The sequence below is a fragment of the Wohlfahrtiimonas populi genome (assembly GCF_002006795.1).
Lineage (GTDB): Bacteria > Pseudomonadota > Gammaproteobacteria > Cardiobacteriales > Wohlfahrtiimonadaceae > Wohlfahrtiimonas > Wohlfahrtiimonas populi.
In genome coordinates this window covers 115344-173014 of the sequence record NZ_MVDN01000001.1, presented here as the reverse complement: position 1 = coordinate 173014, position 57671 = coordinate 115344, and the positions used below count along the sequence as shown (strand labels likewise).

Genomic DNA, 57671 nt, shown 5'->3' with positions numbered 1-57671 from the left:
ATTAATAGATTCTTTATCTGCTTTAAATATTCCAAATAATATTTTCCAACAAGATATGACAAACTCTCATGTTTTAATAGATAGTATTGATCATGGAAATGGTAGAAGAATGGTAAGAGTTATTCATCGCCCAAAAGATAAGCCTAGTTTTTTGTTTGGTAAGGATAGTTTTGGTCAGGATTTCTTTTTACACTATGAAAATTTGGTAACTGGAAGTTGGAAAGATTGGTGTCAAATTAGTATAGGGCAAAATTTATTTATTCAGTTTGATGATGAAGATACTTCTGATGGAAAAGCCATCAAAGCAAGTCATATCTTTTGGGATTAAAGTTAATCGTATGTTTAATATTGATTCTATTCTTCTCATTAAATGCACTATTGCAAAAGATCGTTCCATAAATGCCTATTTATTTTGTCTGTAATTCAGCTATGCTTAATCTCATATATTATGAATGAATTGTGTGGAGATTAATATGACACAACAAAAGAGAATGCCCGTTTTATTCATTGGTCATGGTAGCCCGATGAATATCATTGAGAAAAATAAATGGACAGAAAGCTGGCGAGCTTTAGGTGAAAAGATCGGAAAAGTGGATGGCATTGTGATGTTATCAGCCCATTGGTATACAGATGGTACGTTTGTGACAGAAGAGCATAATCCTAAAATGATCTACGATATGTATGGTTTCCCTGTGGAGATTTATGAATATGTTTATCCTGCCATCAATGCTGAAGCAATTCGTGATTTAACATTAGAATCTTTGGATCATATTGCTGAACCCAATCATGAATGGGGCTATGATCATGGCAATTATGGGGTGCTTTCTCATCTATTTCCTGATGCGAATATCCCTGTTTTACAAGTGAGCATTAATCGCAATGAATCGAGCCAATACCATTATGAAATAGGGCAGAAGCTCAAGCAATTGCGCGATAAAAATATCCTCATTATAGCTTCTGGGAATATCGTTCATAACTTACGTAGAATCATGCAACCACAAGCAACACCTTGGGCTAAGAACTTTGATCACGATGTGGCAGAATTAACCAAAGCGCGTGATATCGCAGGGTTGATTGCTTTAGAAAAAACGCATCCTGATTTTAAATTGGCAGCGCCAATGCCAGATCATTTCTACCCATTTTTATCAGCATTAGGTGCAACGGATGATAGTGATGAATTAACTATCATAAACCAAGATGTCACTTTAGAAACCCTCACAATGACAAGCTATATTTGGGGTAAGATTCATTAATATAAAATGAAACAGAGCCTTGATATTAATCAAGGCTCTGTTTTTATTGTGATCTTAAATATAAAAATATACTACAAAAAAACTTCATAAATACCTCTTTTTAAGATGCTTGTTTTTATATTGTCAATATCTTAAATAAATTATTTCATTTGATTTAACTGATATTTCATGATTAATTAACTCCGAAAATATTTTTATAAAAATAAAATTTTGGAGGGATTATGAAGTCATTAAAAAAGCAGACAATTCTTGCCACCACTTTAAGTCTTGTCTTGAGTGCTACAGCATTCGCAGCTGATGTACCAGCAGGCATTGAATTACATCCAGTGCAAAAACTTGTCAAAGATAATCAAGCTGAACCTCAATCTTTGGATCCACATAAAATTCAAGGTGTGCCAGAATCCAATATCGCACGTGATCAATTTGAAGGATTAACCATTGTAGATTTAGATGGCAATGTCATTCCTGGTGTTGCTGAATCTTGGGAAAATGATGATGGCAAAGTATGGCGCTTTAAAATTCGTAAAGATGCAAAATGGTCGAATGGTGAGCCATTAACTGCCAATGACTTTGTCTATTCATGGAAACGTTTAGTGGATCCTGATACAGCATCACCTTATGCAAGTTATCTGCAATATGCGCATGTTGTGAATGTGGATGACATTGTGAATGGTAAAGCACCTTCAGATTCTTTGGGTGTTAAGGCATTGGATGATCAGACTTTTGAAGTGACGTTATCAGAATCCATTCCATATTTAGATAAACTGATCAGCCATATTGTGCTCGCGCCTGTTCATCAAGCAACCGTTGAAAAATATGGTAACCAATGGACGAATCCTAAAAATTTTGTGGGCAATGGTGCTTACAAACTTAAAGATTGGGTGGTCAATGAGCGCATTGTATTAGAGCGCAATCCTAATTACTGGGATAATGCAAAAACAGTGATTGATGAAGTTTCACTGTTAGCATTAACATCAGAAACTTCTGCGTTGAATCGTTATCGCTCTGGCGAAGTGGATATGACTTATACAATTCCTGTTGAGTTATTTCCGCGCTTGAAAAAAGAAATTCCGAATGAAGTTAAGATCACGCCATATTTGTGTACTTACTATTATGAAATGAACAACCAAAAGCCACCATTTGATGATGTTCGTGTGCGCACAGCTTTAAAACTTGCGCTGAATCGAGACATCATTACGCGTAAAGTTGTGGCACAAGGACAAGATCCTGCGTACGGATTCACGCCACCCTTCATCAATGGCATGGAAGCGATTGAGCCAGATTGGTTCAAATTACCACAGCAAGATCGTAATGCGATGGCAGTGAAGTTATTGGAAGAAGTAGGTTATAACAAAGCCAATCCATTAAAATTCAAATTCTTATATAACTCATTGGAATGGCATAAAAAAGTTGGCATTGCTTCAGCATCTTTATTGAAACAAAATGCAGGCGCAATTATGCAGTTGGAAAATCAGGAGTGGAAAACATTCTTAGATAGTCGCCAGCAAGGGAATTATGAAGTTGCACGTGCAGGTTGGTGCGCGGATTATAACGAACCAACATCATTCTTAAATACAATGTTATCTCACAGTACAAATAATACTGCTCACTATAAAAGCGAAGAGTTTGATCGTGTGATTGCAGAAAGTGTTGCAGCTCAAACACTCGAAGAACGCACCAAAGCTTATCAAAAGGCGGAGCAAATTTTAGATAAAGATAGTGCAATTATTCCGATTTACTATTATGTTAACTCTAGATTGGTGAAGCCTTATGTTGGCGGTTACACAGGCAAAGATCCTTTAGCCAATTTTTATACTAAAGACATGTACATCATTAAGCACTAAACAAATAACGTGAGATTTCAATTATGAATCAAAAAATATTAGTGCTAGCAATCAGCACAGTTTTAGGTGTGGGCGGATTAAGCATCGCAAATGGAGCAGTTGTGCCTGAAGGCACAAAGCTTGCAGAACAACAAACTTTAACAAGAAATAATGGTACAGAGCCACAATCTTTAGATCCTCATAAAATCGAAGGTGTTGCAGAATCGCATTTAGCACGTGATCTGTTTGAAGGTTTAATCATCATCAATGAAGATGGTGAAATGGAGCCAAGGCTTGCAGAAAGTTGGACGAATGAAGATTTTAAAACATGGCAATTTAAGTTAAAGCCTAATTTGAAGTGGTCGAATGGTGATCCTTTAACCGCACATGATTTTGAATATGCTTGGAAACGTTTATCCGATCCATCCACAGGATCACCGTATGAAAGCTATTTGCAATATGGTAAGTTTGCCAATATTGATGAGATCATTAAAGGTGAGAAGCCATCTTCTGAATTGGGTGTGAAAGCATTGGATGATCTCACTTTAGAAATCACATTAACAGAAGCGATTCCATATTTACCGAACCTTCTTGCACATACAGCAATGGTGCCAGTACCTAAAAAAGTAGTGGAAGCGAATCCCAAAGATTGGACAAATGTCGGTAAATTTGTGGGCAATGGTGCTTATAAACTTAAACATTGGCAAGTGAATGAGCGCATTGTGTTAGATCGCAATCCAAACTATTGGGATAATGAAAATACTATCATTAATGAAGTAACATTCTTGCCCATTAGCTCAGAAATTACAGAAGCACAGCGTTATCGAGCAGGTGAAATTGATATCACTGCAAGCATTCCCATTGAACAATTCAAAAAGCTTCAAAAAGAAATCCCTGATGAAATGAAGATCACGCCATATTTGTGCACTTACTATTATGGGATTAATAATAGCCGTGCGCCATTTACTGATAAGCGCGTGCGTGAAGCATTGAAGCTTGCTTATGATCAAAACCTTATTACAAACTTGGTGAAAGCGCAAGGTGATTGGCCTGCGTATAGTTTTACACCGACATATATTGATGGCATTGAAGTAACTAAACCTGAATGGTTCGATTGGCCTATGGAAAAACGTATTACGAAGGCCAAAGAGCTATTGAAAGAAGCAGGTTATGATGAAAAAAATCCATTAACCATTCAGTTTTTATACAACACTTCTGATCTACATAAGAAGCTCGCAATCGCTTCAAGTTCTATGTTAAAGCAGAACGTTGGTGTGCAATTTAAACTGGATAATCGTGAATGGAAAACTTATACAGATAGCAGGCATTCAGGTGATTATGATTTAGTGCGTGCTTCATGGTGCGCGGATTACAATGAGCCTTCTTCATTCTTGAATATGATGTTATCCAATAGCAGCGTCAATACAGTGCATTATAAAAGTGCTAAGTTTGATGCAGTGATGGCAGAAACATTACAAGCCAAAAGCAATGAAGAACGCGCAGCTTTATATCAAAAAGCAGAGCAAATTTTAGATCAAGATTCTGTCATTATCCCAATTTTTTATTATGCAAATTTACGTTTAGTGAAGCCAACAGTTGGCGGTTACACAGGCAAAAATCAGTTGGGTTATTACTATACAAAAGATCTGTATATTAAAGATAAATAAGCCCAAAAGGCTTTAAAGGTTTAAACAATATGACAAGATTCATTTTTCGGCGATTGTTGGAAGCGATTCCAACATTGCTGATTTTGATTACAATCTCATTTTTTATGATGAGATTAGCACCGGGAAGCCCATTCACAGGGGATCGTATGTTGCCACCAGAAGTTTTGGCAAACATTGAAGCAAAATATAATCTGAATGCGCCATTGTATGAGCAATATTTTGATTATTTAAAGCAACTGTTACAGGGGGATTTAGGGCCATCATTCCGTTATCGTGATCATACTGTAAATGATTTAGTGGCGACCCATTTACCAACATCTGCAAAGCTAGGTATGGTTGCATTTATCTTTGCATTAATTATGGGCGTGAGTGCAGGAATTTTTGCAGCGTTGAAACAAAATAGTTTGTGGGATTATATTGTGATGGGTTTTGCCATGACAGGTGTTGTGATTCCAAGCTTTGTGGTTGCGCCAATTTTAGTATTAATCTTTGCCATTACTTTGAAATGGTTGCCCGCAGGCGGTTGGTTTGATGGTAAATGGCAATACATGATTTTGCCAATGTTGGCATTATCGCTATCTTATATCGCAAGTATTGCGCGTATCACACGCAGTTCCATGATCGAAGTTTTACATTCTAATTTCATTCGCACAGCAAAAGCGAAAGGTTTACCTTTACGCATCATTGTATTTAAGCACGCACTTCGCCCAGCTTTATTACCTGTAATTTCTTATTTAGGGCCAGCATTTGTAGGTATTGTGACAGGTTCTTTAGTGATCGAATCCATTTTTGGCTTGCCAGGTATTGGCACATTGTTTGTGGATGGTGCATTGAATCGTGATTATTCCACAGTGCTCAGCGTGACAATTTTGGTGGGCACATTAACGATTCTATTCAATGCGATCGTGGATATTTTATATGCCGTCTTAGATCCTAAGATTCGTTATTAAGGAGCTATGATGAAATTAACTCAAGCACAAAACAGAGCCATTGCAGAAATGGCAGATAACCTTGAAATTAAAGGGCGAAGCTTATGGCAGGATGCACTACGTCGATTCATCCGCAATAAAGCCGCAGTTGCAAGTTTATTCGTTTTAGTATTGATCACACTATTTGTGAGTATTGCGCCATCATTGTCTGAATATGCTTATGATCATACAGATTGGGGAATGATGTCTAATCCACCAGAAATGGAAGAAGGGCATTACTTTGGTACGGATTCTAATGGCCGCGATATTTTTGTTCGCGTCGCTGTTGGCGGTAGGATTTCCTTAATGGTAGGGGTTTCAGCGGCATTAGTTGCAGTTGTGATGGGCACTTTCTATGGCTCTTTATCAGGCTATTTAGGTGGCAGAATCGATTCCATCATGATGCGTGCTTTGGAAATTTTGAACTCCTTTCCATTCACATTCTTTGTGATTTTATTGGTGACATTTTTTGGGCAAAATTTATTCTTAATCTTTTTAGCCATTGGCATGGTGTCTTGGCTAGATATGGCGAGGATTGTGCGTGGGCAAACTTTGAGTTTAAAGAATCAAGAGTTCATTGATGCTGCTAAAGTTGCGGGCGTACCAACTTGGGCGATTGTGTTTCGTCATATTGTGCCAAATGTGTTAGGCGTTGTGGTTGTTTATGCATCGCTTTTAGTGCCCAGCATGATCTTATTTGAATCCTTTTTAAGCTTTTTGGGATTGGGTGTACAAGAACCTATGAGCAGTTGGGGATCATTATTGAATGATGGTGCAAAATCTATGGAGGTTGCGCCGTGGCTACTGATTTTCCCAGCAGCTTATCTTACAATTACACTCTTTTGCTTTAACTTTATTGGTGATGGTTTGCGTGATGCACTTGATCCGAAAGATCGTTAGGAGGAATGATGTCGAAAACTTTATTAACGGTCAAAGATTTATCCGTACAATTTAAAACTCCAGAAGGTTTAGTCACCGCTGTGAATGAACTCAATTTTTCCTTAAATGTCGGTGAAACATTGGGGATCGTTGGAGAATCAGGTTCAGGAAAATCACAAACAGCTTTTGCATTGATGGGATTATTGGCTAAAAATGGGCAAACATCAGGCTCAGCATTATTGAATGATCGAGAATTATTAGGTTTAAAAGAGAAATCCCTCAATAAAATTCGTGCTGAAGAGATCGCTATGATCTTCCAAGATCCTATGACATCACTGAATCCTTACTTGAAAGTGGGTGAGCAGTTGATGGAGGTTTTGAAATATCATAAAGGTTTGTCTAAAGCAGAAGCTTTCAATGAATCTGTACGAATGTTGGATGCAGTTAAAATGCCAGAAGCTAGGAAAAGAATGGGCATGTATCCTCATGAATTTTCAGGCGGCATGCGCCAGCGAGTGATGATAGCAATGGCATTACTGTGTCAGCCAAAATTATTAATTGCAGATGAGCCAACAACAGCGCTAGATGTGANCATTATTGAATGATCGAGAATTATTAGGTTTAAAAGAGAAATCCCTCAATAAAATTCGTGCTGAAGAGATCGCTATGATCTTCCAAGATCCTATGACATCACTGAATCCTTACTTGAAAGTGGGTGAGCAGTTGATGGAGGTTTTGAAATATCATAAAGGTTTGTCTAAAGCAGAAGCTTTCAATGAATCTGTACGAATGTTGGATGCAGTTAAAATGCCAGAAGCTAGGAAAAGAATGGGCATGTATCCTCATGAATTTTCAGGCGGCATGCGCCAGCGAGTGATGATAGCAATGGCATTACTGTGTCAGCCAAAATTATTAATTGCAGATGAGCCAACAACAGCGCTAGATGTGACAGTTCAGGCTCAAATTATGGGTTTGTTGAACGAATTAAAACAAGAGTTTAATACAGCAATTATCATGATCACCCATGATTTGGGCGTAGTTGCGAGTGTTTGTGACAAAGTGCTTGTGATGTATGCCGGGCGCACTATGGAATATGGCACAGTGCAAGATATTTTCTATCGTCCAACTCATCCTTATACGTTGGGTTTATTAGAAGCCATTCCAAGTTTGGATGATGCGAAAGAAGAATTGCATACAATTCCGGGAAATCCCCCAAATTTACTGCATTTGCCGAAAGGCTGTCCATTTGTACCAAGGTGTGAATTTTCAGTTGAAACATGTTTATCAAAGCCGCCAAGCCTAGATCATTTTGGTGAGCATCAATTACGTGCATGTTATAGAAAAGCGGAGGAGTTGAGAGCATGAGCAATGAATTATTAGTTGTGAGTGATTTGAAAGTCTATTTCTCCGTGCGTGATCGACAACAGAAATTTTGGGAAAAGCCTCATCAATTGAAAGCCGTCAATGGCGTTAACCTACAACTGAAAAAAGGTGAGGTTTTAGGGATTGTTGGTGAATCTGGCTGTGGCAAATCCACATTGGCACGCGCTTTAATTGGTTTAGTCGCATCGACAGATGGTAAAGTTGTGTGGATGGGTAAAGAGATCAATCCTAATGATCAGCGAATGATGAATGCTGTTCGTAAAGATATGCAGATGATCTTTCAAGATCCATTGGCATCATTAAATCCGAGAATGACAGTGGGCGATATTATTGCAGAGCCTTTACGAACACATCATAAGCATTTATCCAAAGGTGAAGTGAAAGAGCGTGTAGAAGCGATGATGTCCAAAGTTGGTTTATTGCCCAATTTGATCAATCGTTATCCCCATGAGTTTTCAGGTGGGCAGTGCCAAAGAATTGGAGTTGCAAGAGCTTTGATCTTGGAGCCCAAAGTGATTATTTGTGACGAACCAGTTTCAGCACTCGATGTTTCCATTCAAGCACAAGTCATTAATCTACTGAAAAAATTACAAAAAGAGATGGATTTATCACTAATTTTTATCGCTCATGATTTGGCGGTTGTGAAGCACATTTCAGATCGAATTATGGTGATGTATTTGGGGAATGTTGTGGAAGAAGGTAGTAAAGATGATGTTTATCACAACACAAAACATCCTTACACGAAAGCCTTGATGAGTGCTGTGCCGATTGCTGATCCTGATTTAGCTAAAGTAAGTGAAATTATATATTTAGAAGGTGATTTGCCATCACCCATTCATCCACCATCTGGCTGTGTATTTAGAACGCGTTGCCCATCTGTGATGGAAAAATGCAGTGAAATGAAGCCTGATCTTCAATCTTTATATGCAAATTCAACGCATCGAGTAGCTTGCTTAATAGAAAACTAATTTTATATAACGATAAAGCGATTAAATAATTCCAATATTAAAAATTTTTTGTAAAAATTTTGCCCTGATTTTTTCAGGGCATTTTTTGGTCTTAACACTTTGTAAAAATGGGAAATAAATCACAGTTTTTATACATGATTTTTTGTTCGATTTTTTCAATTAATCAATATTAAATATAAAAAAATATTGTGTAAATTAAAATGAGCCGTTATCATAACTCGCTTCTATGACATGAAGAAGCTATGTCACAAAGCACGTAAAACTCTCACTTTTGAGGGGGACGTGTTTTTTTTTGCCCAAAAAAAATGACGAGTGAAATTAATAGGAAAAAGACGAAATGACAATGCCAGCAGTATTAGTTTTAGCAGATGGAAGTGTGTTTGAAGGCACAGCCATCGGCGCAGAAGGACAAACGGTCGGTGAAGTAGTATTTAACACTTCAATGACTGGCTACCAAGAGATTTTGACAGATCCATCCTATGCAAAACAAATGATTACATTAACATATCCTCATATTGGCAACACAGGCACCAATAGAGAAGATGAAGAATCAGATTCTGTTTATGCAGCAGGTTTAATTATTCGCGATTTGCCATTGCTTGCTAGTAACTTCCGAAGTACTGAAAGTTTAGGTGATTATCTAAAACGTCACAATGTGGTTGCGATTGCGGATATTGATACGCGTAGATTAACAAGAATTTTAAGAGAAAAAGGTTCACAAGCAGGTTGCATCATCACAGGCAAGAATGTTGATACTGTTAGAGCACAAGAGGATGCAAAAGCATTTGGTAGCATGGCTGGTTTAGATTTAGCAAAGGAAGTGACATGTGAAAAAGTATACGCTTGGACAGAAGGTGAATGGCATTTAGGCGAAGGCTTTAAGAAAGATATCGCTCAGCCTTTGCATGTTGTGGCTTATGATTTTGGTGTGAAACGTAATATTTTGCGTATGTTGGCTGAGCGTGGTTGTCGCTTAACAGTTGTACCAGCACAAACGCCAGCGAGTGAAGTTTTAGCAATGAATCCTGATGGCGTATTTCTATCGAATGGCCCAGGAGATCCTGAACCATGTGATTACGCAATTAAAGCGATTCAAGAGATTTTAGCAACGAAAAAACCTGTATTTGGCATCTGTTTAGGCCATCAATTGCTGGGTTTAGCAGTCGGTGCGAAAACTGAAAAGATGACATTTGGTCATCATGGTGCAAACCACCCAGTACAAGATTTAGCAACAAGTAAAGTTGTGATTACAACGCAAAATCATGGTTTCCAAATCAATGAATCAAGTTTGCCAAGCAATGTAGAAGTAACACATAGATCATTGTTTGATCAATCTATTCAAGGTATTAGTTTGAAAGATCAAGTAGCATTTTCTTTCCAAGGCCATCCTGAAGCAAGTGCAGGCCCGAATGATGTGGCTTATTTATTCGACCAATTCATCAACAGCATGCAAGCTAAATAGGAGGATATCATGCCAAAACGTACAGATTTAAAATCCATTTTAATCATTGGTGCAGGCCCAATTGTGATTGGCCAAGCATGTGAATTTGACTATTCTGGTGCTCAAGCTTGTAAAGCATTGCGTGAAGAAGGTTTCCGAGTAATCTTAGTGAACTCAAACCCTGCAACAATCATGACAGATCCTGAAATGGCAGATGTAACATACATCGAGCCAATTACATGGCAGACAGTTGAAAAGATCATTAAAAAAGAGCGCCCTGATGCAATTTTACCAACAATGGGCGGTCAAACAGCATTGAACTGTGCCTTAGATTTGAGTCGCAATGGTGTCTTGGCTAAATACAATGTTGAGTTGATTGGTGCAACAGAAGATGCAATCGATAAAGCAGAAGATCGCGGTCGATTTAAAGAAGCGATGGAAAAGATCGGCTTAAAATGTCCAGAATCTTATGTTTGCCATAGCTTAAATGAAGCATTGGCAGCACAACTTAAAGTTGGCTTCCCAACTTTGATTAGACCATCATTTACAATGGGTGGCTCTGGTGGTGGTATTGCTTATAACAAAGAAGAGTTTTTAACAATTTGTGAACGTGGTTTCGATGCTTCTCCAACCCATGAATTATTGATTGAACAATCAGTGTTGGGCTGGAAAGAGTATGAAATGGAAGTGGTGCGTGATAAATTAGACAACGCAATCATCATCTGTTCTATTGAAAACTTCGATCCAATGGGTGTTCATACAGGTGACTCCATCACAGTAGCACCAGCGCAAACTTTGACGGATAAAGAATACCAAATCATGCGTAATGCAAGTTTGGCAGTGCTTCGTGAAATCGGCGTAGATACAGGCGGTTCCAATGTACAGTTTGCAGTGAATCCTGTAAATGGTGAAATGATCGTGATCGAAATGAATCCTCGTGTTTCACGTTCATCAGCCTTGGCATCGAAAGCAACAGGTTTCCCAATTGCGAAAATCGCTGCAAAATTGGCGATTGGTTACACATTGAATGAATTGAAAAATGATATTACAGGCGGTCGTACACCTGCGTCATTCGAGCCTTCAATTGATTATGTTGTGACAAAAATCCCGCGCTTTGCATTTGAGAAATTCCCAGCAGCAGATGATCGCTTAACAACACAGATGAAATCTGTGGGAGAAGTGATGGCGATGGGTCGCACATTACAAGAATCAATGCAAAAAGCATTGCGTGGCTTAGAAACTGGCTTATGTGGATTTGATCCTCGCACGACTGATAAATCAGTGATTCAGCGTGAATTGGGTAACCCAGGCCCTGAACGTATTTTATATGTGGCTGATGCATTCCGCATTGGCATGACACAAGCTGAAATCTTTGAAATTTCTGCGATTGATCCTTGGTTCATGATGCAAATCGAAGATTTAGTGAGTGAAGAAAAAGCGATTGCAGCTGGTACATTGGCAGATTTAGATTTCGTAACAATGCGCCGTTTGAAGCGCAAAGGTTTCTCTGATAAGCGCATTGCACAGTTGTTGAATGTTAAAGAACAAGCTGTACGTGAAGCACGTTATGCATTGAAATTGCATCCAGTTTATAAGCGCGTAGATACGTGTGCGGCTGAATTTAATACGGATACTGCTTACCTCTATTCAACTTATGAGGAAGAGTGCGAAGCTCGCCCGAGTGATAAGAAAAAAATCATGATCTTGGGTGGTGGGCCAAACAGAATCGGACAAGGGATTGAGTTTGATTACTGCTGTGTGCATGCATCATTGGCACTTCGTGAATCTGGTTTTGAAACCATCATGGTGAACTGTAACCCTGAAACTGTTTCAACTGACTTTGATAGATCGGATCGTTTATATTTCGAGCCATTAACATTGGAAGATGTGTTAGAAATTGTGCGCGTTGAAAACCCTTATGGTGTGATTGTACATTACGGTGGTCAAACGCCTTTGAAATTAGCGAATGCTTTGGTTGAAAACGGCGTGAATATTATTGGTACATCAGCAGATAGCATTGATGCTGCGGAAGACCGTGAGCGCTTCCAAAAAGTATTGAATGATTTAGGTTTGAAACAACCGCCAAACCGTACAGCACGTAACGAAACAGATGCAATTGTATTGGCGAATGAAATCGGTTACCCATTGGTTGTGCGTCCTTCTTATGTATTGGGCGGTCGTGCGATGCAGATCGTACATTCGGATGAAGAATTGCGCCGTTATATGAATGAAGCTGTGCAAGTTTCTGAAGATAGCCCTGTATTACTAGATTTCTACTTGAACCATGCAATCGAAGTGGATGTTGACTGTGTATCAGATGGTGAAGAAGTTGTGATCGGTGGCATCATGCAGCATGTTGAGCAAGCGGGTGTTCATTCAGGTGACTCAGGTTGTTCATTGCCACCTTATTCATTGAGCAAAGAAATCCAAGATGAAATTCGTCGCCAAACTAAAGCCATGGCAAAAGCATTGAATGTGATTGGTTTGATGAACGTTCAGTTTGCTGTGCAAGATGATGTTGTGTATGTATTGGAAGTGAATCCTCGTGCGTCTCGCACTGTGCCATTTGTGAGTAAAGCAACGAGCGCGCCTTTAGCTAAAATTGCAGCGCGTGCAATGGCTGGTATTAGCTTAGCTGAGCAAAACTTTCATGAAGAGATCATTCCTGATTATTACTCAGTGAAAGAAGCTGTATTCCCATTCATTAAGTTCCCAGGTGTGGATACAATTCTTGGGCCAGAAATGCGTTCAACAGGTGAAGTGATGGGTATTGGTAAAACATTCTCAGAAGCTTACTTGAAAGCGCAAATGGGTGCAGGCGAACGCATTCCAAAAATGGGTAAGGTTTTCATCTCTGTACGCGATGAAGATAAAGCAGATTTGGAAACAATGGCTCGTAATTTCTTAGAACAAGGTTATGGTTTATGTGCAACAGGTGGAACTGCTAATAAACTATCTGAATTAGGTTTCTATGTTCAGAAGATTCATAAAGTTGCAGAAGGTCGCCCGCATATTTTGGATTACATCAAAAATGGTGAAATTGCTGTGGTTGTGAATACTGTTTCCAGTGATACAAAAGCGATTGCGGATAGCCATGCAATTCGTCGTACTTCCATCAACTTGCGTGTACCTTTGTATACAACATTAGCAGGCGGTGAAGCTGTGAGTGAAGGTGTGAAAAGTATGTTTGCTATGGATGTTTATTCAGTTCAAGAATTACATGCACATTTGAAATCACAGAAATAAGTTATTCAGTAACATTGTAAACTTTATATTTCCTCGCTTTCAGCGAGGAAAATAGTGGGCTTATGATGTTTTGTAATAGATCAATATTAAGCTCCTGAAAGGGAGCTTTTTTATTGTTTCACTATAAATATAATTAAATGCTTTTATTTTTATTATTGTTTCAATATAAGAACAATGAGTGTCATGAGGCCTACTTTTTCTATAGGATTATCAATGATATCTTAGCCACATATTAAATGGATAGAGGAAAAGCTTATGAAACAATTAAAAGCGATTTACAAAGCACCTGAAGCTCATTGGGTTGGCGATGGCTTTAAAGTGCGTTCACTCTTTTCGTACAGTAATCATGGTAAGTTATTGAATCCATTCTTATTATTGGATAGAGCAGGCCCAACTAAATTTAAACCAACCAATTCTCCTGGCGGTGTTGGTGAGCATCCACATCGTGGCTTTGAAACTGTGACCATCGTTTATGAAGGTGAAGTTGCCCATCATGATTCTACGGGGGCAGGTGGTAAAATTGGTCCAGGTGATGTGCAATGGATGACGGCAGCCAAAGGTATTTTGCATAAAGAGTATCACTCTAAAAACTTTGCTAAAAATGGCGGTATTTTAGATATGGTTCAGCTCTGGGTGAATTTGCCAGCTAAAGACAAAATGAGTAAACCAGGTTATCAAGCGATTACAGCGAATATGATTCCTAAAGTTCAGTTAGCAAATGATTGGGGTTTTATGAGAGTAATCGCAGGTGATTATAATGGTACAAAAGGTGCTGCACGTACTTTTACACCATTGGATGTTTGGGATTTTTATTTGAAAATTGGCGGTGCAATTACTGTGCCTGCTGTACAGTATCGTTATGTTGGTTTGATTGTATTACATGGTGAGGTGATTCTGAATGGTAAACAAGTCATCAAAGAATCTGAGCTAGCAATCTTAGATAAACATGGTGAGGAATTCACTCTAGAAGCTACGAAAGATAGCGTCGTATTGTATTTAAGTGGTGAGCCAATCAATGAACCTGTCGTTGGTTATGGTCCATTCGTGATGAATTCAAGGGAGGAGATTATGCAAGCTTCTTTAGACTATTCACATGGTCGATTTGGTAAAATGCAGAGTTAGAAATGAGAATAGCGCCTAAAATGGCGCTATTTTTTGTCTTATTATCTTAAGTATTATGATACGAATTTAGCCACAAATTGCTTTGAGGATTTTATTTTTATTATTAGTCACAACTGTCACGCGATCGCCTCTAAATTCTAAAGAAACAGGTTTGAATGATTGAGTACGACGAACGATAGAAGCCTTAGTGATAGACTGTATTTGTTCATCTGTTAAGTTAGATTTACCAACAACTTTACGTGCTTCTTTGATATCACATTTACTTTCTGCGACAACCATTTCTGGGTGAATCATTTGATAGTATTCCCAGTCATTCACTTCAAAGCCATTTTCTAATACGCAAACACCATATTCATGATTTAAGTTATCTTTTTGAATGGCATTTTTACCGCCTTGTTCTGCACAGAATGGTGTGACAGCTTCTGGTTTTGGTGTTGCACAAGCAGATAGGATTGAAACTGATGCTAATAGTAATAAAATTTTATGCATTATTGCTCCATTGTTATATTAATTTAAATAATGACCTATGATTATAAATCAAATAAACCATATTGGCCATTAGTTTAAAATGATTAATATGATTTTTATGATTAAAGTCAATGTTTTATATGGCAGCAATAATCTTAACTTCCATTTTCCAGTTAGGGCGCATCAAACCTGCTTGAACTGTACAACGAACTGGTGAATTGTTTGGATCAACCCATTCATCCCAAGCGCGATTCATTTCAGCAAAATCATCGTTGTTCACTAGGAAAATAGTCACATCTAAGATTTTACTTTTTTCGCTGTCATTTTGAGCCAATACAGTATCGATATCTTCTAAAATGCTTTTCATTTGTGCATAAGCACAGTTGTCTTCAACTGTTGGCACAGATGTGTAATAAATCGTTTGGTTATAAGTCACTGCATCTGACATTCTTGGACCTAAGTTAAAACGTTTGATCATATTTTCCTCGCTATGATGGGGTAAATCGTAAAAAAATGCATTATACGATACTTTTAGTAAACCTTTTTGCCTGCAATATAAGTGGCCGCAATAGCACGATCATCGCCCAATGTCATTTGAATGAATAAAGCTTCTTCTAAGCTATTGGCATAACGCATTCTGTAATCAATGATTGGTGTAGATTTTAAGTGGATCACAGCTAAATCTGCTTCCATGCCAACAGCAATTGTGCCCACTTTATCTTGTAATGATAATGCTTCAGCAGTACCGCGAGTTGCTAAATAGAATGTATGCAAAGCAGAGTAGGGTGAGCCATTCATTTGTGCGGCTTTATAAGCTTCATTCATCGTTTGTAGAATGGAGAAGCTTGTGCCTGCACCTAAATCTGTACCTAAGCCAACTTTAATCGGGCGATTGCTGGCTTTTGCATGATTTAAATTAAAAGCACCAGAACCTAAAAAGAAGTTTGAAGTTGGGCAGTGAGCAACGGCAGCGCCACGTTCATTCAATACATGAAATTCTCGATCTGTTAAATGTATACCATGACCATAAATGGCGCGTTCACGTAGCAAACCATAACGATCATAAGCATCTGTGTAATCTAAAGCTTCTGGGAACAGTTCTTTTACCCAAGCAATTTCACCAATGTTTTCTGAAACATGCGATTGAATCAAAGTGTCTGGAAATTCTTGCGCCAAACTTCCCACCATTTCTAATTGTTCATGTGTGGATGTTGGGATGAATCTTGGTGTAATGACATATTCAGCACGACCTTTTTTATGCCATTTTTCAATCAAAGCTTTGGATTCATCATAAGCTTTTTGTGGCGTATCCAATAAAGCTTCAGGTGCATTGCGATCCATACAAACTTTACCCGCCATGATGCGCATATTGTATTTTTCGGCTTCTTCAAAAATTGCATCCACAGATTGTGGGAAAATCGTACAGAAAACTGTAGAGCTTGTGACACCATTGCGATGCTGTTCTTTTAAGAAAATTTCTGCAACTTCTTTGGCATGATCTTTATCTTTAAAACCTTGTTCGGCAATGAAAGTATAGTTATTCAACCAATCAATTAATTGCTCACCATACGATGCAATGATTTCTGTTTGTGGATAATGTACATGGCTATCAATGAAACCTGCTGTGATGATGCTATCTGTATAGCGCTCAATGGCAATATCGCCTAAAGTCGGTAATAATTTATCAGCATCATCCACTGCTGTGATTTTGCCATTTTCCATCACAATGATGGCATCTTCTTTATAGACTAAACACTCTTCCATAGGATGGAAAAAAGGATCTTTTTGGAACGTTAAAAGTGCGCCACGAATGGCAGTTTTGTTTGATTGCATTGTGAGTCCTATTTATTTTTAGGTAAAGATTAATTTGGGCAGAATTGCGGTATCATATCAACAAATGACAGATTTTAAAGAGTGACATGGAACAGAAAAGAGATTTGATTGATACGATCGTATCAGACTGGGAAAACATTGGTTCAACATTGAATACGGATGGTACAGAGGTTGTGGGTAGAATTGTGCGCCTATCCACATTGATCAGCCGTAGAGTTGAAGAAAATCTAGCAAAGTATGAATTAACAGCAGGTGAATTTGATGTGTTGGCAGCATTATTGCGTGCGGATAATCATTCATTAGCACCATTTGAATTGCAGGATTTAATGCTCGTTTCATCTGGTGGATTATCCAATCGCATGAAACGCTTAGAGAAATATGGCTGGATTTCGCGTACACAAGCGAAAGAAGATGGTCGCGGCGTTGCTGTTAAACTTACAACTAAAGGCAAAGCATTGATTGAGGAAGCTTCCATTTCTCATTTAGCGCTAGAAAATGAATTAATTGCATCCATGAATAAAGCAGATGCTGAATCGCTACAACATCTGCTTCGTGGGTTGTTGTTGGTATTAGATCAAAAGTAATTAAGGCAAACTTAATCCTGTTAAATCAATAGGGGATTGGTTTTGGCAAATGAGCGCAGATAATACAGCTGCGCTGCCTGCTGCCAATGTGAAGCCCAAGCTACCATGGCCAACGTTTAGCCATAAATTGCTATAACGAGTTTTACCCAAAATTGGTGGACCTTTTGGTGTGGATGGACGCAAGCCTGCCCATACATCTGCTTCATCTACACCTTGTAACTCAGGGAATGTTGATTTCACCGTTTTCTTTAACGCATTGATACGGTTTTGGCGGATCGATGCATCATAGCCAATATCCACCATCGCGGCGATTCTTAAGCGATCACCCAATTTTGCATACACAGTTTTATGACCATAATCTGTCACGCTTGCATTAGGCACAATGCCACTTTCCTCTGGGAATGGCACAGTTAAGCTATAGCCTTTGAGTGGATAAATTGGCAATTTGATATCCATCGGATTCAATAATTCAGTTGCGCCATTGCCTGATGCAATCACTAATTCTTGCACATCTATTTTACCTTGGCTTGTTGTGATGCTATGAATGGTATCGCTGCCATGAATGGCTATCACTTTGGTGTTTGTCATTAAAGTGAATAGATCTGATTCTTTCAATTTATTGAGTAGGGCAACGCAATAGAGGTAAGCATCAGCGGTTTCATCATTCGGTGCATAAATCGCACCTTTCAAATCAGAATAAGCATGCTTCAATGATGGCTCTTTTTCTACGATTTGATCTTGATTCAAAACCTCTTGGAATTCAGGATCAATTTTAGAAGCTGCTTTATCAAAATCTGATTGATGGCGATGAATGATCATCTTGCCTGATTTCTTCCAGCAAAAATCATCTAAATTGTCATTTTCGCGCCAATCTTGTAAAACGCTTTGGCTCAAAAGGGATAACCTAAGGATATGGGCACCATTAATTTTGTTGGTTTTTTGATTACATGCCAATGTGAACTGCATCAACCATTGCCATTGTTCTAAAGAGAAGCGAAAACGTAGATTCAATGGGGAATCTGATCGGCCTAACCATTGAATACCTTGTAATGGTACGCCTTTATCAGCGAGCGGCGAAACGTAGCGGTAGCTTAATTGCGCGCCATTGGCAAAGCTAGCGCCTTTGCCCACGCCATCTTCTTGATCGATCAACGTCACTTTTTGACCTACTTTGACTAAAGCATACGCCAAAGAAATACCAATAACACCGCCCCCGATGATGGTGATTGTTCGCTCCATAACATCCTCATATCTTTTATTGAAACACTGAGAATCATTAGAGCGAATTATAGGGCATCACACAATTGATTAGTTTTCGTTAGGGTATAACTTTTGGTTAAGTCCTTGTGTCTTTTTCTCTAAGTAACTTTTTAGCATTTTCTGGTAATTATGCGCCGCTTGAGAAAGTAACATGTCAGATCTGTATAACAAACAGATATCTAAATACATAGCAGGTTCTAACGGATAAATCATGGATTCAGGTAGGATTTGTTCTGCTGAGAAAATATCGCAGATCGTGCATCCTTGGGATAATTTCACAAATCCTGCGGCCATATAATAAGTTTGCACATTTAAACGTGGTGATTGAAATTGGCGATGTTGTACGATTAACTGTGCCAATGAATCCGCGCCAGGATGAATCCAGCGAGAGAGATCAATGTCATCAATTTTAACGGGCGATTCATTCGGTTGGCTGTCGATATATGCCAAAGGCACTTTTGCTAATGGAACTACCGTAATATTGGGGTTTTTCACATTTTGGAATGTAATAGCAAAATCCAAATCACATTTTGCTAAGCGCTGTAGCATTGTTTCAGTGTGATCCGTGCTGACATCGATTTTAATGGCAGGATTCTCTTGAATGAATTGCGCAGTAATGGCAGGCATTAAGCTTAAGCCCAAGCTTGGAATGCAAGCGATGGATAATCTGCCTTCAGGATTAATGGCAAGATTATCTGCCAATTCTTTTAAATGACCGAGTTCACTGTAAATGGATTGTGCTTTATCAAAGAGAATATGTGCTTCTTTTGTGGGGATTAATTTGCCACTTTTACGCTCAAATAGGCTAAACCCTAAGCGAAGCTCTGCGTGCTTTAAAGCTTTACTCGCAGCAGGTTGAGAGATACAAAGCATCTCTGCGGCTTTGGTCAAAGAGCCACATAACATAATGGCATAGAAAATTTCGAGATGTCTGAGCGTCATAAACCCACTGAAGTGATTAAACTAAAGTGGGTATTTTAACGCATATTGATGTTTAGATGTGATTAACCACCTAATTTAGAACCAATTTCAATGAAGATCTTGATCAAAGCACTGTTTGAGATGTCCACGAAGAACGCGCCCACCATTGGTACAATCAAGAATGCTTTATGTGAAGGGCCAAACACTTTAGTGATTGCTTGCATGTTTGCGATTGCTGTTGGTGTTGCACCTAAACCAAATCCACAGTGTCCTGCACTCATTACGATTGCATCGTAGTTGCTGCCCATTACGCGGAATGTTACATAGATTGCAAATAGTGCCATCACAACAGTTTGGATTGCAATGATGATCAAGATTGGCGCTGCTAAACCTGCCAATTGTGCTAGTTTTAATGACATCAATGCCATTGCTAAGAAGAATGATAATGCAACGTTGCCTAATACATCGATGGTTTCATCAGAAACTTGTCTACGGAATACGTGCGTTACGATGTTACGTAAAATTACACCTGAGAATAAACACCATACAAATGTAGGCATTTGCATGATGGTATCTTTGGTTAATACATCCAAATAACTACCCACGCTGATGCTGATCGCTAACATACCAACTGTTTCAGTGATGCTTGCTGTGTTTACTTTACGCTTAGCTGTTGGCTCTTCAAATGCTTCTTGTACTTCATATTCAGCTTCATTTTTTGGTTGTTTAACTTTCTTCAACAAATGACGCGCAACAGGACCACCGATTAAACCACCTAAAACCAAGCCAAATGTCGCACAAGCCATTGCTAATTCTACAGCGCCTTCTAAACCATATTTCTCAGCTAAAACTGTACCCCAAGCTGCGCCGTTACCATGTCCGCCTGTTAATGTGATTGAACCTGCGATTAAGCCGTAGAATGGGTTTTGACCCAATGCAACAGCTAAGCCCATGCCAACGATGTTTTGTACAACGATCATCGCACTTACTGCGATTACGAAAATTACTAAAGGTTTACCACCTTGGATTAAACGGGAGAAATCCGCACTTAAACCGATGGATGTGAAGAATACAATCATCAGCATCGTTTGTAAGCCACCATCGAAGCCAAAACTAATACCTGTTGTTTCTGATAATACTAATAAACCGATTGCAACGATGAAACCACCGGCTACAGCTTCTGGAATGTGGTTATTTCTTAAAAAGCCAATGTGTCTGACTAATACTGTTCCTAATAGCAACACAATTGTTGCTGCTACTAATGTTAAATACGCATTTAACTGAATCATAGAATCCTCCTAAAATATAGTGCTGTACTCCGCAACACTTTAACTACACAGAGGCTACTTGATTTTAATCAAGTTCGGTAATGAGTTTTTGTCGGTAGATCATAACCAAAGGTTATTCTCTCAGAAATGTTGCTGGCAATANGTAAGCCACCATCGAAGCCAAAACTAATACCTGTTGTTTCTGATAATACTAATAAACCGATTGCAACGATGAAACCACCGGCTACAGCTTCTGGAATGTGGTTATTTCTTAAAAAGCCAATGTGTCTGACTAATACTGTTCCTAATAGCAACACAATTGTTGCTGCTACTAATGTTAAATACGCATTTAACTGAATCATAGAATCCTCCTAAAATATAGTGCTGTACTCCGCAACACTTTAACTACACAGAGGCTACTTGATTTTAATCAAGTTCGGTAATGAGTTTTTGTCGGTAGATCATAACCAAAGGTTATTCTCTCAGAAATGTTGCTGGCAATATTTGAACTTTAAAATATTTGAATAGTTATGTTTATCAATGAGTAATATGAATTTTAGTTGGTTTTATTCAGAATAAAACTTAATTTCAATTATATTGGAAATGCTCTGAGTTTTGGCTCTATTTAAGTGCTGATAGTTGTAAAATGACCGATAAAACTATCCTTCCATAGAGCAGGATAGAAATCTTGGTAGGAATCTTGAAGCACCTTTATGATAGTTTAATCATAAGGTTAATTGTCAGGTTTGTAGTTATAAATGATCTCTTCAATGATCCAACTTTTTTGGCTGACATCAGTTTTCACTAAAACATCATCACCATCTTCTTTGCCTAAACAAGCACGCGCCATCGGTGCATCTACAGATATATATTTTTTATTATGATAGATTTCATCAGGGCCAACAATGCGGAAGAATAGCTCATTGTCATCATCGTTACTTAATCTTACCCAAGCACCAAAAAAGACTTTGCCTTCTTGTTCAGGTGAATAATCCACAATGCGGATTTCATCTAAACGCTTAGTTAAATAATGAATTCTGCGATCAATTTCACGTAACTTTTTTTTATTATAATGGTAATCGGCATTTTCTGACCTATCTCCGAGGCTCGCAGCCCATGAGACTTTCTGGGTAATATCAGGGCGTTCTTCATGCCATAAAAAACGCATTTCCTCTTGCAGGATTTCCATGCCACCGCGCGTGACCAAGTTTGTTTTCATGTTATTCCACAGTTCTTCATTGATATTGTGAGCATCATAGTTTGTTGCGGGAAGACAATCAAATTCATAGTGATTTAAGATCATGCAAAACAAAACTCTAGACCTAAGCAATTATTTACAATCTACTTTTTTTTCAGCTTCATAACAGCCATTTTTGTCTTGACCTATACCTAATTCTGTCACGTTAAAAGTTTTAGGATCAGCGCCTTTGATAATGTCAGCTTTATTGCCATTGTGATAAAAAACATATTTTTTATCTTTAGCATATTGTATGTTCTTTGAGGTGAATTGTTTGATAGCTTCAAAAGTTTTAGGGTCAGCTTTTTTAAGAATTTCGGTTGGTTTGTAATAGTTAAAAAATGCATAAATATTCTTGCTATCTTTTCCAAAATGATTGTTAAACGCTATAAAAGATTGAGCATCTGCACCTTTAATAATTTGTTCTTTGTAAAATACATATTTATCATCTTGTGTGATAAAATTGTCATTTAATATTTTGAATGTTTTAGGATTTGCATTGTTAATATTGAAAGCTTCAAAATAGATATTTTTGTGATCGAAAGAATATGTTGGTGTTAATGTTTTAAATGTCTTAGGATCACTTTTTTTGACTTCTCTACCATTCCAATACGCTATATTTTTATCTATGGAATAATTTTCATTTAGTATGGCAAATGTATCTATATCAGAAGGGTGAACATAAGTTTTTATAAGCCCTGTCCAAAAATCGATTTGATAAATATTACGTTCATCTTTAGCATATTCATCATTAATGAACTGAAAACTTTTAGAGTCAGCATCAATAAGAGGAAATAGCGAATCGTTAGCAATCTGATAAACAGCGTTTTTATCTTTAGCAATTTTATTCAATTTATCGTTCAATAATCCGAATGTTTTTATGTCAATAGGGTGTGCTGTATTTGCTACTTGTATTGGTTTATTTGAGTAATAGATATTATTTTTATCCTTAGCATAGAATGAGGTTTTATGGTTTTTACCACCATATAACACTTCAAAACTTTCAAGATCAGCACCATCAACAATATTTTTACCTCGGTAGATATTATTTTTATCTTTAGTATATCCTGCCCCTAGCAAATGAAATGTTGCGGGGTCAGCATTAGGAATAACATCACGAGCTATAAATACCGAGTTGGTATCTTTAGCAATATACTCGTTTAATAAATAAGTTTTAGTTGTATTGTCTTGGAAAACTTCAAATGAATTAAGATCTGCATTTTCAATTTTTTTATCACCAAAATAAATATGATTTTTATCTTTTGCATAATATCCTAAAATATGCTCAAAAGAGTTAACATCAGCATCCATAATCTTTTTAGTGTCATAAAAGACTGAATTCTTATCTTTGGATAATTTAGCTGTGCTATTAATTAATTGAAAGCTTTTTACATCTATTCCTTCAATAGGTACTGCATCATAATAAATATGGTATTTATCTTTTGCATAGAACTGATCTATTAGGCTAAAGCTAGGTGAGTCAATATTTTGTATTGAATAGCTACTCAAGTAAGCTGTATTATTTATTCTCCAATAACGATCATAAGGGTATAACTCATAATCATTTTCTATGTTTGTAATGATAGAAAAAGTTTTGAGTAATAATCGGTAAGTATATTGGTTATCTTTAAAATATTGATAATACAATTTGGTAAAACTATTACTATTAATGCCAAATATTCTGTTATTTTTTACATAAACAGATTGATCATCCTTTGCAACTTCATCATCTAAAACCACAAATGTTTTAGGATTAGCGTAAGGAAGTAGCAAAGGTTCATCTTTGCCTGATAAATAAAACACACCTTCATCAGTGATTTTATAATGCTTGTATTCGATGGTTTCTGCACTTGTAGTTATGCCAAAGAAGCCAAGTAACATAGCTGAAAGAATAAGATTTTTGATCATTATTGTGCCTAATTCATTTGTAGTTATTCATTAATATTGTGAGCATCATAGTTTGTTGCATCAAGACAATCAAATTCAAATGAAATTTAGAATAATAGATATAAAAAAGAGATCTTGCGATCTCTTTTTACGCCATTCAACCCAAAATGGCTATCGAATCTATTAGGAGAGATATCGATAGATTCATCCTACATGACATAAAGCTAGATGTACATCACACATTAGTTTATTCGTAATCTATTCAATTAATTAAATATTAATAATCGGTATAATGAACAGAATATGAATTTAAAACGAGGTTGATATGCCTGAGAAAAAAGAAACAGCAATTCTAGTTCGTCCACGTATTTATATTGGTGACAATGCCACAATTGGACCAGGAAAGATCGAGTTATTGAAAGCATTGCAAACTGAATCTTCCATCACAGCGGCCGCTAAATATCTCAAAATTCCTTATAAAAAGGCATGGAATTTATTGGATTCGTTGAATAAAACATTCAATCAGCCAGTATTTGAAGCGCGAGTAGGTGGCAAAGGTGGTGGTAAAACCGAGTTGACGCCAATCGGTATTCAATTAATTAAATCCTATGAAGCTTTAGAGAAAAAGCTCAATCAATGTGTTGAGGATGAGCTTTTGGATATTAAAAAGTTAACTGAAACTCAATAGTATTCAATCAGGCAAAGATTGATTTATGAAAGTTTACCAGCTCTGATATTAACAGGCCATACGATTGTTTTGAGCTGTGTAGGAACGCCCCAAAGCTCGCTCAGTTCTTGATGGAACTGTATGAGTAAATCCTCTTTGCCCACAGATTTAGCTTTTTTGATTGCTGACCAAGTTGAAATATAGCCCATTAGTTGCTCTAAGTTCCACTGAAGTGAAATTTCCATCAGTTGTATAGGAATTTCCTCAAATGGAAAATAAATATTACGATAACCATCATCCACCATTTTACGTTCGGCAGGCCAATAAGCGCCAATATCGTCATAATAGAATTGATGTAATCTTTCTCTAATATCACTATCTGAATCAAAAACGCCATAACTGATCAATGCAATCACGCTATTTTGTGCTGCAACACGTTGTGCTTCTGTATAGAATTTTGGTAAATCTACCCAATGGGCTGCTTGTGCAATCGTCACTAAATCAATATGACGAATTGAATCGGGGAATTGCTCTGCAAAGCCTGACATATAATGGATATTATCTTTGAGCGTTGCATTCAGTATCTGTTCTTCACTAGGATCAATGCCAGTGACATGATCAAAATAGTTCGCCAAGATTTGTGTGAGTTGTCCTGTACCACAGCCAACATCCAAAGCATGGCATTGCTTTTGTGTCAGAGATGCTAATAATTTTCCCAATGCTTCAGGATATTTGGGGCGGTATTTAGCGTATTGATCGCCATTGACTATAAACCAATTGAGAGATTTTTGTTGTTGCTCATTCATGCTGAAAATCTCCTAATTGCATTGATTATCCAATGTTATAAAAACTTTGCCGAAAACTGATTTTGTAGATGTTTGGTGGAAGTTTTTTGCCAAAATTTATAAAACATGGATTTCATGGTTTTATAAACATACCAATCGCCATCCTCATTGAGCGCATGGAGATTAAATTTATAAGGCTGATTATTTTTACAGAATATCTCTAATTTAACTTTGCCAACCAATGCATAAAATACTAAGTGAATGAGCGCAGTAATATCATGGTCTGTATGCTCAAAGTCTATATAAAAATCACCCAAATATAAAATGCTTTTAGCTTCGTCAGAATAGAGAATAATATCAAAGCCATTGTCATGATTAGTGAAAATAGAGATTTGATCTTTCACAGAGTTGTCATAACGAATTTCAGGGTAAAGATTTAATTTTTCACTGATAAATTGAATAATGTCATTCTCGTCATTCATTTTAATATCCTTTCATTATATTTTTATTATTATGATGAATGGTGTGTGGTATACATTGTACTACTACGATTTATATTAGCCACTAATATTTTATATAATAATTGACGTGTTAATCATTATATAATAACGTTGATTAGTTAATAATAATATTGAATAAATAAACACTGATGATAATTACAATAGGAGAAAACCATGAAAAAAATTATTTTAGCTTCTGTCTTATCCGCGTCTTTATTTGGCTTAACAGCTATTGCACAAGAAGTTCCAGTTCTCAAAAAACTTGAAAGTGCTGTAGAAAAGGGTACTGATAAAGCAGTGGATGCAGTAAAAGACACAGCTAAAGATGCTGTGAATGGTGGCGCAGAAGCAGTGAAAAATACAGGCAATGCCATTGATAAAGCAGGCGATAAAGTTGAAGATGCAACTAAAAAAGGTGTAGATGATGTTGCTAAAGATGGTAAAAAGGCAGTGAAAGATGTACAAAGAGATAGCAAGAAAGCAGTAAAAGATGTGAAGAAAGACAGTAAAAAAGCAGTAAAAGATATTAAAAAAGCATTCTAATACGATCATTCCTCTCGAGCACTCCCACTTCGAATGCTAAAAAGCCCGAATCAATCGGGCTTTTTTATTGACAAGGCTTTTATTTTGAGTGAAATTTATAGTATTTTCGATGAGTTCAATTATCTTTTGGAGCCACGATGTCCATCACTGATGCGCTTTTAGCTTTTTCTCTTGCGGCTGTTTTATTGACGATCACACCAGGATTGGATACAGCTTTAATTTTAAGAACAGCTGCGAGCGAAGGGCGAAAGCAAGCATGGCAAGCTGCGATTGGAATTAACTTAGGTTGTTTTTTATGGGGCGCAATGATTGCTTTTGGTTTGGGTGCATTATTGGCAACCTCTGAATTGGCTTATACCATTTTAAAATGGTGTGGTGCGCTCTATTTATCATGGTTAGGTTTACAAATGATTGTGCGACCAAGAGAACAATTTGAATTAGCCCAATCAGATGGTAAGCAGAGCAGTAATTGGTTTGTTCGTGGCATGTTAGGGAATTTACTGAATCCAAAAATTGGTGTGTTTTATATCTCATTTTTACCGCAATTTATCCCTGCGAATCATTCACCTATTGCTTGGACTTTCATATTAGTGATGATTCATATTGCATTGACGTTTGTATGGTTTGCAATGTTGATTTCAGCAACACAGCGCATTGGTAGAGTTTTAAAACAACCTAAATTCACACAGTGGATGGATCGAATCACTGGCGGGATTTTTATTTTGTTTGCTGTGAAATTAGCAATGAGTAAAGCCTCTTAATATTAAAAAAGCCCGAATCAATCGGGCTTTTACATGTCTATAAGTACTAGAGGTTATTTTGTCATCAATTGTCCCATCATACCCAATGTTTCATGCTCGAAAATATGGCAGTGATACATACGCAAACCTTTTTCATCCTGAATAAAGCGAATGGTTACTTTCTCATAAGGGCGAAGATTCACAGTATCTTTGAAACCGTTAATCTCAGGCTTAGATTTTTGTTCATTGTAATCATGCTCAATTACTAAAAACTGCGTGCCATGAATATGGAAGTTATGATCCATGTGAGAGTTATTGAAAATCACCCATTCTTCCACTTCGCCAGCTTTTACAGTCACATCATTGCGGTTCATATCGTGCATTTTGCCATTCACTAAGAATAGTAATTGGTTATGATTCATCACTTCTGTGTATTCAATTAAGCGTTTAATGGATGGCTTTTCATACACTGGTAATTTACGAATATTTTTTGGCAATGTCACTGATGCACTTTTTTGTAAATTTACTGTTGCAAGTTCCATATCTGGGTCAGAAGGAACCATCCCCATTTTACCGCGATCATAAGCCAAGGATTTCAATGCAACAGTGCCTGTTGAAGTTGGTACTATCAATAATTCAGCGCGTTCACCTGGTGTTAATAATAACTTTTGAATTTCTTGTGGATTTTCTAAGAAACCGCCATCTGTCGCGATGATGTAAACTTTCGCGTCTGCCAATGCAAGATTCAAAAATTTAGCAGAACAAGCATTCCAAATACGAACGCGCGTTGGTTCTGTGATATTTACTGTAGGCTTCAATGCACCGTTCATCAATAAGAATTGACCTTCACGACCATTCATCCAATCATTGAAAGTGTTCTCGGCGATTTTGCCATTGGCTTTGAGTTTAAGATCAGAGAATAACCAATTTTGCTGTGCGAATTTTGCATAAGGATCAGTTTTTGATTTCACAATGAAAACGCCAGCTAAACCACGATAAGCTTGCTCTGCAACTGTGTTGTGCCCATGTGGATGATACCAATATGTACCCGCTGTACCTTCAGGGATTGTGAATTTATAAGTACGTTTTGCACCAGGTTTCACTTCATCTTGTGGATTACCATCTTGATCCGCAGGCACTAAAATGCCGTGCCAATGGATGGTTGTTGGCTGTGGCAACTGGTTATCTAAAGTGATTTCTACAGTATCACCTTCATAAACTTCAATGGTTGGGCCGGGAATGGAATCATTGTAAGCCCAAAAATCTGTAGGTTTACCTTTGATCAATTCAACATTGACAGGTTTGGCTGTTAACGTTGCTTTGAATAATTTAGGTTCGGTACTTTCATTTTTCAGTATTGGTAGTGCAGGTAAATCTGTACCATGTGGAATGGCTGATACAGGTAATAGATCTTTTGTGGCATTTTGCAATTGTTGAATATCTTTAGCGGTTAAAGTGCGATTGCCCAATTGATATCCGGGGGAGATCATTTGTGCCATATCGTGGCCGCCTTCACCCATCATACTACCGTGATTCATGTTGCTCATATTGCCGTGGCTCATGCCACCCATTTTGCCATGTCCGCCATGGCTTTGACCAAATGCTAATACATTAGTTGCAACAACAGCGCCCGCAACAGAAGCCGCACGAATCATAAACGTTCTACGTTTCATAATAAAATCCTCATAATTTTAAATTAAATTTGTAATAAATTTTTGGCGATACAAAGTTTAAAAATTACGAGAATATGGGTGGTTTATGGTCTTGTATGAGATCAACGGAGTAGAGCGCATCATCTGAAAAAATGTTTAATTGTTTAATGATGGCATGAGAATAAGTGATTTCAGTATTGCTAAAGTTGCTGATGCCTAAAGCACAAGACATCATCAATGCATCGCAATGAATTTCGCATTCCATTAAATTATCACTGGAGTGATGATTCATGTGGGCGCTATCGTTGTGCATTGTATTTTCCATCATCACAGTGTTGTCTAATGCAGGCGCAAAAGCATCTTTCACAGCGATCGCGAAAGAGAAATTTGTGATGAGTACAGTGATGATCACTAATACTATAGAAAATAATTTATGTTTAATCATGGCAATAATTATAACGGAAAGAAATTAAGCCTCAATTGTATTTACAGATGATTTACACTAATCTTGACCTAGATTCAAATAATTAAAACTTAAGGGGAAGCGTTATGAATCAGCAATCACAAGATTTTTTGGCAGCCATTCAAAATAACTATGCAGAAGAAGCAAATAAATATTATCTACAAGATCGCTCGGTGATTTTTGCAAGAGATGGGCAAAAGCGGACAACATTGCAAATTGCTGCCATGAACCAATATTATGATTTGGTGCAATATCTCATTTTGATTGGCGTGGATCTGAATGCACAAGATAATATGCGTTTTAATCCTTTTTTGTGGGGCTGTATTCATAATGATTTAAAACTTGTGAAAATCATGGTGGAAGCAGGTGCGGATTTAGAATGTTTAACGCGCTTTGGTGGTAATGGATTAACGCCTGCATCTGAAAAGGGCAATGTTGAGGTGGTGGAATATTTACTAACACAAACGGACATTAATCCTAATCATACAAATTATTTAGGTTGGACCGCATTGATTGAAGCTGTGACTTTAAATGGTGATGATGAAAGACAACAGAAAGTTGTAGAGCTTTTATTGACGAATGGCGCTGATCCAAACATGGTGGATTCTTACAGTAAAACGCCATTTAGATTAGCAAAAGAGAGAGGCAATATGATGATTGCTGAAATTGTTGCAAAACATGGCGGTGTATAGCCATAATGGAAGCATTTTGAAATACCTTAGGATATGAGATTTATGACAGATTCATTGCAAACATATTGGGCGAAAGTTGGTCAGCAAGCAAGAACTGCCAGTAGTTCCCTGTTAAAAGCAAGTACAGCAGAGAAGAATCGTGCATTACAATTGATCCATGATGAGATCATGAAAAATGTGGATGTGATCATTGCTGAAAATCAAAAAGATTGTGACATCGCTCGTGGCAATAGCTTAACGGAAGCATTCATTGATCGTTTATTATTGGATAAAGGTCGCATTCAATCAATGGCGCAAGGCGTTGTGGATATGATTGCATTACCTGATCCAGTTGGTGAAATTACGGATGTGAAACCTCGTCCATCAGGTATTTCCGTTGGAAAAATGCGTGTGCCTTTGGGCGTAATCGGAATCATTTATGAAGCGCGCCCAAATGTGACGATTGATGCCGCATCATTGTGCTTAAAATCAGGCAATGCGGCGATTTTGCGTGGTGGCAGCGATGCTTTCCATACGAATCAATGTTTAGCAAAGATTCTTAAAGAGGCTTTATCTCATACTGCATTGTCGGAACATTCTGTACAGATCGTTGCAACGCAGGATCGTGCCGTTGTGGATTTGATGGTGACAGCAAAAGATTACATTGATGTGATCATTCCGCGTGGTGGCAAATCATTAGTGAGCCGTATTAATGCAAGTGCAACTGTGCCTGTGATTAAACATTTGGATGGTGTTTGCCACACATTTGTGGATGAATTTGCAGATTTAGATTTAGCAGTGAAAGTTGCCGATAATGCGAAAACTCAGCGCTATGCACCATGTAATACAATGGAAACATTATTAGTGCATGAGAAAGCTGCAAAAGAGTTCTTACCAAAAATTGCTGAAGTTTTTGTATTAAAAACTGTAGAAATGCGCGCATGTGAACAAGTACAAGCCATTTTAAATGAGCATGAAATCTCTACATTAATCGCAACAGAAGAAGATTGGCGAGAAGAATATTTAGGGCCAATCATCGCGATTAAAGTTGTGAAGGATTTAGATGCAGCGATTGCACACATTAATCACTATGGTTCTCATCATACGGATGTGATCATCAGTGAGTGTTATTCCAATACAACAACATTCCTAAGAATGGTGGATTCTGCTTGTGTGATGGTGAATGCATCTTCGCGTTTCTGTGATGGTTTTGAATTTGGTTTGGGGGCTGAAATTGGCATCTCCACTGATAAAATTCATGCACGTGGACCCGTTGGATTAGAAGGTTTGACCTCACAAAAATACATTGTATTAGGTCATGGCGAGATCAGAACCTAAGGTAATGGACTATAGTTGTTGTGGTGCGTTGTTTATTGATAATGAATAACGGCGTTAATAGTGTTAGAATGATTCGAATTTTCATTCATTTAGGAGCAGTTAATGAAAGAACAAACTTTAGAGTTGATTCGTCAACAAGTGACGGAAAACCCAGTAGTGATCTACATGAAAGGTACGCCACAGTTTCCAATGTGCGGTTTCTCTAGTCGTGCAGCACAAGCTTTAGCAGCAACAGGTTTACCATTCGCTGCGGTAAATATTTTTGATGATGAAAATATTTATAACTTCTTGCCTTTCTATCAAGATTGGCCAACATTTCCACAAATCTATGTGGGCGGCGAATTGATCGGCGGATGTGATATCACTTTAGAATTGTATGAAAGTGGTGAGTTAAAAGATTTGATGCAAAAAGCCATTGACGAAGCGGCAAAATAAACATCATGAAAAAGTCCCATATCTTGGGGCTTTTTTCCATAGCGTGAAAAATTAGGAAATTATATGAAAATAGTAGAAGTTAAACATCCATTAGTGGCACATAAATTGGGCTTGTTGCGTCAGAAGGAAATCAGCACAGCAGAATTTCGCCGTTTATCTTCTGAAATCACGACAATGCTAGCGTATGAAGCAACTAAAGATTTACCAATGGAAACTGTTACTATCGAAGGTTGGGCAGGCAACGTTGATGTTGATCGTTTAAAAGGTCGTAAAGTTACAGTTGTACCAATTTTACGTGCTGGCATTGGTATGTTAGATGGTGCTTTGGAGTGCATTCCAAGCGCGCGCGTATCTGTTGTAGGTTTTGAGCGTGATGAAGAAACTTTAGAACCACGTGCTTACTATGCAAAATTGACAACTCACATGGATGAACGTACAGCGATCATTCTAGATCCAATGTTAGCAACAGGTGGTACTTTAATCGCGACAATCGATTTGTTGAAAGCAAAAGGTTGTACAAAAATTAAAGGTTTGTTCTTAGTGTGCGCACCAGAAGGTTTAGAAAAAGTTAAGGAAAAGCATCCTGACATTGAAATCTATACAGCATCTATTGATAAATGTTTGAATGAAAATGCTTACATCTTACCAGGTCTAGGTGATGCTGGTGATAAGATTTTTGGTACAGTAGCGTACGATTAAGTAACAAAAGGTAGACATTAGAATGAAGGTAAAAGTAATCGTAGCAACGTTGATCTCAGTGAGTGTGTTATGGCAGGCTTCTTTAGCGCTTAATAGTAGTGAAATCTCTGCTTTTACGAAGGGGAAAACCTTCATTCAAAATAATAATGTCGAAGGCTATGAGAAATCATTGAAAGCCTTGAAAGGCACATCTGTTGCGCCTTATTTAGAATACTATTATGTTCAGCAAAATTTGAAGAAATTGCCACGTGAAACGGTTTTGAAATTTCTTCAAAATAATCCTGATGAACTGTTTACGGCATCCTTGAAGAACGATTTCTATCGTTATGAATTGGGGCAANGACATTAGAATGAAGGTAAAAGTAATCGTAGCAACGTTGATCTCAGTGAGTGTGTTATGGCAGGCTTCTTTAGCGCTTAATAGTAGTGAAATCTCTGCTTTTACGAAGGGGAAAACCTTCATTCAAAATAATAATGTCGAAGGCTATGAGAAATCATTGAAAGCCTTGAAAGGCACATCTGTTGCGCCTTATTTAGAATACTATTATGTTCAGCAAAATTTGAAGAAATTGCCACGTGAAACGGTTTTGAAATTTCTTCAAAATAATCCTGATGAACTGTTTACGGCATCCTTGAAGAACGATTTCTATCGTTATGAATTGGGGCAAAAAGAGTATGATTTCATCATTGATCATTTAAAAGATGATCCTAGCCAGTTTTTACGTTGTATTGCGGATGATGCAATTTTACAATCGAATCCGAAAGCATTCGATGCCAAGCGCTTCCAATCTTATTGGATCAAAGTTTCTACGCCATTATCAACGTGTTTACCCGTTGAAAAAGTATGGTTAAGCAAATATGCACCAAAAGAAATTTTAGATCAAAAATCAGGTGAATTGGTTAAAAACCTGCAGTTGAGTCGTGCAAAAAACTTATTGCCACATTTGCCAGAAGCGAAGCGTAAATATTATCAATCCATGATTCAAATCGTGGAGAATCCTGCTGGGCAGTTGATGAAGCAGGGGCAATATTTTAAAGATTCCAGCAAATTCTATGCTTTAGCTGTGCGTCAATGGGGCAAAAACGATTCCACAAATGCGTTGAATGGTTTGGCTTTTGTGAAGAAAAACCAATTAGTAACCAATGGTGATTATTCCACATTGAGAAACTTATTGGCGGTTTATCAAGCGGGGCGAGCGGATGCGATTGATCCTTTAGGCAGAATTGAAAGCATTCCTAAAAATGAGCAAGGCGATGATGTAAAAATCAGCGGCTTCAAATTGAATGCACAAGCAGGTAACTGCGATGCTGCTTTGGATTATTTAGATCGTTTATCCATCAAAGCCAGCGAAGATCCAACTTGGACATATTGGCAAGGCAAAATGTATCAATGCATTGGCAATAAAACACAAGCAGCTGAAACATTCAAAAAAATCGCAGGGCAAACAAGTTTCTATGGCTTTTTAGCCGCGGATGAATTGAATCAGCCTTATGCTGTATTGGAATCTATTGTTAAGCGTAAAGCAGACAAACGTGAAGCTTTGACAAATAAATCATTCAAAGTTGCATTAGATTTAATGAAAGTGAATGAGCGTAATTTTGCGCATCAAGCTTGGCAACAAGGTTTACGTACAGCATCACAAGGTCAAAAGAATACAGCGAGCTTTGTGGCTTATGATCAAGGTTATTATGATTTAGGCATTCGTGCAGGCGTTGCTGCAAAAATGCCAGGTGCATTGCACATTCGTTATCCAATGGGCTATGAAAAAGAAGTGAATCAAGCAGCTAAGTTATATGGCTATCCACCTGAATTATTGTGGGGATTGATTCGTCAAGAGAGTTTATTCCAACCAGATGTTAAATCCCATGCAGATGCTTATGGTTTGATGCAATTATTGATTCCGACCGCTGAAAAAATGGCAAAAAAATTGAGTGAAAAGCGTGGCAGTTTGTATGATCCAGTTTACAATATTCGTTATGGCTCAGCATATTTAGACGATGTGAGCGGTGTTGTTGGCAAAAATTGGTCGTATATTTTAGCAAGCTATAATGCTGGTCCTCATAAAGTTAAAAACTGGATTGATCCGCCAATGGCAGATATTGTGCTTTGGGTTGAATCCATTCCTTATCGTGAAACGCGCGGTTATGTGAAAAGCATTTTAGAAAATGTGGTGATTTATCATTACCAAAAAGGCCGTAAAGTTCGCATTACAGAATATTTAAATAGCTTTTATCCAGAATAATTAAAGCGAGTTGATATGTTATTTAAGATTTTTTTCACTATTGTTGTCGTTGTAGGTTTAGTGTTTTTATTTAAATTTAAACGCACGAATCCGAAGAAAATTGCAAGCCCAACGCAAAGTAGCGACAATATTCCTAATGCTTTTCGTACTAAAACAAGTGGCTTGAGCATTCATGAGCAGAGCTTATTGAAGTTCTTGCAAGAAATTGTGGCGAAGAAAGATCATATTCAGGTATTTCCAAAATCACAATTAACAACATTTATTACTGTAGATCCTAATTTAGCACCAGAAATTCAAGAGCGATTAGAGCGAGATTTGAAACAAGTGAGCTGTGATTTTATGTTGGTGGATACTCGTACATTTTCACCAGTAGTTGCTTTGTCTATCAACTCTTCTGCTAACTTGGAAAAATTGTTACAGGATTTAAACGTGCCTTTGATTCCATTGATGAAAGGCCAACAATATGATCAGGATAAATTACAGCAATTAGTGATTCATTATTTGTAATAACTTAATATTTATATCTAGCCTTGTGGCGAGATATTGAGATAAATTTATGGCACAAGATATACAACCAAGAGGAATCCCCATTCAATTATTGGGAATCTTCCGCTTAATTATGGCGGTGATTTTATCTTCTGTTTATATTTTAAGCGCGCGCGTTTCACCTGAAGCATTGCCAATTTCGCGTTATTTTCAAATCGTTTTATTAACGTATTTGGTATTTTTGTTGGTTTCCACATTAATTTTAAAGCGCCAACAATTTCAAACCACTAAATTTATCTATATTTTTGGATTATTAGATTTAGCATTCATCTCTGCGCTCTGTTATTACACAGATGGCTTAAATAGCCCATTAGTAATTCTATTATTGATCTCTTTTATGGTGCATGGTGCATTCTTATCAAGAACAGGTGCATTATCATTATTAGCTGTATCTGTGCTTATTCAGCTCGCGCTTTGGATTAAATTTGAATTCAATCCAGGGGAGTTTCAGCACTCTTGGTACAAGCTAATGATCTCTCAAGGAATATTGAGATTAATAGGACAAAACTGTTTTGCCTTTTTAGCATTGATGCTCACAAACTCATGGTTGCATAAATATGAAGCATCACAACTAGAAGTTGAGCGCAAAAATGAAGAGCTGAAAAAAGCCGCCATTTTGCATGAAGCAATCATTCAGCAATCTCGCTCGGGGTTAATTGTTTTAGATTCAGCAGGTCGAATCATTTTGATGAATAACTACATTAAATCTTGGTTTGGTGATTTGGATCTACAAGATAGTTACTTGATGGATTATTTACCAACATTAACAGAACGATTTTATCTTTGGAACTATTTGAAGTTCATGGATCCATCATTGTTTGAATATAATAATGAACGATATTATGTGGAGTTTGATGAAATCAAACAGCCAACAGGGCATTATTCCTTGATCCAAATTGAGCCAACAGACATTGTTAATATGCGCGCTCAGCAGGAAAAATTAGTGGCATTGGGGCGATTAACCGCAGCGATTGCCCATGAAATTCGTAATCCTATGGCTTCTATTTATCAAGCAAGTCAATTGCTGGGTGAGCAAGAAGGCGTTACGCCCATTGAAAATAAGCTCATCAATATGATCAATAACAATGTGCAACGTGCCAATCGTATCATCACAGATGTATTGGTTTTGGCGCGTAAAAACGAGTTAGAGCGAAAATATTTTAAATTGCCACTATTTTTAGATGAAGTTTTAGATGAGTTTTTGGTGGAATATCCCAATCTGAAAGATCGAATCACAGTGGATATCGCACCTGATGTTTCTCGTGTATTATTTGAAATGTCCATTTTAAGACAAATGATTACAAATTTATTGAACAATGCCATCATTCATTCAGGCCGATCTGAAGATGAATTAAAAATTATGATCGAAGCAGAAATGAAGGGTGAAACGCCAGTTTTATCCATTTATGATAATGGGAATGGTTTGACCGAAAATGTGAAACAGCATTTGTTTGAGCCATTTTTCACAACTCATAAAAATGGCACAGGATTAGGTTTATATATTACAAAAGAGTTATGTTTATCCAATGGTGGTTTGATTCAATATGTAGAAGTTGATGAAGAGAAACATGGATTCAGAATCATTTTCCCTAAAAATGTATAATAGCGATTGAATTAATAGACAATGGCAAAGGAGCGGAATGTATAAAGCACTCATAATTGATGATGAAGAAAATATCTGTGAACTGATTTCGATGAGTTTTCTATCGATTAATATTGATTGTGTGGAAGCTTATTCCGTCTCAGAAGCGATCATCGCGCTTCAAGAAGAGAGCTTTGATGTTTGCTTAACAGATCTCAAATTACCTGATGGCGATGGCTTTGATATTTTGCGTTACATTCAAGATAAATTGCCGAATTTGCCTGTTGCGATGATGACTGCCCATGGCAATGTGGAAAGTGCCATTGAAGCATTAAAGCTGGGTGCATTTGACTTCATTTCAAAGCCTTTTGAAGTGGAAGCTTTGCGTAGCTTGGCATTGAATGCCATTGAAACTAAAAAAATCCCTAAAGCAGAATCTGTTCATGGTTTATATGGTGAATCCACTGCTATGGTTGAAATGCGCGAACAGATTCGTAAAATTGCACGTTCACAAGCACCGATTTATATCACAGGTGAATCAGGTACAGGTAAAGAAGTTGTGGCGCGTGCCATTCATGCAGAAAGCCCAAGATTTGAAGGCCCATTCATTGCTGTCAACTGTGGTGCTTTACCTGAGCATTTAGTAGAAAGTGAATTATTCGGCCATAAGAAAGGTAGTTTTACTGGTGCAGATAAAGATAAAAAAGGATTATTCCAAGCAGCAGATGGCGGTACTTTATTGCTAGATGAAGTGGCGGATCTTCCTTTATCAATGCAAGTGAAGTTATTGCGTGCAATTCAAGAGCGCGCAATTCGCCCGATTGGTGAGATGAAAGAAATTCCTGTAAATGTGCGAATTTTATCTGCATCCCACAAAGCATTAGCAATGTTGGTACAGGAGCAGGAATTCCGTCAGGATTTATTCTATCGTTTGAATGTTATTTCATTGAATGTGCCTGCTTTGCGTCAGCGATTATCAGATGTGCCCTTATTGGTAGATGTGATCCTGAATCGTTTAAATGAAGAGAATAGACGCAATGTAGATATTTCTCCTGCATCTATTGATGTTTTGAAAAGCTATTCCTTCCCAGGCAATGTACGCGAATTAGAGAATATTTTAGAGCGAGCATCTGCTTTATGTGATGCGGATATGATTCAGCCAGATAACTTATTATTGAGTGGAAATTGTCATATTCCAGCCTTTGACCCTGTGATTGAAATTCAGCCCACCATTATTCCAGAAGTTTCTCATGAAGTTGCACCAGTTGTTGCTGTTGCTGAGCCTGTGATTCCTGCCGAACCACAAAAAGTGCAATTTGAACCTTCTGACACAATGACAATGTGTGATCTAGAGGATCCAGATATTCCAGATTATATTGATGACTTGGAAGGTTATTTAGAAGCGGTTGAACGTAAGATTCTAAAAAGATCCTTGGCAGAAAATCACAGTAAAACAGAAGCGGCGAAACAATTGGGTATTTCCTTTAGAACGTTTCGCTATCGTTTGAAAAAACTCAATATAGAGGATGACGAATAATGAAAGCAGAAATCATCTCGGTGGGCACAGAGCTATTATTAGGGCAGTTGGTGGATACAAACTCAGTGTGGTTATCACAGCAGTTCAGCCAAATGGGCATCAATAGTCATTTTAAAACCACAGTGGGTGATAATGCTAACAATATTGAGCAAGTATTTGCATTGGCAACACAGCGTGCTGACATCATTATTGCAACAGGTGGATTAGGGCCAACGCAAGATGATATTACCAAGGAAACTCTAGCAAAAACATTGGGTTTAGAGTTGGTTTATGATGAAGCATTGACTGAAATGATTAAAGAGAAATTTGCCATTCGTAACATTGAAATGAGCAACAATAATTATCGTCAAGCTTATTATCCCAAAGGTACTGTGATTTTGGATCAATTCCCCGGCACAGCACCAGGTTTGTATCTATATCACAATCATAAACATTATTTTTTATTGCCAGGCGTGCCTTATGAAATGAAGGCAATTTTTGAAGGCTCTGTGATTCCTAAGTTGCGTGAGATTGCACCGATAGATGAGCAAATCTATACAGAAACTGTGAAAGTTTGGGGCATTCCAGAGTCAGATGTGGCAGAAAAAGTTGCGAAGATTGATGATGATTTAGCTGAAATTGGTAATCCAAAATTATCTTATTTAGCCTCTGGCATTAATGGGATTAGTGTGAGAATATCAGCTAAAGCACATAATAAAGAAGAAGCTTTAACATTGATTCAGTCTTATAAAACTGAGGTTGAAGAGTTATTGAAACCTTATATTTTTGGTCATAACTCTGACACAATGGAAGAGTATATTTTATCTTTGTGCAAAAAGAACGAGTTTAAAATTGCGTGTGTGGAATGGTTTACAGCGGGCATGATGGCAAGTCGTTTAATGGCTTATGGTAAAACATTGGAAGTATTTACAGGTGGATTGGTCAAACGTGGCTCATTTAAACGTGAATATTTAACACAGGTACAAAATGATTTAGGCAGTGATATTGTATTGGCAGTGACAGAGCATCCCAGCGAGAAAACAACAGTTTGGGAATGCCAATTACATATGTTATTGAATGATCAATATTTTTCAAAAATGATTCAAATACCGCGTCATCAAAAAGAAGAGGCGATGGCGTTTGCAGTAATTAACTGCTTTAATTTTTTAAAGAACCAACTACAGACAGTGGAAGAGTAATGGAAGAAAAGCAATATTTACGCGTTGTAATGGCTGTGATTTGGAACCCGGCGATGGATGAGATTTTGATTTGCCAAAGACCTGAAATAAAGAACTTTGGTGGATTATGGGAATTTCCAGGTGGCAAAGTAGAAACTGGCGAAACAGATATTGAAACGTTAGATCGTGAATTGGATGAAGAAGTGGGCATTTTAGTTCATGACTTCACTCATCGCATGGACTTTAAACATGACTATGAAGATAAAGTAATCGAATTTGNACTACAGACAGTGGAAGAGTAATGGAAGAAAAGCAATATTTACGCGTTGTAATGGCTGTGATTTGGAACCCGGCGATGGATGAGATTTTGATTTGCCAAAGACCTGAAATAAAGAACTTTGGTGGATTATGGGAATTTCCAGGTGGCAAAGTAGAAACTGGCGAAACAGATATTGAAACGTTAGATCGTGAATTGGATGAAGAAGTGGGCATTTTAGTTCATGACTTCACTCATCGCATGGACTTTAAACATGACTATGAAGATAAAGTAATCGAATTTGTGGTCTATGATGTTTATAGTTTTGAAGGCGAACCTTATGGCCGTGAAAATCAAGCAATACGCTGGATCAATGCTGCAGACTTATCTTCTGTTGATTTTCCACCTGCGGATTATATTCTAATTGATGAGATCAAAAATGGCATCATGCCGAACTAATAGATTCTCAAGATTTAACAATCATTAACCATGAAAGAGGATGTATATGAAAAAGACGAAAATTGTATGTACGATTGGTCCGAAAACTGAGTCAGAAGATGTGTTGTTGAAACTTCTGAATGCAGGGATGAACGTCATGCGCCTCAATTTTTCTCACGGTAATTATGAAGAACATCAAGCGCGTATTGATAACTTACGTGCAGTGTGTGAGAAGCATGGAAAACAAGCTGCAATCTTATTGGATACAAAAGGTCCTGAAATTCGCACAATTAAATTGAAAGATGGTCAAGATGTTGCATTGAAAGCAGGGCAAACATTCACATTAACAACAGATAAAACTGTAATTGGTGATGAAACTCGCGTTGCTGTGACATACGAAGGTTTACCAAATGATTTAAAAGTTGGTAACACAGTATTGATCGATGATGGCCTGATTGGTATGAAAGTGACTGAAGTTCGCGCAGCAGAAGTTATTTGTGAAGTATTGAATGATGGTGATTTGGGCGAAAATAAAGGCGTTAACTTGCCTGGCGTTGTGACAAATCTTCCTGCTTTGGCAGAAAAAGATAAGGCAGACTTAATCTTTGGTGCAGATGTTGGCGTGGATTATGTTGCTGCATCATTCATTCGTAAGCGTTCAGACGTTGAAGAAATTCGTGCACATTTAGATGCAAATGGCGGGCAGGATGTCATGATCATATCAAAAATCGAAAACCAAGAAGGTTTAACGAATTTTGATGAAATCCTAGAAGCTTCTGATGGCATCATGGTTGCTCGTGGTGATTTGGGTGTTGAAATCGCTGTAGAAGAAGTGATTTTTGCTCAAAAAATGATGATTGAAAAATGTGTAGCAGCACGTAAAGTTGTGATTACTGCAACACAAATGCTAGATTCAATGATTAAAAATCCTCGTCCAACACGCGCTGAAGCGGGTGACGTTGCAAACGCAATCTTGGATGGCACAGATGCAGTAATGCTATCAGGTGAAACTGCTAAGGGTAAATTCCCAGTGGAAGCAGTATCGATCATGGCTGCGATTTGTGAGCGTACAGATAATGTGATGCCAAACCAAGTATCATTGCAAAAGCCACCAATGCGTAAAATGCGTGTGACTGAATCAGTATGTTTGGGCGCAGTTGAAATGTCAGAAATGCTGGATAGCCCATTGATCGTCGTTGCGACATATCAAGGTAAATCGGCACGTTCGATCCGTAAATATTTCCCAACAGCACGCATTTTGGCTTTGACAACAAATCCAAAAACAGCAAGACAATTGCAAATGGTGAAAGGTGTGACAACTAAAGTTGTGGATGAAATTCGTTCTACGGATGATTTCTATCGCATTGGTAAAGAAGAAGCATTGAGCAGTAATTTTGCACAAAAAGGTGACGTTGTTGTGATGGTTTCTGGTGCATTAGTACCAAGTGGCACAACAAATACTTCATCAGTGCATACGTTGTAATTAAAGCATTATTTATAAAGATCGGTACTAAAGCCATTCTTTTGAATGGCTTTTTTATTACTAAATTAATTAATAATGAAAATAATTGACTTTAATTTGTAATCAGTGTTTACTGATTGAACGACTAACAAATAGACTTTATTTGAAATGACACAAACAATGATGAACACAACATGGTGGCAAGAACTCTCTTCCTCGGGCGGTTCGGCTATGTCTGTTTTTCAATAAAGTTTCAAGAAGAACAAATCTAAAACCCGCCTAACGGCGGGTTTTTTTATACCTGAATTATGTTTGCACAAAGGGAAATTTATGAACTATGCATTTTCAAGCTTACAAACAACATTGAATTACCAAGACAATCCAGCAGAATTGTTTCATCATTATTGCGAAAATAAGCCCAATACATTGCTACTAGAATCGGCGGATGTGAATAGCAAAGAGAACTTAAAAAGCTTATTGGTGATCGATTCAGCCGTTAAAATTACTGCGAATAATCGCTTGGTGAGTTATGAAGCACTGACAGAAAATGGGCAGAATTTACTAACAGTGATTCATCAAAAATTAGCGGCAATGAATGTTGGTACAGATTTACAAGGCACAACATTAAATGCTGTTTTTCCTAAAGCAACTGAACATTTGTCAGAAGATGAAAAACTATGTTCACTGTCAATTTTTGATGGCTTGCGTGTATTATTAACAATCGCTCAAGAGAATTTATCGAATCCTGAAGAGTTACTGATGACAGGTTTATTTGCTTATGAATTAGCCTATTTATTTGAGCCTGTGGCAGAAGAAAATTTTGCGAAAAAATGTGCGGATTACACATTTTATATCGCAGAGCATATGATCACATTGGATCATCAAACGAAGCAGAGCAAATTGATTTCTTTAGTGACAGATCAGAATCCTGAATCATTAATCTATCAAAATATTAAAGCACAGCATTGCGATCTTTTAACGCAATATGATGCTGATATTCTAAAAATTGAAAAAGATCAATTTAAAAATGAAGCAAGCAGTGTTTCAACGAATATTGATGATGATGCGTTTGGTGAAAAAGTTAAGGCGCTCAAAGGTTATATTCAACAAGGTGATGTGTTTCAAGTTGTGCCATCTCGCCAGTTTTATGTGGATTGCCCATCGCCATTTTTAGCATATTTACAGCTCAAGAAAAATAACCCAAGTCCTTATTTGTTCTACATGCAGGATCAAGATTTTACACTATTTGGCGCATCACCAGAAAGCGCCTTAAAATACACTAAAAATAGTAATGAAGTGGAATTGTATCCAATTGCAGGTACGCGCCCGAGAGGATTTGCCAAAGATGGTAGCATCAATCGTGATTTAGATAGCCGATTGGAATTATCATTAAGAACAGATCAAAAAGAGTTATCAGAGCATTTCATGTTGGTGGATTTAGCACGCAATGACTTAGCAAAAATCTGTGTGCCAGGTTCAAGATATGTTGCAGATTTAACCAAAGTGGATCGCTATGCTTATGTGATGCATTTGGTTTCTCGTGTTGTTGGGCAATTGAAAGGCAATTTGGATTGTTTCCATGCTTATCAATCCACGATGAATATGGGCACATTAACAGGTGCGCCGAAAATTAGAGCAATGCAATTGATTCATGAACATGAAAATGTACCGCGCGGAAGTTATGGTGGTGCTGTGGGTTATTTCACAGGGAAAGGGGATTTTGATACTTGCATCGTGATTCGTTCAGCATTTGTACAAAATGGCATTGCAACAGTGCAAGCAGGTGCTGGTGTTGTGAAAAATTCAGACCCACGTTCAGAAATGGAAGAGACAAAATCAAAGGCACGTTCGGTGGTGAATGCCATTTTACAAGCTCATCAATCTAAGGAGAAATTCTAATGGCTAACATCATTTTTATGGATAATTTTGATTCGTTCACTTATAACATCGTGGATGATTTAAGAACAATGGGGCACAACGTTGAGATTTATCGTAATAATTTATCCACTGAGTTTTTCATGGAAAAACTAGCTCAAACGGAAAATCCCTTATTATTTTTATCACCAGGTCCATGTTACCCAAAAGATGCAGGCTCAATGTTGGATGTGATTAAAGCATCCATTGGCAAATATCCAATGATTGGTATTTGTTTGGGGCATCAAGCTATCATTGAAACTTATGGCGGGAAAATTATTCCTGCGGATGATTATATTCATGGAGAAACTTCGCATATTCAACATGATGGGCAAGCGATGTTTAAAGGCTTACCTAATCCTATGGGCGTTGCGCGCTATCATTCTTTAGTGGGTGTTGAAATACCAGAAGCACTCACCATCAATGCTTCTGTGAATAATATGGCGATGGCTGTGCGAGATGATCAGAATTATGTGATGGGTTTTCAATTCCATCCTGAATCAATTTTAACCACAGACGGTTATTGTCTATTATCTCAATCCATTGATTGGTTGTTAGATTTTTATTGATATATCTATATCGTCATTTGCATGTATCATTTTTAGTTCTATAATGAAGCGGTTGCGCAATGCAATGATGGTGTAGCTCCCTAATGGTGGCAGTGCCAAATCTTTGATATATGAAAAAAGAATTAGGGAGGTTCGCTAGATTATGACGCAATCAGAAAGGATTTTGGAGCTGAGAAACGCGCCAATTCGTAGGCTATTATGGAAATATGCATTGCCTGCGATCATCGGTAGTACCGTGACGGCGCTTTATAACATTATTACGCGTTATTTTATTGGCAATGCAGATTATTTAAATGATGATGCAATGAGTGCGATGGGATTGGCATTGCCAATCATGACAATCCTTGCTGCCGTTGGCATGCTTGTGGGTGCAGGTGCGGGTAGCCGTATTTCAATTTTTCTAGGCAATGAAGATTACGATAAAGCCGAAAAAGTTGTGGGTACTTCTTTAATTTTAACGTGCGTCATTACTTTCACAGTTTCGATGTCCTTTTTCATATTTTTGAAGCCTTTGGTGCATTTTTTAGGTGCAGATGAAGGCACTTATCAATATACCTACGACTTTTTAAAATATTATTTACCTGGTGCAATTTTTGCGAATCTCTGTTTCAGTTTTAATAATATGATGCGTTCATCTGGCTATCCGAAAAAAGCGATGTACACGATGTTATTAACATTAGTGTTGAATGCGATTTTTGCACCAATCTTTATTTATCAATTGCGTTGGGGCATCGAAGGCGCTGCATTATCCATCGTGTTATCGATGATCATTGGTACGATTTTTGTGATGCAACATTTCATCAGTAGAAAGTCAGTGATAGCTTTCAAACTATCGAATATTCGCTTCAACTGGCTTATTACCAAAGCTATTTTAAGCATTGGTATGTCACCATTTTTAATGAATTTAGTGTCAGGCAGTATTATTTTCATCATCATTCAGCAGGTGAAAATTTATGGTGGTTCCGTAGCTGTCGGTGCTTATACCATTGTGAATGTATTGTTGATGTTGGTTGTATTGATTCTGCTTGGATTAACACAAGGCATGCAGCCAATTGTGGGCTATAGCTTTGGTGCCAAAGAGATTAAACGACTGCGTGAAGCATTGCTCCAAACCATTAAAGTGGGCGTGATGATTGGCGTGATTGCTATGATCATTGGTGTGTTTTTTCCATCATTGGTTGTTGAGTTTTTTAATCCATCACCAGAACTAGCTAAAGTCGCGATTAATGCCATTAAAATTGTGACCATTTTATTTCCTTTAGCGGGCTTTCAAATCGTTGTGACGATCTTCTTCCAAAGTATTGGCAAAGTGAAACACTCCATCTTTTTAAGTTTGAGTCGTCAAATCATATTTTTGATTCCAGGATTGTTTGTTTTCCCGCTGTATTTTGGTATCGATGGTGTTTGGTATGCGATTTTTGCTGCTGATTTAGTTTCAACGTGTACTGCAGCACTGTTTTTGTGGATTCAGTTAAACGAATTTAAGCGATTCATCAAAGATTAGAAAAAGAAAGGATTAAGCGCTATGTTGCATACATTTTTATCCGTTTTACCCATTTTTAGTTTAGTGATGACGGGCTTTGTCATCAAGCGCTTATTACCTCACACAGATTTATGGCAGGGCATTGAAAAGCTCGTTTATTATCTATTTTTTCCTATTTTATTAGTGTTAGAAGTTTCTAAAGCAAACTTTTCTGATGGCGGGTTATTACGAGCATTAACAGCGCCATTCATAGCAACGTTATTAATTTCAGCCATTATGCTGGTTTCAAAGTATTTCTTTAAGATTGAAAACCGCCTTTTTACTTCAATATTCCAAGGTGGTGCTCGTTATAATTCTTATGTTTTCATCGCATTATCACAATCATTATTTGGCGATGCTGGCATTATTCTAGCAGGCGTTTTCATGGCCTATATGATCATTACAGTGAATATCCTGAGTATTTCCATCATGAATATTTATGGCAGTAATCATGGTAATAAAAAAGGCTTGGGCAGTATTATCATTGCGCTTATTAAAAATCCATTGATCATTGGCGTTTTCATCGGTTTGATCTTAAATGCATTGGGCATTCAAATCACAGGTGCTGTTAAGCAATATCTATCCTATTTAGGTAATACAGCAACACCATTGAGCTTGATGTCTGTAGGTGCAGGTTTGATCATCATGATGGATGCTAAGAAAATGCTAGGAATCTGCTACTCTATTTTCTTGAAACTATTGATCATGCCAGTGATCACAGTGGCATTATTGTATCTATTGGGTTCATCAGGTTTACCTGCCAATATTGCAGTACTATTTTCTGCAATGCCAGCTGCAGGGAATGCATATATTCTATCGCGCCAAATGGGTGGTGATTCCGAAGCTATGGCATCCATCATTACATGGAGTACGTTGCTATCCATCTTAACTGTGCCGTTGGTAATGGGATTATTTGAATTTTAATGTTGTGCTCACTTTTATTAAAGTGAGATAATCAGAGAACATTATGAATACTGACATTAGGGAGAAGGTATGAATAAGATTATTCGATTCACAGTGGTAGCAAGCATGATTGCACTATTGGCAGGTTGCTCAACTTGGAATGGCATGAGCTCCAGAGAGAAGAAAATGGTGGGCGGTGCTGCTGTTGGCGCTGCAACAGGCGCATGGATTTTTGATGGTGCTGTGCTCGGTACAGTTGGTGGCGCTGCTGTTGGTGGCTTAGTGGGCGACCAATTGGGTAAGTAATCATTGAAATGAAAACATAAAAAAGGGATCTTAATGATCCCTTTTTTGTTATCGAAATTTAAACTTTAGTGATTTTTGCAGGTAAGCCTTGGCGAACGACCGCACCAGATGCCCAATCAATCCATGGTGATGGAATATCACGGCTAGGATCTTGAATTGCTAAATCATTTAAGTTCAAACCGCTACCAACATGCTCATTGAAGTATAAAGGTACGCCATCAATATAATGAACTCGTGCGCCCATATCTCTATGACCATAACCATGCTCAATGGCAATTACCCCTGGCATTACGCCATCTAAAACCATGATTTGTGCCTCATGCTTACCTGATGGCGATTCGATGTTCACGATGTCACCATTCTCAATGCCCATATTCGTAGCATCATTAGCATTCACACCCACAATATTCGTTGGCTTGATCATGCGCATGCGGATATTTGAACCTGCCGTACTGCTGATTAAGTTTGATTTGAATGACGTTAATAAGAATGGCCAATCTTTCTGTGCATAGTGGTCACGCATGCTTGAACCATCGATGAAACGTGATGGATAGTAAGTCGGGCAACCACTGTAGCGCTCTTCATTCATGCAGTGTTTATGAATACCCACTTGCTCATTCCACAACTGCATGGTTGGTTCCCATTTCTTTTTCATGTGCTCTTTATCCCAACCTGTTTCAAAGTTTTCAACTCTGCCACCACGAGCGTACATATAAGCCACTTTTAGTTGTTCTTCAGGTTTGAGTACGCTTTCCAAGCGAGATTTCAAACGATTCACACCTGTTAAACGCATGTCTTCACGGGTTGCATCAGGTACAGCAGAGCCATCAAAGGCAACGTTTGCAGCTGCTCTTAAATAGTAATCTTCAGGTTTATGGAATGGATAATGAATCTCAGGGTTTTTAGAATCTTGAATACCTTTTTCACCGAATCCTGGTAAATCCATCATTTTTGCAACGGCAATGAAGAATGTTTCCATGCAGATTGAATCGCCTTCGGCATTTTTATCTACACGTGGTTCAACAATCGGCCAGCGAGCAGTGGATGCTTTAAATGGTACGCCTGCCCAAGGATTTGTGAAACCCCAGCTTTCAAAGTTATGTGTATCTGGCACGATGTAATCTGCAAATGCTGTCGTTTCATTGATGAATGCATCAATTGCGACAAATAATGGCAATACTTTTGGATCTGCCAATTGCTCACCTAAGATTTGTCTAAAGCCTGTGATTCCATAAACTGGATTCGTCATGTGGCTGATCCATGCTTTCAATGGATAAGGATCACTTGCGAAAGCTGATGCAATTACTTCTGAAGTTTGGCCACCAGCAAATGGGAACCAAGGGCGAGAAGCTGGATAAGGATTTTTACCTTCTTGCTTTAATAATTTAAATGCTGTGGATGTTTCATAAGGCTTTTTAGAACGTGCTAGTAACATGCCTTTCGGTTCAATTTTACCTTCAAAATCCACTAAGTTATATCTTGGGCCCGGCGTATACTCTTTGTATTTACCGCCATTCACCAACATGCCACCTTTGTGATTCATGTTACCAATCAATACGTTCAATGCCATGATTGACCAAGCATTGTAGAAACCATTACCGCTCATCATGCCGCCGTGTGTGATGATTGCTGCTTTGCGGCCATGGCTCGTGAACTTGCGCGCTAAACCTTTAATGGTTGCTTCAGGTACGCCACACATTTCACTGTATTCTGCAACTGTGTGTTTACGTGCTGATTCTGTCAATAATGTGAAGCTTGATTTCAATAGAGCAGTTGAGCCATCACGCAATGTAATTTCTTGATTAACATCCAATACACCAATCGGAGATGTTGCTTCAGACATAAAGTCTTGAGATGCTTCATCCAATACTAAAATGGCACTTTGAGCACGATCGCCTTCAGTTTCTTTAATATCCCATTCACGTAAGAAATTGCCATATAAAGGATGATCTTCATTAGCAATGACCAAATGAGTTGCATTACATACACTCACTTCATCATTGTGATCCATGCCAACTTTGCCTGGCGTTTTGAGATACTTTTCGTTGTACCATTTTTCATCAATGATGGTACGCATTAATGCCATTGCCATCGCTGAATCTGTACCTGGTAAAATTGGCACCCAAGTATTGTTATTCGTTGCCAATGTATTGGTTAGCTGTAAGTTTGGTGCAACCACAACATAAGAGAAATCTTCCGCATCTTTCATGCGTGCTTTTGCTAATAAACGACCTTGGCGCTTGAAAGGATTACCCGATTGTGCAGGCGATGTGCCCATGAAGATTGCAAATTCTACGTTATCAAAGTCAGGCTTTGCGTGAGCATTTTTTTGCATATCATTCATCACAGCGCCAGAACCTAAACGATAAGCCATGCCACAATATGCGCCATGTGCTGCAAAGTTCTTTGTGCCGAATGAGTTATTAGTAAAACGTTTTACTAATTCTTCACGGCCTTCGTTACCTGCGTTTGTCACTAATAGTTGGTTAGCTTTTGGGCCATATTCAGGAAAGTTAGGATCGATCGGCGTTTTGAGATCACGAATGGCACGTAAACCATCCACATGACCTTCACCAAATAGATCGCCACCTTCCACAACTTCTTTCACAAGTTGTTCGAAGGAAATGCGTTCCCATTTGCCTTCACCACGTTTACCTACGCGTTTTAGGGGTGATAATACACGATATTTACTGGTTAAACCTTCGCCCATAGAAGCACCACGAGCACAAGCTGTAGAGCGGTCATTAATGCCTGATTCGCCGCCTAATCTTGTCCAAGCTTCTGTGATTGGTAACTCATAAGGATAATGCTCTTCATGTGATAATGGGCTATAAGGATTACCGCAAATACGGATCACTTCATTTTTCGCTTGATCCACACGAACGCGAACACCACAAACAGTCCAGCAACCGAAGCATTGTGTGTTGGACATCACTTGACCAGGTGTTTGTTCAAAATGTCCATCTTTGATCACGCCTTCCACTTGTAATGCATTACCAAAAATTCTGTTATCCGTTGGCTCAGCTGAAGTGCCTTTCACCATGCCCACAATCATGTTTTTAGCTGTGTTACTGTAACCTGCAACAAAGGCACCAACACCGCCAGCAGCTGCAATGCCTTTTAAAATATTGCGGCGTTTTTTGTTAGTCTTATTCATGTTGAGCTCCTTTGAATGTAAACCAGCGGTCGTTGAGTAAGCTCCAGAACACAATCAAAAGTGTGAGCCATAAACCAAATGTTGAAATGATGCCAAGTGCGCCATCGAATCCCCAGCTTAAGTGATAAGGATTGATGAAAACGTTGTATTTTGGCAATGTTTGCACTTGCATGAGGATTGCCCAACGAATTGTCCAAGCTAGAGATAAGCTGAATAACGCTAATATTGTGTGAATGATCCAACCGAGTTTTTTATCCGCTTTAAATGTGTAGATCGTATAAGCGAATAGGGCAATGATATAAACTAAAATGCCAAAGCCAATCGTAAACCAAACGCTCCCTTTTTCAGGTAAAGATCTAAAAGCTTCACCTGCAGGATTATCAGACATTGCCCAGCCAATCAATGTCACTACAACGCCAACCAATGCGAATAATTGGATGCGATTTAAGCATCTGTTTTGCTCTTGAATGTTTGCCCAGTTTTTCCATGTTTTCACTAACATTGGAATAGTTTGTAATGCAGTGAAGAATAACGCCCAAGGTAACCAAGGTGTGAACCACATTGCTTGTGCTTGCAGTACATTCACTTCCTTGCCTGTGTAGAGCAAAATGCCACATGCTGCTAATGCTAATAAAATACTACAGAAAGGAATGAGTTTAGTTTCGTTGTAATTGAACCAATGAACGAAGCGCAACCATTTAAATGTTTTTTCTTTGGTTGTATTTTCACGCAAGACTAATAAAAATTGTAAAAGGATAAAAACTACAAAGAAAGGCACGATGATCGCGCCGATCCACATCCAGGACCACGGAGTGAAGGATAGGTAAAAATTAACGATACGTCCCGGTTGATGTAGATCGGCACTTAAAGCGATAGGGCCGACAATGCCTGTTGTTGCTGCGATGGCTAATGTGATCATTTCTGCTTTTGGATATAAACCTTTGCGGAATAATCGTAATGCAACAGCAATTAATGCACCTGTTGCTGCAATGCCAATGAAGAAGAAATATTGTACAGCCCAAGGTAACCAAGCCAATTCTTGTGGCGCTGTGAGAATTTCGCGGATCATAGTTTTACCTCCTGCCAAAGCATTGCTTGACCTTGTACATTGCTCGTGAATGCTTCATCTAAGCCAATGTAAAAGACTTGTGGAATCGTTCCTTGTTCAGGTTTGAGCACTTTGATCTGATCTTTAAATTCAATGAGCATTTTGCTGATTTCACTCTCAGGATCTTTCATATCACCGATGATACGTGCACCGCCAACACAAGATTCCACGCAACCTGGTAATAAACCTGCTTCTAAGCGATGAACACAGAATGTGCATTTATCCGCTGTGCCAGTTTCATGGTTAATGAAACGTGCTTCGTAAGGGCAAGCTTGCACGCAATAAGCACAACCTACGCATTTTTTGTTATCCACCACAACGATGCCATCTTTGCGCTGGAATGTTGCTTGCACAGGGCAAACAGGTACGCAAGGAGGATTGTCACAGTGGTTACATAAACGTGGTAAAACCACATTGGTGGCTTCTTGATTCGCATTGTTGATCACTTGATATTGGCGAACAGTCGTTCTAAATTGCCCAGGTGGCATTTGGTTTTCTACTGAACAGCTAACAGTACAAGCTTGGCAACCGATACAACGGCGCAAATCAATCATCATGCCATAGCGCTTGGATTCATCACCTTCTCTACGAGGTGGTGCCATCGCAGCTTGTGCTTCAGCTAAACTCATTACAGTTGCTCCTGCTGTAATGGTTGCGAGTTGCTTTAATAGTTCTCGACGGTTTAAAGTCATAAGATCTTTCCCTTTTAAATTTGTGACTTTCCCCAAAAGCCACTAGAATCACTGACTATATATTCATCGTTTTCTAAAATTCGCTCTATTGTGGTAAACCACATAAAGGGTTAAAAGTTGATTTGTGACAAGAAAGGCGAGTGTGAAAGTGTATAAATCCCTTATAAATAAAGTTTTTTTGATCTTTGTCTTACTGCTTTTGTCATTGTCGAAAGCAGAAACGTTGTCCATTAAGAAAATAAAAATTGCGGTTTTGGCGCCAATGGGCAAAGAAGCCACGTTAAAAAGTTGGAATGGATTTAAAACCTTACTAGAAAAAGATTTCCCTGAAGATGAAATCGTTTTAATGCCTGTGACAATTGAGCAGTTTCAAAAGGTTGCTTTGAATAATGAGGCTGATTTATTGATTGCGAACCAAACGGCTTTTTTATCAGTATTTCCTGATATTAAATTGCGCTGGATTGCGAGTTTAGATCGCAATAGTGGTGCATTTAATCCAAGTTCTGTTGTGGGCAGTACGATTTTAGTGCGCAGTGATAGTGATATTCATACGATTAAGGATTTAAAAAAGAAGCGAGTTTCTGCTGTTTCTAAAGATGCTTTGGGCGGATTTTTATTGGGCTATAAAGCCATTTATAAAGAAGGTTTAGAATCACCTAAAGATTATTTTGTGACATTTACAGGCTTTCCGATTGAACGTGGCGTTTTTACTGTGCAAAGCCAGTTAGTGGATGCGGCGATTATTCCCACATGTTTATATGAAAATATGGTGAAAGCTGATCAAATTAATCCTGATGATTTTAGACTGATTGAAGCAACGCAAACAAAAGATGGGTGCATTAGTTCAACGCCATTGGCTTACAATTGGTCAATTGCAGCTTTGTCCACATTAACAGAAAATGATGCGCAAATTATCCAAAAAGCATTGTTTGATAATGATGATCCATCTTTAACAACTTGGCGTTTGCCAGTGGGATTGGGCGAGATTTATGCCATGCAACGTTTTGCTGGATTGATCAAAGTGGAAGAAACTTTGTGGGAAACCTTTTGGCGCATTACGAATCAATATAAATTATGGATCATAGCAATTGCATTCATTATGCTTTTATTGGCTTTGAATCATGGTTGGCTCACTTGGATTGCAAGAAAGCGTCGTGTTGCATTGGAATCTTCTTATCATCGCTTGCATGAATATGAAAAAATGCTCTCTCGAGCAGATCGCGTGAATATTTTGGGTGAAGTAGCAAGCGGAATTGGGCATGAATTGAATCAGCCATTGATGGCGATTCGTAATTATGCTGAAGGCAGTTTGTTAGGTTTGCAAAAAGGGCGAGATCCGCAATCATTCATTCAGCCAATTGAAAGAATTGTGCAACAAGTGGAGCAATGCAGTTCTATTATTAAGAATCTGCAATCATGGGTGAAACCTAAAACGATGGATCAATTTGAGTGGTTCAATTTCAATGATTTTATGACAAGAATGATCGAAATTATTCACTTACAAACTAAAAATCGAGTGGAAATTGAATTGCACATTAATTGTGATCAAAAGGTTTTTACAGTGGTGTCTATTTTGGAACAAGTGATGATGAATTCACTCTTAAATGCTGTGCAAGCAGGCGCAAATCACATCATCATCGAAGCTAATTGCCATCAGGACTATTATAAAATTTTGATCATAGATAATGGCTCAGGGTTTACGAAAGATGAATTAGATGCGCCATTTGTGCCCTTTAGAACATCAAAACCAACAGGCTTAGGATTAGGTTTAGTGATTTGTGAGCGCTTGATGGCTGTGATTGGTGGCAAATTTAGAATTGATAACCGCAAAGATAGTGAGAAAGGTGCTTCTGTACGAATCATCATTCCAACAGGCTCAACGATTGAGGAGAACTGATAATGAAAATGACAATAAAACGTTTTATAGCTTTAAGTATTATTTTTGTATGTTCCATAGCTTATTCAGCATCAAAAGTTTCTATAGAGTGGTTAGAGCCACGAGATATAGGTGTAAGTGAAATTAAGAATTTATGCCCTGAAATGCTTGAAGATTTTAATCATAGATATATGAATGCAGTTGAATTAGAGAGTTCACTTATACATGATAAATTTCAAATATCTATGTACCAATATGATTTGAATGATGATGGGCTAACAGATTATTTGATTCAAGATAAAGCGGATAATAAAGGTGCATGTGGAAGTATAGGTTGTCCGATAGATATTTTTTTATTACAGCAAAATGGAATGCGTTGTCAAAAGATAGCGTTTACTTATTTTGATGAGCCTTATGGGAAATTGGGTATTGGGGAGAATAAGGAAATTTTTATACTTTCAGGTTCAGGATTGAGGAAGAAAAGTGGACGATGTACGACATTGGTAGAGTGGAAACTTGTTGATGATAAATTAAAATTTGTTCGGTCATTAGAATGTGTCCCAAAGATATAAATTAAAATCGAGAATATATGAAAATACATATTGTAGATGATGAAATTGAAGTGCGTGAATCATGCGAGTTTTTGGTGAATCAATTAGATTATTCATTGGTTGAGCAATGGGAAAATGGTGAGCATTTCATTGATGGTGCGGATTTATTTGAGCCTGCCATTGCCATTTTAGATTTACGAATGCCCAAAATGAATGGTGATGCTGTCGTGGATCTTTTGAAGAAAAAGGGCAGTGTGATTGCACCCATTATTTTGACTGGGCATGGTGAATTATCTCAAGCTGTGACACTATTGAAGAATGGTGCAGTCGATTTTTTAGAAAAGCCTGTTTCTATGGCTAAACTAGAGACTGCATTGGTACGTGCAAAAATAGAAACTGAAAAACTATTTTATGATTTCACTATTCAACAGCAATTTGTTCAGTTATCTGAGCGTGAAAAACAAGTAAGCCAATTGGTTTATGAAGGCTTAACCAATCGAGAAATTGCTGATCAATTATGTGTTTCAGTGCGAACTGTGGAAGTACAACGCTCAAGTGCTATGAAAAAATTAAATGTGGAAACATTGGCTGAATTTGTGGTGAAATTGTCTGATTTGAAAGAAGTTTAGTGAATGTGTGATCGATCAGAGTTTGCAAATTATTGGCATTTACCTGAGCTTGGTGGTTTGGAGCTTTTGAATGCCCGTTATGAAGAGCAAGCTTTCACAAAGCATTCTCATGAGGGTTATTGCATTGCTGTGATCGAAGATGGTGCACAAACTTTCCAATGGCAAGGCAGTAACTATTACGCCAATGAACGACACATTGTGTTGATCAATGCAGATGAAGTTCACACAGGATCGCCAGTACAGGAATCAGGCTGGGAATATCATGCAATTTATCCCACACCAGAAATGATCGCGCACATTAATAAAGATCTATTTAAGCAAACGGGCGCGCCTTGGTTTTCTGATGCAGTTGTGGATGATCATGGTTTAGTACAGCAGTTGATGCAACTCTTTTTATTATTAGAACAAGAAGGCAATACCTTATTAAAGGAAACCTTTTATCTCTCCACAATGGCTTATTTGATTGCAAAACATGGGCAATCCACGCCAGAAATACAGCAATTATCTGATAGCAAAAAACAAATATTATGGGTAAAAGAGTTTATTTATGCTTATCCAGAGCGTGAATTTACTTTGAATGAATTAGCGAATATGGCGCATTTGAGCCAATGGCATTTTCTGCGTCAGTTTAATCAACATGTAGGAATGACACCGCACAAATGGCTCATTCAAGCACGATTACATAAAGCGAGTAGATTGTTAAAACAAGGCTTGCGCCCAATTGATATCGCTGTGGATTGTGGTTTTTCAGATCAAAGCCATTTCAATCGTCATTTTAAAAAAGCATTTGGTGTAACGCCAACACAATATACAAACTCACTTTTTGCATAAAACAGCAATTTTGTTCTAGTCAAAGTGATGATTCATTCGCAATACTAGCTTTCCTGTAAGTATTAGTGAAGGTTCAGTGGAAAATGAGTAACAAAAAGTTGTATGTGCAAGCTCGGCACTTTATGAAAGGTTTTATGATTATGTTGCCTTTGAGTATTGCAGCATTGCCTTGGGGAATTTTGGCAGGCTCAATGGCGATTAATGCAGGATTATCTGTGGCTGAAGCAATGGCAATGCCGATTTTTATGTTCGCAGGCACAGCACAATTGGTGAGTTTAGGTTTAGTGATGGCAGGCGCGCCAATTGCGATGATCATTGTTTCAGTATTTTTTGTGACATCACAACATTTCATTTATGCCTTGGTCTTTAGAAAAAAGATTGGCAAATATCCACTCAAAACTCGCTTAGCACTGGGCTTTTTATTAACGGATGAACTTTTTGCAATTCGTTCTAGCGTTAATTCAAGTAATCGTTATTATCTGATCGGGGCAGGTTTCTGTTTCTATTTCTTTTGGGTGATTTTTAACTATGCAGGCATTGTGGTTGCCAATACTGTACCTGATCTACATAAATATCATCTAGATTTTTCCATTGTGGCGATTTTTATCCCGATCATCATCGCGCTGACTAAAAATAAAGCAACCGTTTTGGGTGTGTTTGTATCGTGTGTTTGTGCATTTGTGTTGCAGTTATTACAGTTCAAAAGTGGGTTGATTGTGGCAGGTTTAACAGGAATGTTGGTGGCTTCATTGTATGAAACATTTGTTGTGAAGCACGAAGTTATGGAGTTATAAAATGAGTTACGGATTAATTTTTATTTTAGCGATCATCATCTATTTCAATCGTTACTTTTTCTTAGAGCCGAAAGTTGCAATTCGTTTACCAAAATTTATTGAAAGAATGTTGAGCTTTTCAGCACCTTGTTTGCTGAGTGTCATTTGTGTACCAATTATCTTTTTTGATGGCGAAACAGGTTTGCGTGAAATACCCACCAATGCTTATTTATATGCAGCGATTTTTGGGTGCTTATTGATGTTCAAAGTAAAAAATGTTTTGTGGAATATGGTAGGCAGCGTGACGTTTTTTTATCTGTTACTTTTTCTGGTGATGCCGAGTATTTAGCATATTAGAAAATAAAGTTGTTGAGAGAATAAAAATAGAGTAGGAGTCCCTAGTATTAAAATAATATAAAGCTTCAATAAAACGGCTCTTAGGGGCTGTTTTTATTTTATCAAGATCATTATCTTGCCCTTGAATTACTAATTAACATAGCCATATTGTTAAGTATTCATGCCATAATGGCATTCATTTTTAATACGGTGAGGAATTTCTTACATGTCGTTTACCCAGCTAAAATCAACCTACATTGATTCTCTCAATGTTACATTGGAAGAATATGTTCATAATGAAACTAAAGCGAAGCATTTTCACATTGCATCGGATGATACGAACAACACATTTTTAGTCGGGTTTTTAACGGTTCCACAAGATTCTACAGGCGTTGCACATATTTTGGAGCACACAGCATTGTGCGGTTCTAAGAATTATCCTGTGCGTGACCCATTCTTTATGATGATTCGCCGTTCATTGAATACGTTCATGAATGCATTCACATCATCAGATTGGACAGCTTATCCATTCTCAAGCCAAAACAAAAAAGATTTCAATAATTTATTGAATATCTATTTAGA

At 37.8% G+C, this 57671-nt stretch carries 55 protein-coding genes and 1 pseudogene (2 of these 56 cut by a window edge); 40 read left to right on the top strand and 16 right to left on the bottom strand.

Annotation, left to right across the window (positions count from 1 at the left end):
• The 12 genes and pseudogenes from BZK16_RS00885 to BZK16_RS00830 form a co-directional block, all read left to right on the top strand.
• Positions 1-328 carry the 3' portion of a hypothetical protein gene (locus BZK16_RS00885; protein ID WP_077927017.1) on the top strand. Its footprint begins 125 nt before the window's first position, so 328 of the gene's 453 nt are visible here — the last part of the coding sequence; its start codon lies off the left edge, out of view; the stop codon is at positions 326-328.
• A gap of 145 nt (positions 329-473) precedes the next feature.
• Positions 474-1253 (top strand): 4,5-DOPA-extradiol-dioxygenase, encoded by a 780-nt coding sequence (ygiD, locus tag BZK16_RS00880; protein ID WP_233145139.1) that lies wholly within the window; start codon positions 474-476, stop codon positions 1251-1253.
• A 221-nt stretch (positions 1254-1474) separates the two neighbouring features.
• On the top strand, positions 1475-3097 hold the full coding sequence (locus BZK16_RS00875) for an ABC transporter substrate-binding protein (RefSeq protein WP_077927016.1): 1623 nt from the start codon (positions 1475-1477) through the stop codon (positions 3095-3097).
• Between the two features lie 23 nt (positions 3098-3120).
• Positions 3121-4743: an ABC transporter substrate-binding protein gene (locus BZK16_RS00870; protein WP_077927015.1), complete on the top strand. Its 1623-nt coding sequence runs from the start codon at positions 3121-3123 to the stop codon at positions 4741-4743.
• Between the two features lie 29 nt (positions 4744-4772).
• Positions 4773-5693 carry an oligopeptide ABC transporter permease OppB gene (gene oppB / locus BZK16_RS00865; RefSeq protein ID WP_077927014.1) on the top strand — a complete coding sequence of 307 codons (921 nt, stop codon included), beginning with the start codon at positions 4773-4775 and terminating at the stop codon, positions 5691-5693.
• A 9-nt stretch (positions 5694-5702) separates the two neighbouring features.
• Positions 5703-6611, top strand: coding sequence for an oligopeptide ABC transporter permease OppC (gene oppC, locus BZK16_RS00860; protein WP_077927013.1), 909 nt, complete (start codon positions 5703-5705; stop codon positions 6609-6611).
• Between the two features lie 5 nt (positions 6612-6616).
• On the top strand, positions 6617-7195 hold the full coding sequence (locus tag BZK16_RS00855) for an ATP-binding cassette domain-containing protein (RefSeq protein WP_408645553.1): 579 nt from the start codon (positions 6617-6619) through the stop codon (positions 7193-7195).
• Positions 7191-7955: pseudogene (locus BZK16_RS00850) on the top strand (oligopeptide/dipeptide ABC transporter ATP-binding protein); the annotation flags it as partial. The gene BZK16_RS00855 and the pseudogene BZK16_RS00850, both read left to right, overlap by 5 nt.
• Entirely contained in the window at positions 7952-8941 is a 990-nt protein-coding gene (oppF, locus tag BZK16_RS00845; protein WP_077927012.1) for a murein tripeptide/oligopeptide ABC transporter ATP binding protein OppF, read from the top strand. The pseudogene BZK16_RS00850 and the gene oppF, both read left to right, overlap by 4 nt.
• A gap of 337 nt (positions 8942-9278) precedes the next feature.
• On the top strand, positions 9279-10403 hold the full coding sequence (carA, locus tag BZK16_RS00840) for a glutamine-hydrolyzing carbamoyl-phosphate synthase small subunit (protein ID WP_077927011.1): 1125 nt from the start codon (positions 9279-9281) through the stop codon (positions 10401-10403).
• A 9-nt stretch (positions 10404-10412) separates the two neighbouring features.
• Complete coding sequence (gene carB, locus BZK16_RS00835; RefSeq protein ID WP_077927010.1) at positions 10413-13628, top strand: carbamoyl-phosphate synthase large subunit; 3216 nt, start codon at positions 10413-10415, stop codon at positions 13626-13628.
• A 255-nt stretch (positions 13629-13883) separates the two neighbouring features.
• Positions 13884-14750 (top strand): pirin family protein, encoded by an 867-nt coding sequence (locus tag BZK16_RS00830; RefSeq protein WP_077927009.1) that lies wholly within the window; start codon positions 13884-13886, stop codon positions 14748-14750.
• A 66-nt stretch (positions 14751-14816) separates the two neighbouring features.
• On the opposite strand, the gene BZK16_RS00825 is transcribed toward BZK16_RS00830, so the two are convergent.
• The 3 genes from BZK16_RS00825 to guaD all read right to left on the bottom strand — a co-directional run bounded on the left by BZK16_RS00825 (position 14817) and on the right by guaD (position 17051).
• Positions 14817-15239 (bottom strand): putative hemolysin, encoded by a 423-nt coding sequence (locus tag BZK16_RS00825; RefSeq protein ID WP_077927008.1) that lies wholly within the window; start codon positions 15237-15239, stop codon positions 14817-14819.
• A gap of 115 nt (positions 15240-15354) precedes the next feature.
• Positions 15355-15696 carry a RidA family protein gene (locus BZK16_RS00820; RefSeq protein WP_077927007.1) on the bottom strand — a complete coding sequence of 114 codons (342 nt, stop codon included), beginning with the start codon at positions 15694-15696 and terminating at the stop codon, positions 15355-15357.
• Between the two features lie 53 nt (positions 15697-15749).
• Positions 15750-17051, bottom strand: coding sequence for a guanine deaminase (gene guaD / locus BZK16_RS00815; protein WP_077927006.1), 1302 nt, complete (start codon positions 17049-17051; stop codon positions 15750-15752).
• A gap of 86 nt (positions 17052-17137) precedes the next feature.
• On the opposite strand from guaD, the gene BZK16_RS00810 reads away from it, so the two are divergent.
• Positions 17138-17635 carry a MarR family winged helix-turn-helix transcriptional regulator gene (locus BZK16_RS00810; RefSeq protein ID WP_077927005.1) on the top strand — a complete coding sequence of 166 codons (498 nt, stop codon included), beginning with the start codon at positions 17138-17140 and terminating at the stop codon, positions 17633-17635.
• On the opposite strand, the gene BZK16_RS00805 is transcribed toward BZK16_RS00810, so the two are convergent.
• The 6 genes from BZK16_RS00805 to BZK16_RS00780 all read right to left on the bottom strand — a co-directional run bounded on the left by BZK16_RS00805 (position 17636) and on the right by BZK16_RS00780 (position 24229).
• Positions 17636-18874, bottom strand: a complete 1239-nt coding sequence (locus BZK16_RS00805) for a D-amino acid dehydrogenase (protein WP_077927004.1) — start codon at positions 18872-18874, stop codon at positions 17636-17638. It lies immediately after the preceding gene.
• 69 nt (positions 18875-18943) lie between these two features.
• On the bottom strand, positions 18944-19837 hold the full coding sequence (locus BZK16_RS00800) for a LysR family transcriptional regulator (protein WP_077927003.1): 894 nt from the start codon (positions 19835-19837) through the stop codon (positions 18944-18946).
• A 62-nt stretch (positions 19838-19899) separates the two neighbouring features.
• A complete protein-coding gene (gltS, locus tag BZK16_RS00795) occupies positions 19900-21105 on the bottom strand; it encodes a sodium/glutamate symporter (protein WP_408645552.1) in 1206 nt (401 codons plus the stop codon).
• A 68-nt stretch (positions 21106-21173) separates the two neighbouring features.
• Complete coding sequence (locus tag BZK16_RS00790; RefSeq protein ID WP_077927002.1) at positions 21174-21446, bottom strand: sodium/glutamate symporter; 273 nt, start codon at positions 21444-21446, stop codon at positions 21174-21176.
• 371 nt (positions 21447-21817) lie between these two features.
• Positions 21818-22303, bottom strand: a complete 486-nt coding sequence (gene greB / locus BZK16_RS00785) for a transcription elongation factor GreB (RefSeq protein ID WP_077927001.1) — start codon at positions 22301-22303, stop codon at positions 21818-21820.
• Positions 22304-22414: 111 nt separating this feature from the next.
• A complete protein-coding gene (locus BZK16_RS00780) occupies positions 22415-24229 on the bottom strand; it encodes a DKNYY domain-containing protein (protein WP_077927000.1) in 1815 nt (604 codons plus the stop codon).
• A 304-nt stretch (positions 24230-24533) separates the two neighbouring features.
• On the opposite strand from BZK16_RS00780, the gene BZK16_RS00775 reads away from it, so the two are divergent.
• The gene (locus tag BZK16_RS00775; protein ID WP_077926999.1) at positions 24534-24896 is read left to right on the top strand and encodes a winged helix-turn-helix domain-containing protein; all 363 of its coding nucleotides are present in this window, start codon (positions 24534-24536) and stop codon (positions 24894-24896) included.
• 23 nt (positions 24897-24919) lie between these two features.
• Here BZK16_RS00775 and BZK16_RS00770 read toward each other — a convergent pair whose 3' ends face one another.
• Entirely contained in the window at positions 24920-25681 is a 762-nt protein-coding gene (locus BZK16_RS00770; protein ID WP_077926998.1) for a class I SAM-dependent methyltransferase, read from the bottom strand.
• A 35-nt stretch (positions 25682-25716) separates the two neighbouring features.
• Positions 25717-26142 carry a hypothetical protein gene (locus BZK16_RS00765; protein ID WP_077926997.1) on the bottom strand — a complete coding sequence of 142 codons (426 nt, stop codon included), beginning with the start codon at positions 26140-26142 and terminating at the stop codon, positions 25717-25719.
• A 192-nt stretch (positions 26143-26334) separates the two neighbouring features.
• On the opposite strand from BZK16_RS00765, the gene BZK16_RS00760 reads away from it, so the two are divergent.
• Both BZK16_RS00760 and BZK16_RS00755 read left to right on the top strand, forming a co-directional pair.
• Positions 26335-26703 carry a hypothetical protein gene (locus BZK16_RS00760; RefSeq protein WP_077926996.1) on the top strand — a complete coding sequence of 123 codons (369 nt, stop codon included), beginning with the start codon at positions 26335-26337 and terminating at the stop codon, positions 26701-26703.
• Positions 26704-26840: 137 nt separating this feature from the next.
• Complete coding sequence (locus tag BZK16_RS00755) at positions 26841-27464, top strand: LysE family translocator (RefSeq protein ID WP_077926995.1); 624 nt, start codon at positions 26841-26843, stop codon at positions 27462-27464.
• Positions 27465-27517: 53 nt separating this feature from the next.
• Here BZK16_RS00755 and BZK16_RS00750 read toward each other — a convergent pair whose 3' ends face one another.
• Together BZK16_RS00750 and BZK16_RS00745 are read right to left on the bottom strand one after the other, a co-directional pair.
• A complete protein-coding gene (locus BZK16_RS00750; RefSeq protein WP_077926994.1) occupies positions 27518-29116 on the bottom strand; it encodes a multicopper oxidase family protein in 1599 nt (532 codons plus the stop codon).
• 64 nt (positions 29117-29180) lie between these two features.
• Positions 29181-29540, bottom strand: a complete 360-nt coding sequence (locus tag BZK16_RS00745; RefSeq protein WP_077926993.1) for a hypothetical protein — start codon at positions 29538-29540, stop codon at positions 29181-29183.
• Between the two features lie 104 nt (positions 29541-29644).
• Here BZK16_RS00745 and BZK16_RS00740 point away from each other — a divergent pair, with 104 nt between their 5' ends.
• The 17 genes from BZK16_RS00740 (at position 29645) to BZK16_RS00655 (ending at position 47136) form a co-directional block, all read left to right on the top strand.
• A complete protein-coding gene (locus BZK16_RS00740; protein ID WP_077926992.1) occupies positions 29645-30250 on the top strand; it encodes an ankyrin repeat domain-containing protein in 606 nt (201 codons plus the stop codon).
• A gap of 42 nt (positions 30251-30292) precedes the next feature.
• On the top strand, positions 30293-31567 hold the full coding sequence (locus BZK16_RS00735; RefSeq protein ID WP_077926991.1) for a glutamate-5-semialdehyde dehydrogenase: 1275 nt from the start codon (positions 30293-30295) through the stop codon (positions 31565-31567).
• A 102-nt stretch (positions 31568-31669) separates the two neighbouring features.
• The gene (gene grxD / locus BZK16_RS00730; RefSeq protein WP_077926990.1) at positions 31670-32002 is read left to right on the top strand and encodes a Grx4 family monothiol glutaredoxin; all 333 of its coding nucleotides are present in this window, start codon (positions 31670-31672) and stop codon (positions 32000-32002) included.
• A 63-nt stretch (positions 32003-32065) separates the two neighbouring features.
• On the top strand, positions 32066-32701 hold the full coding sequence (gene upp / locus BZK16_RS00725; RefSeq protein WP_077926989.1) for a uracil phosphoribosyltransferase: 636 nt from the start codon (positions 32066-32068) through the stop codon (positions 32699-32701).
• A gap of 350 nt (positions 32702-33051) precedes the next feature.
• Positions 33052-34944, top strand: coding sequence for a lytic transglycosylase domain-containing protein (locus BZK16_RS00715; RefSeq protein ID WP_077926987.1), 1893 nt, complete (start codon positions 33052-33054; stop codon positions 34942-34944).
• Between the two features lie 15 nt (positions 34945-34959).
• Entirely contained in the window at positions 34960-35451 is a 492-nt protein-coding gene (locus BZK16_RS00710) for a DUF2726 domain-containing protein (RefSeq protein ID WP_077926986.1), read from the top strand.
• Between the two features lie 49 nt (positions 35452-35500).
• Positions 35501-37093 carry a sensor histidine kinase gene (locus BZK16_RS00705; RefSeq protein ID WP_077926985.1) on the top strand — a complete coding sequence of 531 codons (1593 nt, stop codon included), beginning with the start codon at positions 35501-35503 and terminating at the stop codon, positions 37091-37093.
• Between the two features lie 37 nt (positions 37094-37130).
• Positions 37131-38609 carry a sigma-54-dependent transcriptional regulator gene (locus BZK16_RS00700; protein ID WP_077926984.1) on the top strand — a complete coding sequence of 493 codons (1479 nt, stop codon included), beginning with the start codon at positions 37131-37133 and terminating at the stop codon, positions 38607-38609.
• Positions 38609-39787 (top strand): CinA family nicotinamide mononucleotide deamidase-related protein, encoded by a 1179-nt coding sequence (locus BZK16_RS00695; protein WP_077926983.1) that lies wholly within the window; start codon positions 38609-38611, stop codon positions 39785-39787. Before BZK16_RS00700 ends, BZK16_RS00695 begins: the two co-directional genes overlap by 1 nt.
• Positions 39787-40068: an NUDIX domain-containing protein gene (locus tag BZK16_RS00690; RefSeq protein WP_077926982.1), complete on the top strand. Its 282-nt coding sequence runs from the start codon at positions 39787-39789 to the stop codon at positions 40066-40068. The genes BZK16_RS00695 and BZK16_RS00690 overlap by 1 nt, the downstream gene beginning before the upstream one ends.
• Positions 40068-40481, top strand: a complete 414-nt coding sequence (gene mutT / locus BZK16_RS00685; RefSeq protein ID WP_077926981.1) for an 8-oxo-dGTP diphosphatase MutT — start codon at positions 40068-40070, stop codon at positions 40479-40481. Before BZK16_RS00690 ends, mutT begins: the two co-directional genes overlap by 1 nt.
• Before the next feature lie 46 nt (positions 40482-40527).
• On the top strand, positions 40528-41943 hold the full coding sequence (gene pykF / locus BZK16_RS00680) for a pyruvate kinase PykF (protein WP_077926980.1): 1416 nt from the start codon (positions 40528-40530) through the stop codon (positions 41941-41943).
• Between the two features lie 309 nt (positions 41944-42252).
• On the top strand, positions 42253-43821 hold the full coding sequence (locus BZK16_RS00675) for an anthranilate synthase component 1 (RefSeq protein ID WP_077926979.1): 1569 nt from the start codon (positions 42253-42255) through the stop codon (positions 43819-43821).
• Positions 43821-44405, top strand: coding sequence for an aminodeoxychorismate/anthranilate synthase component II (locus BZK16_RS00670; protein ID WP_077926978.1), 585 nt, complete (start codon positions 43821-43823; stop codon positions 44403-44405). The genes BZK16_RS00675 and BZK16_RS00670 overlap by 1 nt, the downstream gene beginning before the upstream one ends.
• A 142-nt stretch (positions 44406-44547) precedes the next feature.
• Positions 44548-45909 (top strand): MATE family efflux transporter, encoded by a 1362-nt coding sequence (locus tag BZK16_RS00665; protein ID WP_077926977.1) that lies wholly within the window; start codon positions 44548-44550, stop codon positions 45907-45909.
• Positions 45910-45930: 21 nt separating this feature from the next.
• Positions 45931-46851 (top strand): AEC family transporter, encoded by a 921-nt coding sequence (locus BZK16_RS00660; protein ID WP_077926976.1) that lies wholly within the window; start codon positions 45931-45933, stop codon positions 46849-46851.
• Between the two features lie 69 nt (positions 46852-46920).
• Positions 46921-47136 (top strand): hypothetical protein, encoded by a 216-nt coding sequence (locus BZK16_RS00655; protein ID WP_077926975.1) that lies wholly within the window; start codon positions 46921-46923, stop codon positions 47134-47136.
• Between the two features lie 58 nt (positions 47137-47194).
• On the opposite strand, the gene BZK16_RS00650 is transcribed toward BZK16_RS00655, so the two are convergent.
• Genes BZK16_RS00650 through ttrB form a run of 3 tightly spaced genes read right to left on the bottom strand, consistent with a single transcriptional unit; the run spans position 47195 to position 52093 of the window.
• Positions 47195-50293, bottom strand: coding sequence for a molybdopterin-dependent oxidoreductase (locus tag BZK16_RS00650; protein WP_077926974.1), 3099 nt, complete (start codon positions 50291-50293; stop codon positions 47195-47197).
• A complete protein-coding gene (gene nrfD, locus BZK16_RS00645; protein ID WP_077926973.1) occupies positions 50286-51362 on the bottom strand; it encodes an NrfD/PsrC family molybdoenzyme membrane anchor subunit in 1077 nt (358 codons plus the stop codon). The genes BZK16_RS00650 and nrfD overlap by 8 nt, the downstream gene beginning before the upstream one ends.
• Positions 51359-52093, bottom strand: coding sequence for a tetrathionate reductase subunit TtrB (gene ttrB / locus BZK16_RS00640; protein WP_077926458.1), 735 nt, complete (start codon positions 52091-52093; stop codon positions 51359-51361). The genes nrfD and ttrB overlap by 4 nt, the downstream gene beginning before the upstream one ends.
• 205 nt (positions 52094-52298) lie before the next feature.
• Between ttrB and BZK16_RS00635 the strand changes: the two genes are divergently transcribed.
• The 7 genes from BZK16_RS00635 to BZK16_RS00605 form a co-directional block, all read left to right on the top strand.
• Complete coding sequence (locus BZK16_RS00635) at positions 52299-53990, top strand: sensor histidine kinase (protein ID WP_233145138.1); 1692 nt, start codon at positions 52299-52301, stop codon at positions 53988-53990.
• Positions 53991-53992: 2 nt separating this feature from the next.
• Positions 53993-54541: a hypothetical protein gene (locus BZK16_RS00630; protein ID WP_077926971.1), complete on the top strand. Its 549-nt coding sequence runs from the start codon at positions 53993-53995 to the stop codon at positions 54539-54541.
• Between the two features lie 17 nt (positions 54542-54558).
• Complete coding sequence (locus tag BZK16_RS00625) at positions 54559-55149, top strand: response regulator (RefSeq protein ID WP_077926970.1); 591 nt, start codon at positions 54559-54561, stop codon at positions 55147-55149.
• A 3-nt stretch (positions 55150-55152) separates the two neighbouring features.
• Positions 55153-55980, top strand: coding sequence for an AraC family transcriptional regulator (locus BZK16_RS00620; RefSeq protein WP_077926969.1), 828 nt, complete (start codon positions 55153-55155; stop codon positions 55978-55980).
• Between the two features lie 83 nt (positions 55981-56063).
• Positions 56064-56774 (top strand): AzlC family ABC transporter permease, encoded by a 711-nt coding sequence (locus BZK16_RS00615; protein WP_077926968.1) that lies wholly within the window; start codon positions 56064-56066, stop codon positions 56772-56774.
• Position 56775: 1 nt separating this feature from the next.
• Positions 56776-57102 carry an AzlD domain-containing protein gene (locus BZK16_RS00610; RefSeq protein WP_077926967.1) on the top strand — a complete coding sequence of 109 codons (327 nt, stop codon included), beginning with the start codon at positions 56776-56778 and terminating at the stop codon, positions 57100-57102.
• Positions 57103-57315: 213 nt separating this feature from the next.
• On the top strand, positions 57316-57671 hold the start of the coding sequence (locus BZK16_RS00605; RefSeq protein ID WP_077926966.1) for an insulinase family protein. 2539 nt of this gene lie beyond the right edge of the window; 356 of the gene's 2895 nt are visible here — the first part of the coding sequence; the start codon lies at positions 57316-57318; its stop codon lies off the right edge, out of view.

Bases quoted from the DNA above. Each gene is read 5' to 3' on its own strand.
- BZK16_RS00710 (WP_077926986.1), top strand. From the start codon at position 34,960: ATGTTATTTAAGATTTTTTTCACTATTGTTGTCGTTGTAGGTTTAGTG.
- BZK16_RS00740 (WP_077926992.1), top strand. From the start codon at position 29,645: ATGAATCAGCAATCACAAGATTTTTTGGCAGCCATTCAAAATAACTAT.
- carB (WP_077927010.1), top strand. From the start codon at position 10,413: ATGCCAAAACGTACAGATTTAAAATCCATTTTAATCATTGGTGCAGGC.
- pykF (WP_077926980.1), top strand. From the start codon at position 40,528: ATGAAAAAGACGAAAATTGTATGTACGATTGGTCCGAAAACTGAGTCA.
- BZK16_RS00665 (WP_077926977.1), top strand. From the start codon at position 44,548: ATGACGCAATCAGAAAGGATTTTGGAGCTGAGAAACGCGCCAATTCGT.
- oppF (WP_077927012.1), top strand. From the start codon at position 7,952: ATGAGCAATGAATTATTAGTTGTGAGTGATTTGAAAGTCTATTTCTCC.
- BZK16_RS00700 (WP_077926984.1), top strand. From the start codon at position 37,131: ATGTATAAAGCACTCATAATTGATGATGAAGAAAATATCTGTGAACTG.
- BZK16_RS00650 (WP_077926974.1), bottom strand. From the start codon at position 50,293: ATGAATAAGACTAACAAAAAACGCCGCAATATTTTAAAAGGCATTGCA.
- BZK16_RS00875 (WP_077927016.1), top strand. From the start codon at position 1,475: ATGAAGTCATTAAAAAAGCAGACAATTCTTGCCACCACTTTAAGTCTT.
- BZK16_RS00745 (WP_077926993.1), bottom strand. From the start codon at position 29,540: ATGATTAAACATAAATTATTTTCTATAGTATTAGTGATCATCACTGTA.
- BZK16_RS00830 (WP_077927009.1), top strand. From the start codon at position 13,884: ATGAAACAATTAAAAGCGATTTACAAAGCACCTGAAGCTCATTGGGTT.
- gltS (WP_408645552.1), bottom strand. From the start codon at position 21,105: ATGATTCAGTTAAATGCGTATTTAACATTAGTAGCAGCAACAATTGTG.
- BZK16_RS00805 (WP_077927004.1), bottom strand. From the start codon at position 18,874: ATGGAGCGAACAATCACCATCATCGGGGGCGGTGTTATTGGTATTTCT.
- greB (WP_077927001.1), bottom strand. From the start codon at position 22,303: ATGAAAACAAACTTGGTCACGCGCGGTGGCATGGAAATCCTGCAAGAG.
- nrfD (WP_077926973.1), bottom strand. From the start codon at position 51,362: ATGATCCGCGAAATTCTCACAGCGCCACAAGAATTGGCTTGGTTACCT.
- BZK16_RS00715 (WP_077926987.1), top strand. From the start codon at position 33,052: ATGAAGGTAAAAGTAATCGTAGCAACGTTGATCTCAGTGAGTGTGTTA.
- BZK16_RS00820 (WP_077927007.1), bottom strand. From the start codon at position 15,696: ATGATCAAACGTTTTAACTTAGGTCCAAGAATGTCAGATGCAGTGACT.
- BZK16_RS00810 (WP_077927005.1), top strand. From the start codon at position 17,138: ATGGAACAGAAAAGAGATTTGATTGATACGATCGTATCAGACTGGGAA.
- BZK16_RS00705 (WP_077926985.1), top strand. From the start codon at position 35,501: ATGGCACAAGATATACAACCAAGAGGAATCCCCATTCAATTATTGGGA.
- BZK16_RS00755 (WP_077926995.1), top strand. From the start codon at position 26,841: ATGTCCATCACTGATGCGCTTTTAGCTTTTTCTCTTGCGGCTGTTTTA.
- oppB (WP_077927014.1), top strand. From the start codon at position 4,773: ATGACAAGATTCATTTTTCGGCGATTGTTGGAAGCGATTCCAACATTG.
- BZK16_RS00660 (WP_077926976.1), top strand. From the start codon at position 45,931: ATGTTGCATACATTTTTATCCGTTTTACCCATTTTTAGTTTAGTGATG.
- BZK16_RS00695 (WP_077926983.1), top strand. From the start codon at position 38,609: ATGAAAGCAGAAATCATCTCGGTGGGCACAGAGCTATTATTAGGGCAG.
- BZK16_RS00610 (WP_077926967.1), top strand. From the start codon at position 56,776: ATGAGTTACGGATTAATTTTTATTTTAGCGATCATCATCTATTTCAAT.
- oppC (WP_077927013.1), top strand. From the start codon at position 5,703: ATGAAATTAACTCAAGCACAAAACAGAGCCATTGCAGAAATGGCAGAT.
- BZK16_RS00870 (WP_077927015.1), top strand. From the start codon at position 3,121: ATGAATCAAAAAATATTAGTGCTAGCAATCAGCACAGTTTTAGGTGTG.
- ttrB (WP_077926458.1), bottom strand. From the start codon at position 52,093: ATGACTTTAAACCGTCGAGAACTATTAAAGCAACTCGCAACCATTACA.
- BZK16_RS00760 (WP_077926996.1), top strand. From the start codon at position 26,335: ATGAAAAAAATTATTTTAGCTTCTGTCTTATCCGCGTCTTTATTTGGC.
- BZK16_RS00615 (WP_077926968.1), top strand. From the start codon at position 56,064: ATGAGTAACAAAAAGTTGTATGTGCAAGCTCGGCACTTTATGAAAGGT.
- mutT (WP_077926981.1), top strand. From the start codon at position 40,068: ATGGAAGAAAAGCAATATTTACGCGTTGTAATGGCTGTGATTTGGAAC.
- BZK16_RS00670 (WP_077926978.1), top strand. From the start codon at position 43,821: ATGGCTAACATCATTTTTATGGATAATTTTGATTCGTTCACTTATAAC.
- BZK16_RS00770 (WP_077926998.1), bottom strand. From the start codon at position 25,681: ATGAATGAGCAACAACAAAAATCTCTCAATTGGTTTATAGTCAATGGC.
- BZK16_RS00620 (WP_077926969.1), top strand. From the start codon at position 55,153: ATGTGTGATCGATCAGAGTTTGCAAATTATTGGCATTTACCTGAGCTT.
- BZK16_RS00655 (WP_077926975.1), top strand. From the start codon at position 46,921: ATGAATAAGATTATTCGATTCACAGTGGTAGCAAGCATGATTGCACTA.
- guaD (WP_077927006.1), bottom strand. From the start codon at position 17,051: ATGCAATCAAACAAAACTGCCATTCGTGGCGCACTTTTAACGTTCCAA.
- BZK16_RS00775 (WP_077926999.1), top strand. From the start codon at position 24,534: ATGCCTGAGAAAAAAGAAACAGCAATTCTAGTTCGTCCACGTATTTAT.
- BZK16_RS00800 (WP_077927003.1), bottom strand. From the start codon at position 19,837: ATGACGCTCAGACATCTCGAAATTTTCTATGCCATTATGTTATGTGGC.
- BZK16_RS00630 (WP_077926971.1), top strand. From the start codon at position 53,993: ATGAAAATGACAATAAAACGTTTTATAGCTTTAAGTATTATTTTTGTA.
- BZK16_RS00765 (WP_077926997.1), bottom strand. From the start codon at position 26,142: ATGAATGACGAGAATGACATTATTCAATTTATCAGTGAAAAATTAAAT.
- BZK16_RS00675 (WP_077926979.1), top strand. From the start codon at position 42,253: ATGAACTATGCATTTTCAAGCTTACAAACAACATTGAATTACCAAGAC.
- ygiD (WP_233145139.1), top strand. From the start codon at position 474: ATGACACAACAAAAGAGAATGCCCGTTTTATTCATTGGTCATGGTAGC.
- upp (WP_077926989.1), top strand. From the start codon at position 32,066: ATGAAAATAGTAGAAGTTAAACATCCATTAGTGGCACATAAATTGGGC.
- grxD (WP_077926990.1), top strand. From the start codon at position 31,670: ATGAAAGAACAAACTTTAGAGTTGATTCGTCAACAAGTGACGGAAAAC.
- BZK16_RS00750 (WP_077926994.1), bottom strand. From the start codon at position 29,116: ATGAAACGTAGAACGTTTATGATTCGTGCGGCTTCTGTTGCGGGCGCT.
- BZK16_RS00735 (WP_077926991.1), top strand. From the start codon at position 30,293: ATGACAGATTCATTGCAAACATATTGGGCGAAAGTTGGTCAGCAAGCA.
- BZK16_RS00825 (WP_077927008.1), bottom strand. From the start codon at position 15,239: ATGCATAAAATTTTATTACTATTAGCATCAGTTTCAATCCTATCTGCT.
- BZK16_RS00780 (WP_077927000.1), bottom strand. From the start codon at position 24,229: ATGATCAAAAATCTTATTCTTTCAGCTATGTTACTTGGCTTCTTTGGC.
- carA (WP_077927011.1), top strand. From the start codon at position 9,279: ATGACAATGCCAGCAGTATTAGTTTTAGCAGATGGAAGTGTGTTTGAA.
- BZK16_RS00625 (WP_077926970.1), top strand. From the start codon at position 54,559: ATGAAAATACATATTGTAGATGATGAAATTGAAGTGCGTGAATCATGC.